This window comes from Rhodococcus gannanensis (assembly GCF_042681175.1).
Taxonomy (GTDB): domain Bacteria; phylum Actinomycetota; class Actinomycetes; order Mycobacteriales; family Mycobacteriaceae; genus Rhodococcus_G; species Rhodococcus_G gannanensis.
Window position 1 is genome coordinate 1 of the sequence record NZ_JBHUFB010000001.1, and the last position, 56,931, is coordinate 56,931.

General features: G+C 68.9%; 54 protein-coding genes and 5 tRNA genes (1 of these 59 only partly in view). 38 read left to right on the forward strand and 21 right to left on the reverse strand.

Features of this window, described 5'->3' with window-relative positions; translation table 11 throughout:
* The first annotated feature begins 452 nt into the window (after positions 1-452).
* From ACFSJG_RS00005 to purM, 14 genes are all read left to right on the forward strand, one after another.
* Positions 453-1,874, forward strand: a complete 1,422-nt coding sequence (locus ACFSJG_RS00005; RefSeq protein WP_378483150.1) for a DUF4185 domain-containing protein — start codon at positions 453-455, stop codon at positions 1,872-1,874.
* Between the two features lie 118 nt (positions 1,875-1,992).
* Positions 1,993-2,463: a hypothetical protein gene (locus ACFSJG_RS00010; protein ID WP_378483151.1), complete on the forward strand. Its 471-nt coding sequence runs from the start codon at positions 1,993-1,995 to the stop codon at positions 2,461-2,463.
* A 53-nt stretch (positions 2,464-2,516) separates the two neighbouring features.
* The gene (locus tag ACFSJG_RS00015; RefSeq protein ID WP_378483152.1) at positions 2,517-3,785 is read left to right on the forward strand and encodes an MFS transporter; all 1,269 of its coding nucleotides are present in this window, start codon (positions 2,517-2,519) and stop codon (positions 3,783-3,785) included.
* Between the two features lie 118 nt (positions 3,786-3,903).
* Positions 3,904-4,848 carry a CPBP family intramembrane glutamic endopeptidase gene (locus tag ACFSJG_RS00020; RefSeq protein WP_378483153.1) on the forward strand — a complete coding sequence of 315 codons (945 nt, stop codon included), beginning with the start codon at positions 3,904-3,906 and terminating at the stop codon, positions 4,846-4,848.
* A gap of 105 nt (positions 4,849-4,953) precedes the next feature.
* On the forward strand, positions 4,954-5,589 hold the full coding sequence (locus ACFSJG_RS00025; protein ID WP_378483154.1) for a hypothetical protein: 636 nt from the start codon (positions 4,954-4,956) through the stop codon (positions 5,587-5,589).
* Positions 5,589-6,776: a PrsW family intramembrane metalloprotease gene (locus ACFSJG_RS00030; protein ID WP_378483155.1), complete on the forward strand. Its 1,188-nt coding sequence runs from the start codon at positions 5,589-5,591 to the stop codon at positions 6,774-6,776. The genes ACFSJG_RS00025 and ACFSJG_RS00030 overlap by 1 nt, the downstream gene beginning before the upstream one ends.
* Before the next feature lie 138 nt (positions 6,777-6,914).
* Positions 6,915-7,361, forward strand: coding sequence for an SRPBCC family protein (locus ACFSJG_RS00035; protein ID WP_378483156.1), 447 nt, complete (start codon positions 6,915-6,917; stop codon positions 7,359-7,361).
* A gap of 157 nt (positions 7,362-7,518) precedes the next feature.
* Positions 7,519-9,798 (forward strand): phosphoribosylformylglycinamidine synthase subunit PurL, encoded by a 2,280-nt coding sequence (gene purL / locus ACFSJG_RS00040; RefSeq protein WP_378483157.1) that lies wholly within the window; start codon positions 7,519-7,521, stop codon positions 9,796-9,798.
* 163 nt (positions 9,799-9,961) lie between these two features.
* Positions 9,962-11,692 (forward strand): alpha/beta hydrolase, encoded by a 1,731-nt coding sequence (locus tag ACFSJG_RS00045; RefSeq protein WP_378483359.1) that lies wholly within the window; start codon positions 9,962-9,964, stop codon positions 11,690-11,692.
* Positions 11,689-12,420: a CPBP family intramembrane glutamic endopeptidase gene (locus ACFSJG_RS00050; protein ID WP_378483158.1), complete on the forward strand. Its 732-nt coding sequence runs from the start codon at positions 11,689-11,691 to the stop codon at positions 12,418-12,420. The genes ACFSJG_RS00045 and ACFSJG_RS00050 overlap by 4 nt, the downstream gene beginning before the upstream one ends.
* Before the next feature lie 26 nt (positions 12,421-12,446).
* Positions 12,447-13,304: an AraC family transcriptional regulator gene (locus ACFSJG_RS00055; protein ID WP_378483159.1), complete on the forward strand. Its 858-nt coding sequence runs from the start codon at positions 12,447-12,449 to the stop codon at positions 13,302-13,304.
* A gap of 25 nt (positions 13,305-13,329) precedes the next feature.
* On the forward strand, positions 13,330-13,716 hold the full coding sequence (locus ACFSJG_RS00060) for a sterol carrier family protein (RefSeq protein ID WP_378483160.1): 387 nt from the start codon (positions 13,330-13,332) through the stop codon (positions 13,714-13,716).
* Between the two features lie 109 nt (positions 13,717-13,825).
* Positions 13,826-15,415 carry an amidophosphoribosyltransferase gene (purF, locus tag ACFSJG_RS00065; RefSeq protein WP_378483161.1) on the forward strand — a complete coding sequence of 530 codons (1,590 nt, stop codon included), beginning with the start codon at positions 13,826-13,828 and terminating at the stop codon, positions 15,413-15,415.
* Between the two features lie 106 nt (positions 15,416-15,521).
* A complete protein-coding gene (gene purM / locus ACFSJG_RS00070) occupies positions 15,522-16,607 on the forward strand; it encodes a phosphoribosylformylglycinamidine cyclo-ligase (RefSeq protein WP_378483162.1) in 1,086 nt (361 codons plus the stop codon).
* Positions 16,608-16,783: 176 nt separating this feature from the next.
* On the opposite strand, the gene ACFSJG_RS00075 is transcribed toward purM, so the two are convergent.
* The 4 genes from ACFSJG_RS00075 to ygfZ all read right to left on the reverse strand — a co-directional run bounded on the left by ACFSJG_RS00075 (position 16,784) and on the right by ygfZ (position 19,893).
* Complete coding sequence (locus tag ACFSJG_RS00075; RefSeq protein ID WP_378483163.1) at positions 16,784-16,990, reverse strand: DUF3073 domain-containing protein; 207 nt, start codon at positions 16,988-16,990, stop codon at positions 16,784-16,786.
* Between the two features lie 163 nt (positions 16,991-17,153).
* A complete protein-coding gene (locus ACFSJG_RS00080; RefSeq protein WP_378483164.1) occupies positions 17,154-18,110 on the reverse strand; it encodes an asparaginase in 957 nt (318 codons plus the stop codon).
* The gene (locus ACFSJG_RS00085; RefSeq protein ID WP_378483165.1) at positions 18,107-18,769 is read right to left on the reverse strand and encodes an MOSC domain-containing protein; all 663 of its coding nucleotides are present in this window, start codon (positions 18,767-18,769) and stop codon (positions 18,107-18,109) included. Before ACFSJG_RS00085 ends, ACFSJG_RS00080 begins: the two co-directional genes overlap by 4 nt.
* Entirely contained in the window at positions 18,766-19,893 is a 1,128-nt protein-coding gene (gene ygfZ, locus ACFSJG_RS00090) for a CAF17-like 4Fe-4S cluster assembly/insertion protein YgfZ (RefSeq protein WP_378483166.1), read from the reverse strand. Before ygfZ ends, ACFSJG_RS00085 begins: the two co-directional genes overlap by 4 nt.
* A 70-nt stretch (positions 19,894-19,963) precedes the next feature.
* Here ygfZ and ACFSJG_RS00095 point away from each other — a divergent pair, with 70 nt between their 5' ends.
* The 6 genes from ACFSJG_RS00095 (at position 19,964) to ACFSJG_RS00120 (ending at position 28,278) form a co-directional block, all read left to right on the forward strand.
* Complete coding sequence (locus tag ACFSJG_RS00095) at positions 19,964-20,836, forward strand: aminodeoxychorismate lyase (protein WP_378483167.1); 873 nt, start codon at positions 19,964-19,966, stop codon at positions 20,834-20,836.
* A 188-nt stretch (positions 20,837-21,024) separates the two neighbouring features.
* On the forward strand, positions 21,025-22,521 hold the full coding sequence (locus ACFSJG_RS00100; protein WP_378483168.1) for a cytochrome ubiquinol oxidase subunit I: 1,497 nt from the start codon (positions 21,025-21,027) through the stop codon (positions 22,519-22,521).
* Positions 22,522-22,532: 11 nt separating this feature from the next.
* Positions 22,533-23,576, forward strand: a complete 1,044-nt coding sequence (gene cydB, locus ACFSJG_RS00105; RefSeq protein WP_378483169.1) for a cytochrome d ubiquinol oxidase subunit II — start codon at positions 22,533-22,535, stop codon at positions 23,574-23,576.
* The gene (cydD, locus tag ACFSJG_RS00110; protein WP_378483170.1) at positions 23,577-25,265 is read left to right on the forward strand and encodes a thiol reductant ABC exporter subunit CydD; all 1,689 of its coding nucleotides are present in this window, start codon (positions 23,577-23,579) and stop codon (positions 25,263-25,265) included. It begins immediately after the preceding gene.
* Positions 25,262-26,974 carry a thiol reductant ABC exporter subunit CydC gene (gene cydC / locus ACFSJG_RS00115; protein ID WP_378483171.1) on the forward strand — a complete coding sequence of 571 codons (1,713 nt, stop codon included), beginning with the start codon at positions 25,262-25,264 and terminating at the stop codon, positions 26,972-26,974. Before cydD ends, cydC begins: the two co-directional genes overlap by 4 nt.
* A gap of 86 nt (positions 26,975-27,060) precedes the next feature.
* Positions 27,061-28,278, forward strand: a complete 1,218-nt coding sequence (locus ACFSJG_RS00120; protein WP_378483172.1) for a lipase family protein — start codon at positions 27,061-27,063, stop codon at positions 28,276-28,278.
* 276 nt (positions 28,279-28,554) lie between these two features.
* Here the strand turns inward: ACFSJG_RS00120 and ACFSJG_RS00125 are convergent, their stop codons facing one another.
* From ACFSJG_RS00125 to ACFSJG_RS00160, 8 genes are all read right to left on the reverse strand, one after another.
* Positions 28,555-30,108, reverse strand: a complete 1,554-nt coding sequence (locus tag ACFSJG_RS00125; RefSeq protein WP_378483173.1) for a carboxylesterase/lipase family protein — start codon at positions 30,106-30,108, stop codon at positions 28,555-28,557.
* 105 nt (positions 30,109-30,213) lie between these two features.
* A complete protein-coding gene (locus ACFSJG_RS00130; protein ID WP_378483360.1) occupies positions 30,214-30,903 on the reverse strand; it encodes a heme-binding beta-barrel domain-containing protein in 690 nt (229 codons plus the stop codon).
* A gap of 254 nt (positions 30,904-31,157) precedes the next feature.
* A complete protein-coding gene (locus ACFSJG_RS00135; protein ID WP_378483174.1) occupies positions 31,158-31,463 on the reverse strand; it encodes a DUF1416 domain-containing protein in 306 nt (101 codons plus the stop codon).
* Between the two features lie 5 nt (positions 31,464-31,468).
* Positions 31,469-32,302: a sulfurtransferase gene (locus tag ACFSJG_RS00140; RefSeq protein WP_378483175.1), complete on the reverse strand. Its 834-nt coding sequence runs from the start codon at positions 32,300-32,302 to the stop codon at positions 31,469-31,471.
* Between the two features lie 67 nt (positions 32,303-32,369).
* Positions 32,370-32,870 carry a DUF4395 domain-containing protein gene (locus tag ACFSJG_RS00145; RefSeq protein WP_378483176.1) on the reverse strand — a complete coding sequence of 167 codons (501 nt, stop codon included), beginning with the start codon at positions 32,868-32,870 and terminating at the stop codon, positions 32,370-32,372.
* 117 nt (positions 32,871-32,987) lie between these two features.
* Complete coding sequence (locus ACFSJG_RS00150) at positions 32,988-33,074, reverse strand: putative leader peptide (RefSeq protein WP_378483361.1); 87 nt, start codon at positions 33,072-33,074, stop codon at positions 32,988-32,990.
* A 9-nt stretch (positions 33,075-33,083) separates the two neighbouring features.
* The gene (locus ACFSJG_RS00155; RefSeq protein WP_378483177.1) at positions 33,084-33,563 is read right to left on the reverse strand and encodes a thioredoxin family protein; all 480 of its coding nucleotides are present in this window, start codon (positions 33,561-33,563) and stop codon (positions 33,084-33,086) included.
* A complete protein-coding gene (locus tag ACFSJG_RS00160; protein ID WP_378483178.1) occupies positions 33,560-34,339 on the reverse strand; it encodes an LmeA family phospholipid-binding protein in 780 nt (259 codons plus the stop codon). The genes ACFSJG_RS00155 and ACFSJG_RS00160 overlap by 4 nt, the downstream gene beginning before the upstream one ends.
* Before the next feature lie 164 nt (positions 34,340-34,503).
* Between ACFSJG_RS00160 and ACFSJG_RS00165 the strand changes: the two genes are divergently transcribed.
* The 11 genes from ACFSJG_RS00165 to ACFSJG_RS00215 all read left to right on the forward strand — a co-directional run bounded on the left by ACFSJG_RS00165 (position 34,504) and on the right by ACFSJG_RS00215 (position 44,216).
* Positions 34,504-35,298 (forward strand): winged helix-turn-helix transcriptional regulator, encoded by a 795-nt coding sequence (locus tag ACFSJG_RS00165; RefSeq protein WP_378483179.1) that lies wholly within the window; start codon positions 34,504-34,506, stop codon positions 35,296-35,298.
* Positions 35,299-36,234: a mycothiol synthase gene (gene mshD / locus ACFSJG_RS00170; RefSeq protein ID WP_378483180.1), complete on the forward strand. Its 936-nt coding sequence runs from the start codon at positions 35,299-35,301 to the stop codon at positions 36,232-36,234.
* 2 nt (positions 36,235-36,236) lie between these two features.
* The gene (locus tag ACFSJG_RS00175) at positions 36,237-36,962 is read left to right on the forward strand and encodes a lysophospholipid acyltransferase family protein (RefSeq protein WP_378483181.1); all 726 of its coding nucleotides are present in this window, start codon (positions 36,237-36,239) and stop codon (positions 36,960-36,962) included.
* Positions 36,963-37,143: 181 nt separating this feature from the next.
* Complete coding sequence (gene pstS / locus ACFSJG_RS00180; protein ID WP_378483182.1) at positions 37,144-38,268, forward strand: phosphate ABC transporter substrate-binding protein PstS; 1,125 nt, start codon at positions 37,144-37,146, stop codon at positions 38,266-38,268.
* 46 nt (positions 38,269-38,314) lie between these two features.
* Complete coding sequence (gene pstC, locus ACFSJG_RS00185; RefSeq protein WP_378483183.1) at positions 38,315-39,361, forward strand: phosphate ABC transporter permease subunit PstC; 1,047 nt, start codon at positions 38,315-38,317, stop codon at positions 39,359-39,361.
* A 1-nt stretch (position 39,362) separates the two neighbouring features.
* Positions 39,363-40,268, forward strand: coding sequence for a phosphate ABC transporter permease PstA (gene pstA, locus ACFSJG_RS00190; RefSeq protein WP_378483184.1), 906 nt, complete (start codon positions 39,363-39,365; stop codon positions 40,266-40,268).
* Between the two features lie 60 nt (positions 40,269-40,328).
* Positions 40,329-41,105, forward strand: coding sequence for a phosphate ABC transporter ATP-binding protein PstB (gene pstB / locus ACFSJG_RS00195; RefSeq protein WP_378483185.1), 777 nt, complete (start codon positions 40,329-40,331; stop codon positions 41,103-41,105).
* 139 nt (positions 41,106-41,244) lie between these two features.
* Positions 41,245-41,592: a hypothetical protein gene (locus tag ACFSJG_RS00200; protein ID WP_378483186.1), complete on the forward strand. Its 348-nt coding sequence runs from the start codon at positions 41,245-41,247 to the stop codon at positions 41,590-41,592.
* Complete coding sequence (locus tag ACFSJG_RS00205; RefSeq protein ID WP_378483187.1) at positions 41,585-42,223, forward strand: Dabb family protein; 639 nt, start codon at positions 41,585-41,587, stop codon at positions 42,221-42,223. The genes ACFSJG_RS00200 and ACFSJG_RS00205 overlap by 8 nt, the downstream gene beginning before the upstream one ends.
* A 153-nt stretch (positions 42,224-42,376) precedes the next feature.
* Positions 42,377-43,231, forward strand: a complete 855-nt coding sequence (locus ACFSJG_RS00210; protein ID WP_378483362.1) for an SDR family oxidoreductase — start codon at positions 42,377-42,379, stop codon at positions 43,229-43,231.
* A gap of 25 nt (positions 43,232-43,256) precedes the next feature.
* Positions 43,257-44,216, forward strand: coding sequence for an LLM class F420-dependent oxidoreductase (locus tag ACFSJG_RS00215; RefSeq protein WP_378483188.1), 960 nt, complete (start codon positions 43,257-43,259; stop codon positions 44,214-44,216).
* 23 nt (positions 44,217-44,239) lie between these two features.
* On the opposite strand, the gene ACFSJG_RS00220 is transcribed toward ACFSJG_RS00215, so the two are convergent.
* From ACFSJG_RS00220 to ACFSJG_RS00245, 6 genes are all read right to left on the reverse strand, one after another.
* Positions 44,240-45,211 (reverse strand): endonuclease/exonuclease/phosphatase family protein, encoded by a 972-nt coding sequence (locus tag ACFSJG_RS00220; RefSeq protein ID WP_378483189.1) that lies wholly within the window; start codon positions 45,209-45,211, stop codon positions 44,240-44,242.
* An 85-nt stretch (positions 45,212-45,296) separates the two neighbouring features.
* Complete coding sequence (gene phoU / locus ACFSJG_RS00225) at positions 45,297-45,968, reverse strand: phosphate signaling complex protein PhoU (protein WP_378483190.1); 672 nt, start codon at positions 45,966-45,968, stop codon at positions 45,297-45,299.
* Between the two features lie 112 nt (positions 45,969-46,080).
* Complete coding sequence (locus tag ACFSJG_RS00230) at positions 46,081-47,982, reverse strand: LCP family protein (RefSeq protein ID WP_378483191.1); 1,902 nt, start codon at positions 47,980-47,982, stop codon at positions 46,081-46,083.
* 174 nt (positions 47,983-48,156) lie between these two features.
* On the reverse strand, positions 48,157-49,311 hold the full coding sequence (gene dusB / locus ACFSJG_RS00235; RefSeq protein ID WP_378483192.1) for a tRNA dihydrouridine synthase DusB: 1,155 nt from the start codon (positions 49,309-49,311) through the stop codon (positions 48,157-48,159).
* A gap of 136 nt (positions 49,312-49,447) precedes the next feature.
* Complete coding sequence (locus tag ACFSJG_RS00240; protein ID WP_378483193.1) at positions 49,448-50,401, reverse strand: acyl-ACP desaturase; 954 nt, start codon at positions 50,399-50,401, stop codon at positions 49,448-49,450.
* A 271-nt stretch (positions 50,402-50,672) separates the two neighbouring features.
* Positions 50,673-51,560, reverse strand: coding sequence for a LysR family transcriptional regulator (locus tag ACFSJG_RS00245; protein WP_378483194.1), 888 nt, complete (start codon positions 51,558-51,560; stop codon positions 50,673-50,675).
* Between the two features lie 83 nt (positions 51,561-51,643).
* Here ACFSJG_RS00245 and ACFSJG_RS00250 point away from each other — a divergent pair, with 83 nt between their 5' ends.
* Entirely contained in the window at positions 51,644-52,867 is a 1,224-nt protein-coding gene (locus tag ACFSJG_RS00250; RefSeq protein ID WP_378483195.1) for an MFS transporter, read from the forward strand.
* Positions 52,868-52,870: 3 nt separating this feature from the next.
* On the opposite strand, the gene ACFSJG_RS00255 is transcribed toward ACFSJG_RS00250, so the two are convergent.
* The 3 genes from ACFSJG_RS00255 to ACFSJG_RS00265 form a co-directional block, all read right to left on the reverse strand.
* A complete protein-coding gene (locus tag ACFSJG_RS00255; protein ID WP_378483196.1) occupies positions 52,871-53,290 on the reverse strand; it encodes an SPW repeat domain-containing protein in 420 nt (139 codons plus the stop codon).
* 106 nt (positions 53,291-53,396) lie between these two features.
* Entirely contained in the window at positions 53,397-53,759 is a 363-nt protein-coding gene (locus ACFSJG_RS00260; protein ID WP_378483197.1) for a hypothetical protein, read from the reverse strand.
* Positions 53,760-54,149: 390 nt separating this feature from the next.
* Positions 54,150-54,225 (reverse strand) — tRNA-Lys (locus ACFSJG_RS00265).
* Positions 54,226-54,376: 151 nt separating this feature from the next.
* Here ACFSJG_RS00265 and ACFSJG_RS00270 point away from each other — a divergent pair.
* The 6 genes from ACFSJG_RS00270 to ACFSJG_RS00295 all read left to right on the forward strand — a co-directional run.
* The gene (locus ACFSJG_RS00270) at positions 54,377-55,399 is read left to right on the forward strand and encodes a magnesium transporter CorA family protein (RefSeq protein ID WP_378483198.1); all 1,023 of its coding nucleotides are present in this window, start codon (positions 54,377-54,379) and stop codon (positions 55,397-55,399) included.
* Between the two features lie 251 nt (positions 55,400-55,650).
* A complete protein-coding gene (locus ACFSJG_RS00275) occupies positions 55,651-56,376 on the forward strand; it encodes a TetR family transcriptional regulator (RefSeq protein WP_378483199.1) in 726 nt (241 codons plus the stop codon).
* An 81-nt stretch (positions 56,377-56,457) separates the two neighbouring features.
* Positions 56,458-56,530: transfer RNA gene (locus tag ACFSJG_RS00280), tRNA-Glu, on the forward strand.
* Between the two features lie 70 nt (positions 56,531-56,600).
* Positions 56,601-56,674: transfer RNA gene (locus ACFSJG_RS00285), tRNA-Asp, on the forward strand.
* Positions 56,675-56,734: 60 nt separating this feature from the next.
* A tRNA-Phe gene (locus ACFSJG_RS00290) sits at positions 56,735-56,811 on the forward strand.
* A 59-nt stretch (positions 56,812-56,870) separates the two neighbouring features.
* A tRNA-Asp gene (locus tag ACFSJG_RS00295) sits at positions 56,871-56,931 on the forward strand; it runs 16 nt beyond the window's last position.

Genomic DNA, 56,931 nt, shown 5'->3' on the forward strand with positions numbered 1-56,931 from the left:
CTGTACGGCATCGTCCGCGACATCCAACGCGCACTTGCCATCTGGATCGGCACCTGCCCGACCTGCCACCACACCTTTCCGACCTAACAAAGTCCTACTAGGGCATGTCTCCCAATCCCCTTGTCGGCGCTCCTGGCGCTCACTCGCCGCCCTGCTGCGTTGTCGTCGGCGCAGGTACAACCCCGGTACCTGCTTCTCCTCCGTCTTGCCGGACAACGAGTGATTCGCCAGGAGCATCCGAGAGGGATTGGGAGACACGCCCCAGCGCTGTCGGTCGATCGCCGGATGGTGTGCGGCCGGCGCGGACGACGAGACTGGACCCGGGGAACCACAGTTCCCTGAAGTAACGATTTCCCCACTCGACTCACCAGCCACACCGGTGTCGTGGTTGTCTGGTCCCGATGTGGCCGACACAGAGGCCACCGTCGTGCCGACCAGGAGGGGCCCGCTCCGTGCGAACTCGATCGTCCGCCCAGCACCGAATCTCCGCCGCCCGCCGCGTCGGCGGCGCCGTCGTCGCGGCAGGTGTCGCCGCCGTGCTCGCGGCGACCGTCGCGACCCCCGCGACCGCGCAGTCGGCGGGCTCCTCGGGCTCCTCGGGTTCTGCAGGCTCGTCGGGATCCTCCGGTTCCGGCGGCGGTCCCGGCGGACCGTGCGGACAGTCGACGGGAAGCAGCAGTGGGTCGCTCGGCCAGGTGCTGCCTCCGTGGATCACCGGAGCCCCCGACGGCAGGCTGCCGGTCCTGACCGGCCGCACGAAGGCGATCGAGATGGTCACCGGACCCGGCAGCCCGAATGACACCATCGAACGGTTCAACGTCTCGGGCACCGACGTCGGCATCATGTGGGACAACGAGAACGCGGGCGGTGTCCACCAGACGATGGTCGCGTTCGGTGACACCGTCGGCGACTGCGGCGCCGAGGGCGACGACTGGCGGTCCAACGTCCTGTTCCGCAGCTCCGACACCGATTTGACGAACGGCATACGGATCGACTCGTCGCCGCTGCTACCGGACCCGCCCGGACCGGCGAACTTCTCGAAGGAGGTCGTCCCCGGCTGGGGTCTCCCCAACGAGTACACGGTGATCCCGACCGCGGGCGTCGCGGTCGGCGGCGTCCAGTACATGCGGGTGATGGGCGTGCAGTCCTGGGACACCCCCGGCGAGTGGACCACGATCTACTCGGCGCTCGCCTCCTCGACCGACAACGGCGAGACCTGGGCCCTCGATCCGCTCACCGCTCGGGCGAACGTCCCGGGGCTCAACGTCGACATCCCCGGAGTCCCACAGTTCGACGCGAACAACGCGAAGTTCCAGCAGAGCGCGTTCGTGAAGAAGGACGGTTACGTCTACGAGTTCGGCACCCCGTCGGGGCGCAGCGGCAGCGCCCTGCTCGCCCGCGTCCCCGAGGCGCAGATCGCGAACCTGTCCGCCTACACCTACTGGAACGGCTCGGCATGGGTCCCCGACCTGGCGGCGGCCGCCACCGTCATCGACTCGCCGGTGAGCGAGCTGTCCGTGCAGTGGAACGACTATCTGGGCAAGTACGTCGCGATGTACACCGACCACACGAACTCCATCGTGATCCGGCAGGCCGACAACCTCGAAGGCCCGTGGAGCGGAACCCAGACGATCCTGTCCGGACTCCTGGTGCCCTCGTTGTACGGCGGGTTCATGCATCCGTGGAGCAACGGTCGGTACCTCGAATTCGTCGGGACCACCTGGGACCGCTACAACGTCATCTACTTCCGCACCGACCTCAACGGGCTGAAGATGGCACCCGCCGACCAGGCCGACCGTCCCGACCCGGCGACCACCGGCGAGGCGCGGCGAGTCGGCACGGAGTTGCCGAGCGGCGAGGTGGTCCCCGAGTAAGGGATTCGGCAGGCGTCGTCCGATTCGCCAACCCTGGACCACGACCTGGCTTACGCTCCGGCGGCGGACGTCGAGTCCGCGTGGGGGCGTCGCCTGGACGCCGTGAACAGGGGGACCGTTGTCGACCAGAACCTTTCGAGTCTCGGGTGCCGCGGCACTCGTCGTCGCGACCGCCACGATCGGTGTCGCGACGACACCGGCAGTCGCGTCCGCGCAGTTCGTGGTGCAGCCACCGGAGGTGACCGTCGACCACGCATCGGGGACGACCACGTCGACCGTGACGGTCCGCAACCCCAATCCGGCCGGTTGGGTGCCCTTCACGTTCTGCCAGGCATACGTCGTTCCCGCCGGCGCGTGGAACGGCGGGAGTGGCTCGGTTCTCGAGTTGATCGGGCACACGCTCCGCTACCCCACCGCCCTTGTGACGCTCGCGCCGGTGTCGGGTGGTGAGCAGGCCACCTATACCGTCGACACCCTCGCCGCCGAGGGATGGGACGTGGTCGGACTCTGCGACGACGTCTACCTCCCCGAGATGAACGCCGCGACGGAGGTGGTCGGGGAGCAGGAGGTGACGGGCCGACTCGGATAGGTCACGCGTCGGGAGCGCTGCGGAATACCATGCGCCCGGGGCAAGATGAGCTGATGGACTCGACTCGGGTGGCGACCCGGTCCGCCGCGGGCGCGGCAGTCGGAGGACTGCTGTTCGGCGCCGACACCTCGACGATGAACGGTGCGATCAACGGCGTCAGACCCGACTTCGGCCTCGAGAGTTCCCTCGTCGGCTTCGTGGTCGCCGTCTCGATTCTCGGATGCGCGGCCGGTGCCCTCACCGCGGGCCGCATCGCCGCCCGATTCGGCAGCACCGGCACGATGCGCCTCGGTGGGGTGGTGATCGCCGTCGGATCGCTGCTCGCCGCACTGAGTTTCGCGGTCCTGCCACTCGCCGCCTGCCGACTGGTCGTCGGGTTCGGTGTGGGTCTGCTGTCCGTCGTCGTTCCCGGATACATCACGGAGATCTCACCGGAACGGATCCGCGGCAGGCTGGGATCGCTGTGGCAGCTGGCCATCGTCCTCGGCATCTTCGGTGGCCTGCTCGCCGACTACGCGTTGCGCACCGCCGCGGGATCCGCGGACTCGGACGTGCCGTGGGGCGGTCACGCGTGGCGCTGGATGTTCGTCGTCATTGCGGTCGCCGCCGTCGTTCAGGTGCTTGTCGCGTTGCGGCTGCCCGAGCCGACACGGGCGGGGGAGCACGAACCCGCCGGCGGTTTCGCCGCGCTTCGCGGTTCCCTGCTCGGGCTGAAGCCGATCGTCTGGGTCGGCATCGTGGTGGCCGCGCTGCAGCAGTTCGTCGGCATCAACGTCATCTTCTTCTACTCCACAACCCTGTGGAAGTCCGTCGGATTCTCGGAGGACGACGCCTTCGTCACCAGCCTTCTCACGGCACTGGTCAACATCGCCGCCACGGTCGTCGCGATCGGACTCGTGGACCGGCTCGGGCGGCGGCCGCTGATGATCGGCGGCGCTGCCGGGATGGCCGTCACCCTCGGCACCCTCGCGGTGTGTTTCGCATCCGCGACCGGCACCGGTGACGACGTGACGCTGCCACAGCCCGCGGGCACCGTCGCGCTCGTCGCCGCCAACCTGTTCGTCGTGGCGTTCGGCGTCAGCTGGGGTCCGCTCATGTGGGTGGTGCTCGGCGAGCTGTTCGACACCCGAATCCGCACGGTCGCCCTGTCCCTGACCGTTATGGTGAACTGGCTGGCGAACTGGTTGGTCACCCGCACGTTCCCGACCCTCGCCGACGTGAGCCTGCCGCTCACTTACGGCCTGTACACGGGTTTCGCCGCCGTCGCGCTCGTGTTCACGGCCCGCAAGGTGCCCGAGACGAAGGGCGTCACGCTGGCGTGACGCGCCCGACGTCCAGGGCGTCGATTCCGCGGCCTGCGACGGCCGCCCCCGTCCCCTAGCCTGTGGGAATCCTGCATATGAAATGCGGGATCGTCTTCCGAGGATCGAGGTTTCGCCGATGAACGTCTCGTCGTCGCCGCTCGTTCAGCAGGCGGCCACAGCACAGCGACGCCCGAATCTGATCGTCGTGTGGATCGTCGCGCTCGTCGCGATCATCGGCGGCCAGGGAATCGGCGCGGTGATCGCGGAAGCGGTCACCGGGCACGAGATGGACGGCAGTGTCCCCGCCCAATGGGGCGAGGTGATCACCAACGGACTCTCGCTGCTCCTGCTGGCCCTGTGGGTGATCTTCTACGAGCGCCGCTCGATCCTCTCGGTCGGCCTGCGTGACCGCCGCGGGCTCGTGCGATTCGTCACCGGATTCGGTGGTGGGTTGGTGCTTTTCGCTCTCGCACTGGGTTTGCTGGTGTTGTTCGGCGGCTACAGCGGCAACACGGTTGCGGGTCACACGACCACCGGTTCCGCGGCCGTCTGGATCGTCCTGTCCCTGATCCCGGTGTGGATCGTGCAGTCCTCGACCGAGGAGATCATCGTCCGCGGCTACCTGCTGCAGTGGCACGGACTGAAGCTGACCAACGGCTGGGTTGCGGTGATCGCGCCGTCGATCCTGTTCGCCGTGGTGCACCTCGACTTCCACCCGTTGGTCCTGCTCAACATCTTCCTTTTCGGACTCCTGTTCTCGTTCCTGTCGCTCGCCCAGGGGTCGATCTGGCTCGCCGCCGGCATCCACACGGCGTGGAACATGGCGCAGAGCAACATCTTCGGCCTTCCGGGGGAATCCAGCTTCCGTGAGGTCACCCTGTTCATCGTCGGTCCCGACTCCACCGGAGCGGCGATCCTGACCGGAGGGGACTACGGCGTCGAGGGCAGCATCCTCACCACCGTTCTCCTGGCCGTCGCGGTGTTCGCCGCATACCGCTACCACCGCACGGTCGAGGCGAGGCGTGCCGTGGAGCACCGTGACGAAAGCCACGCCGGATCCGCGACACCCACCGATCGGTGACCGGCCGCGTCGGCGGTGCACGCGGCGTCCGGCGTGATCAACTGTGAACAGCAATTGCCGGTGCCGCCGGTTCGGTCGCCCGCGGCACGACGAAAGGGTCACCAGGTGACGGGCACACACGCAGTCGCTCCCGACGGGTGGGTACCCGTCGAGCGCAGATGGTTCGGACTCCAGCGAGCGACGATCGCACCCGCGTTGGTGGTGGTGGCCTTCGCGGTGCTGTTCGCGGTGGTGACACCGGCGGTCAACGGGGTGATGACCCACGGGGAGACTGCTCGGCTGGGAGATCGGATCGCACTCGACGGCGGGGTCGCGTTCTCGCCTGCCGTCGGATGGACGATCGTCGACGGCACCGTGGTCGGGGACGAACCGCGCTCCGGAATCGGCAAGACCGCCGAGGTCGACAACGGTGCGGTGGCCTTCTCCGTCCGAACCGCGAAGTGGGACGGAACCCCGGGTTCGCTGCTCGACCAGGTGCGGGAGACGACCGATGCCCTGACCGACGCGGCCGGCCCACACGTCGTCGGCGATCCACTGCCGGTGACCACGACGAGCGGTGAACAGGGAGTGATGTCCCGCTACCGCAGCGTGTCCGCCGACGGCGCGATCGCGGCCTTCGTCATCGACGGCACCGGGGTGGAGGTCGTGGTGACCGGCCCGGTCGAGACGACGGGCATCGCGGCGACCGAGGTCGCCGGAATGATCACGAGCATCGCCGCCGACAACCGAGGAGAGCAGTGATGACCGCCTCGCACAGTATCGAGTCGAGCGGTGCAGACGACGCACTGCTCGCCGCCCGAGCCGAGGCGATCCGCAACTCGGGATGGGGTCAGGCCTTCCGTTTCGCTCAGCCCCGCAACCTCGCGTTCTGGGTGTACGTCGTGCTCGTGGCGATCGGAGCCGTCAGCTTCACCCGATACGTGGGAGGCCAGGCTCCGGCCTACGGGGAAGCCCTGATCGTGGCGACCGCCCTCTTCGCGCTGTACTGCGCACTCTTCTGGTGGTTCACCCAGCGCATCGACCGCTACGCGCACCAGTCGTGGAAGCTCATCGTGCTCGCCTTCGTGTGGGGCGCCTTCGCCGCGCCGTGGGCGATGGCGGCGAACGCCAACACCCCCATGCTCGAGATCTGGGGCAAGCTGTTCGGGCAGGCGTGGGCGGCGGACTGGGGTGCAGGTCTCACGGCTCCCTTCACCGAGGAGATATCGAAGGGCCTCGGCCTCCTGCTGCTCATCGCCATCGCGCCCCGGCTGGTGCGCACCGCGTTCGACGGCTTCGTCCTCGGCGCGTTCATCGGACTCGGATTCCAGATCCTGGAAGACATCCAGTACGCCCTCACGTCCAGCGCCGCGCAGTTCGGTGCGAATCCGGTGGGCAACGCGATGTTCACCATCGTCATGCGGATGACGATGGGTGTCGCGGCGCACATCCTCTACAGTGCGGTGTTCTGCGCCGGCCTGGTGTACTTCCTGGGCCGCCCGGCCGAACCACGACGGCGTGGACTGGGTCTCGCACTGATGGCAACCGCCATGCTGCTGCACGGCATCTGGGACAACATCGGCGGGATCGCCGGCGGGAACACGGCGCTGATGTTCCTGCTGTGGATCGGCATGATCGCCATCGCGATCGTCGTTGTCACCCGCGTGTTCGCGATGGCGGTGCCCCGGGAACGGGCCTTCATGCGCGATGTCCTCGCGCCGGAGGTAGCCACCGGAGTGGTCACCGCCGAAGAGGTCGACACTCTGGCCGGTGACCGGAAGGCACGCCGCTCGTACCGCAAACGTGGACGGAATCGCGCCGAGCGCCGCCAACGTGACCACGTCCTCGAAGCCGTGCACGACCTCGCCGACCAGCTCGCCGACGCCGGCGGACGCGACACCGGCACCGTCCTCTTCGCGCGGCAGGAGGTCACGCGCCTGCGAGGCTGACGTGGTCCCGGGCTGACCGGGTCATTTCACAGCGGGTGGTCATCGCGGGATCCGGAACGATCCGTGTTTGACCGGCGTGACGACCGGGCATCCCACCGACTCCAGTCCCCGCGATCGCCGATGCCGAGGGAGAGCGCGATGACCACCGTGAGCCGAACGTTCGTCGTGCCCGCCACGCCCGAGCGGGTGCTCCGCTATCTCGCGGACTTCTCGAACGCGGCGCAGTGGGATCCCGGCACCGTCCGCTGCACCCGCGTCGACGAGGGACCGGTTCGCGTCGGATCGCGGTGGCACAACGAGTCCAGGATCGCCGGGATCAGCACCGAACTGACCTACACCCTCGAAGAGTGGACCGCCGATCGTGTGGTCCTCGTCGGCCACAACGACACCGCGACGTCGACGGAAACCATCGTCGTCCGGGCCGATCCGCGGGGTTCCGAACTGACCTACACCAACGAGGTGGAGATGCGGGGGATGGCGAAACTCGCCTCGCCCGCGATCAAGTTCGTCTTCGAGAGGATCGGTGTCGACCTTGAGCGGCAGCTCACGGAGGCAGTCGAAGCGCTGCCGGACGACGGCGTCTGACGGAACCCGTCGAGCCGGCGCTCCCTGGGCCGCGAGTGACCGAGCACACCCCGAGGCGACCAGTGCGGCTGCGTTGCCGCAGCCCGGCTAGACTTTGCCCTGGCAGTGCCCTACGCGCCTGCCCAATTCGATCCTCCAGGGAAGGGCCCGACTCCTCGTGTCATCGCAGGTCGATACCGTCACCAATGCCGCCGCGACTCCCGATGTGGACCAGCCCTACCGGGAGCTGGGCCTCAAGGACGACGAGTACGCCCGTATCCGCGAGATCCTGGGCCGCCGCCCCACCGACGCCGAACTCGCGATGTACTCGGTGATGTGGTCCGAGCACTGCTCGTACAAGTCGTCGAAGGTGCACCTCAAGTACTTCGGCGAGACCACCACCGACGAGATGCGCTCGTCGATGCTCGCAGGCATCGGTGAGAACGCGGGCGTCGTCGACATCGGTGACGGCTGGGCGGTCACCTTCAAGGTCGAATCCCACAACCACCCGTCGTACATCGAGCCCTACCAGGGCGCCGCGACCGGCGTCGGCGGCATCGTCCGCGACATCATGGCGATGGGCGCCCGCCCGATCGCGGTCATGGACCAGCTCCGCTTCGGTGCGGCCGACCACCCCGACACCCGGCGCGTCGTCGACGGCGTCGTCCGCGGTGTCGGTGGCTACGGCAACTCTCTCGGCCTGCCGAACGTCGGCGGCGAGACCGTTTTCGACGCCTCCTACCAGGGCAACCCGCTGGTCAATGCGCTCTGCGCGGGCGCGATGCGCGTGGAGGACCTGCACCTGGCCTTCGCGTCCGGCGTCGGCAACAAGATCATCCTGTTCGGTGCCCGCACCGGCCTCGACGGCATCGGTGGCGTGTCCGTCCTCGCCTCGGAGACGTTCGACGAGAGCTCGGGCGGCCGCCCCAAGAAGCTGCCAGCCGTGCAGGTCGGCGACCCGTTCACCGAGAAGGTGCTCATCGAGTGCTGTCTCGACCTGTACCGCGAGAAGCTCGTCGTCGGCATCCAGGACCTCGGTGGTGCCGGACTGTCCTGCGCGACCTCCGAGCTCGCCGCGGCCGGTGACGGCGGCATGCACATCAACCTCGAGCGCGTCCCCATGCGCGCCACCGGCATGACCGCCGCCGAGGTGCTCTCCAGCGAGTCGCAGGAGCGCATGTGCGCGGTCGTCACCCCCGAGAACGTCGACGCGTTCATGGCCGTCTGCAAGAAGTGGGACGTCCTGGCCACCGTCATCGGCGAGGTCACCGACGGCGAGCACCTGGTGATCGACTGGCACGGCGAGACCGTCGTCGACGCACCGGCCCGCACCATCGCCCACGAGGGCCCCGTCTACGAGCGTCCCGTCCAGCGCCCCGACAGCCAGGACGCGCTGATCGCGAACACCACCGCCGGCCTGAAGCGTCCCGAGACGGACGTCGAGCTCGAGGCGACGCTGCTCAAGATGATCGCCTCGCCCGCGCTGTGCAGCCGCAAGTGGATCACCGAGCAGTACGACCGCTATGTGCGCGGCAACACCGTCCTCGCCGAGAACGCCGACGGCGGCGTCGTCCGCATCGACGAGAAGACGGGCCGCGGCATCGCACTGGCCACCGACGCGTCGGGCCGCTACACGATGCTCGACCCGTACACCGGTGCGCAGCTCGCGCTCGCCGAGGCGTACCGGAACGTCGCCGTCACCGGTGCCACCCCGAAGGCCGTGTCCAACTGCCTGAACTTCGGTTCGCCCGAGGACCCGGGTGTCATGTGGCAGTTCCAGCAGGCGGTCCGCGGACTCGCCGACGGCTGCGCGCAGCTCGGCATCCCCGTCACCGGCGGCAACGTCAGCTTCTACAACCAGACCGGCTCCACGGCGATCCTGCCGACACCGGTCGTCGCGGTCCTCGGCGTCATCGACGACGTGCACCGCCGCATCCCGACCGGACTCGGACTCGAGCCCGGCGAGACGCTGATCCTGCTCGGCGACACCCGCGACGAGTTCGACGGCTCGATCTGGGCGCAGGTCGAGCACGACCACCTCGGTGGCGTGCCGCCGAAGGTCGACCTGGAGCGTGAGCGCCTGCTCGCCGAGATCCTGCTCGCCGGTTCCCGCGACGGACTGATCTCCGCCGCCCACGACCTGTCCGAGGGTGGCCTCGCACAGGCGGTCGTCGAGGCCGCGCTCGCCGGCGAAACCGGTTGCCGCATCCTGCTTCCCGAAGGCGCCGACCCGTTCGTGACGCTGTTCTCCGAGTCCGCCGGCCGCGTCCTCGTCGCGGTCCCGCGCACCGAGGAGACCCGTTTCACCGGCATGTGCACCGCCCGGAACCTGCCGTGGGTGCGGATCGGCGTCGTCGACGAGGGCTCCGACTCCGTCGAGATCCAGGGACACTTCTCCGTCACCCTCGACACGCTGCGTGCCACCTCCGAGGGAACGTTGCCCGCACTGTTTGGATAGCCATGTGACGGGCACCGACACGACACCGGAACCCGGGACGGACGAGGCAGTAGCTTCGGGGTCCCGGGTTCCGGCTCGTTCGGGAGCCGCCTCCCCGGCACCGAACGGGAAGGAGGTTCCCGGTCTGCGCCGCAAGGTGGTCCTCTGGTTCGAGGGGGACGACCTGCACCTCCCGTGGTCATCGGAACGGCTCGCCGAGAAGCACCCGCTCGTCGCGTGGGCGTGGGGCCTGCTCAGCCTCGACTTCACCGGCATCGCGTTCGGCGCCCTGTTCTTCTGCTGGTCGCTGACGCCGTCGCTGCTGCCCCGGGACTGGCTGTACCAGGGGCTGATCGGCGGCATCACCGCCGCCATCGGCTACGCATTCGGATGCGTCGTCGGCTGGGCCACCCACCGCTACTGGCTGTCCAAGCTCCGATGGTGGCCGCCGCCGGTGCGGCTGCAGCAGATCACGAAGATCGCGGTACCCGTGCTCTCGTTCGCCGCGGCGCTGATCATGCTCGTGTACTCCGCCGGGTGGCAACGTGAACTGGCCGCCCTCATGGGTGCCGAGGGCACGACCACGACGGGCTACCTGCGGACCCTCGCGCTGAGCGCCGCTGTTGCGGCGCTGCTCATTTCGATCTGGCGGGTTCTGCGCGACCTCGTGCTCCTCGTCGCCCGCTACCTGAACAAGTGGCTGCGCGTGCCCCGCTCCGCCGCAGCGCCGATCGGAACCGTCCTCGTGGCGTTCCTCGCCTACACCCTCGTCACCGACGTCCTGTTCAACGGCGTCTACTCCTTCATGAACTCGGCGTTCAGCCTGCAGAACGACGAAACCCGCGCCGAGGTGGTGCGGCCCATGCGCGCCGAACGCTCCGGCAGTCCCGAGTCGTACGCACCGTGGGAAACCCTCGGCTACGAGGGCCGCGACTTCGTCTACCGCGGACTGCACGCCGAACAGCTGTCCGGCTACAACAACGGCGCACCGGCGAAGGAACCGATCCGCGTCTACGCCGGACTGCAGACGGCTGAGGACCCCGACGTCCGCCTCGACATCGTCATCGACGAACTCGAACGCACCGGCGCCTTCCAGCGCAAGGCGCTCGTCGTGATCCCCACCACCGGGACCGGCTGGGTCAACCCGACCGCCGCGAACGCGATCGAACTCATGTACAACGGCGACACCGCCCTCGTCGCCAGCCAGTACTCCTACCTGCCGAGCTGGGTCTCGTTCCTCGCGGACCGCGAGAAGGCCGCCGACGCCGGTCGTGCCCTGGTGCACCGTGTACACGAGCGTTGGCTGCAGGAACCCGAGGCGACGCGGCCGAAACTGCTCGTCTACGGCGAATCGCTCGGGACCCAGGCCGGCGAGGGCGCCTTCGACGGGCTCGCCGACATCCGCGACATGGTCGACGGAGTGCTGTGGGTCGGGCCACCCAACTCGAACCGGTTGTGGAGCACGCTGGAAGATCGCCGCGACCCCGGCAGCCCCGAAGTTCAACCCGAGTACTCCGACGGCCTCGTCGTGCGCTTCGCCGAGGACGCCGCCGCCCTCGCCGCCCAGAAGGGCCCGTGGCTGCACCCACGAGTCCTGTACATCCAGCACCCGTCCGACCCCGTCGTGTGGTGGAGTCCGGACCTGATCTTCAACCGACCTGACTGGCTGTCCGAGCCGCCCGGCTACGACCGGCTCCCGTCGATGCGCTGGTTCCCGTTCGTCACGTTCTGGCAGGTCGCCGCCGACCTCGCGAACGCTGCGGGGGTCCCCGACGGGCACGGACACAACTACGGAACGACCGTGGTCGACGGCTTTGCCGCAGTTGGCGCGCCCGACGGCTGGACGGTCGCCGACACCGAGCGCGTCCGCGCCGCACTGAACGCCATCGCGAACGACCAGGGCCCCGAGAAGTGACCGGGTCCGACGGCGTGAACTGTCCGTTCACCCACACCGCGACGGGCACCCGGGCGGTAGCGGCAGGGTGCGCGGTCGCGCTCGTCGCATGGAACAACGCGGTGCTGCCGAGACTCGGGCTGGGGGCGCGGGGGAGAGCGGCCGCGAACGGTGTCGCCGCGCTCGGGTTGTGCGCGCTTGCCGTCGCCGGGGGTGTTCGAGCGGACGAACTCGGCTGGCGACGATCGGCGACCGGACTCCGGTGGGGGCTCGCGGCGTCGACACTGCCCGCGCTCGCGTACCCGGTCATGCTGGCCGTGCCCGAGGTCCGGTCCCGGATGGCGGCCGGAGCGCGCCGCGCCGATCACACCGAATGGGTGTTCGTACACATTCCCATCGGGACGGTGCTCGCCGAGGAACTGGCGTTCCGTTCGGTGCTGTACGCGCTGACCCGCCGGGCCGCGCCGCGCTGGGCGACGGCGGTCGATGCCGTCGCGTTCGGGCTGTGGCACGTCACCCCCGCCCGGCACGCGGGCGACTCGCTAGCGGGAACGGTCGCGTTCACCGCAGGCGCTTCCCTGCTGTTCGATGCGCTGCGGGAGCGGAGTGGCAGCGTCCTCGCGCCGGCCTTGCTCCACCTGGTCGTCAACGCGGGCGGCGCGGTCGCCGCCGAGGTGGCTGCGGGCCGTGAGCGGCAGCAATCCGATCGGGCACGGATTGTCCGCCGCGACGTGCCGGCAGGCGCATAGCGTCGTACGCGGGAACGGAGGGACACGTGCAGGAATGGAACCGCGCAATCGACCTGATCGAGCAGCGACTGGACGACGACCTCGACGTCGTGGACGTCGCAAGGGCCGCCTTGACGTCCGAGTACCACTTCCGCCGCATGTTCTCGACACTGGCGGGAATGCCGTTGTCGGAGTATGTCCGTCGACGACGGATCACCGTCGCGACGGCCGATGTCCTAGCCGGTGAGGCCGTCGTCGATGTGGCGGTCCGCTTCGGCTACGGTTCGGCGGCCGCATTCACCCGCGCGTTCAAGGCGATGCACGGGCTGACGCCTGGCCAGGCTCGAAAGCCCGGTGCGGTCCTTCGTTCCCAACCGCCGTTGAGATTCCACCTGCGGGTGGAGGGAAGGAGCGACATGCGTCATCGCATCGTCGACAAGGAGGCATTCGCGCTGGTCGGTTATCGGACCACGGTTCCGGTCGTACACGAAGGCCCCAACCCGGCGATCGTCGAGTTCGAGAAGAGCATCGACGGCGACGCCCGTGCTCTGCTGCTGGGTCTGTCGGACAGTGAACCGGCAGGCCCGCTGGCGGTGACGGTGCGGCTGGCCGAATCGCGTTCCGGGGCAGCCGATGTCGAGTACTGGCGCGCCGTCGCGACCACAGCTGCCGACTGCGGAGATCTCGCCCGGATCGACGTTCCCGCCGGGTTGTGGGTGGTCTTCGAGGCGGACGGGAAGTTCCCGGAGGCACTGCAACATCTGTGGGCCGATGCCGCAACCGAGTGGTTCCCGGCGAACCCGTACGAGTGGATCGAGGGACCGGAGTTGCTGACGGTCCACCCCGACCCGGGCGGCGAATCCGGGACCGGCGAGCTGTGGCTGCCCATCGCACGAACTCCCTGAGGATCCGGGCCGGTAGGTTGGCGGAGTGCCTGCGCGCAAGAGAATCGACCCCGCCCAGATGCGGGCCGCTGTGACCGCGGTGGGGGAGTGGCTGACCGACGGTGATTCCGTGGCTCCCGCGCGGTCCGAGATCGCGGCCGCGGTACGGCTCACCGCCCGAACCCTCGAGGACGTCGCTCCGGGCTCGTCGGTCGAGGTGCGGGTGCCGCCGTTCGTCGCGGTGCAGTGCATCGAAGGGCCCCGGCACACACGGGGCACGCCGCCGAACGTCGTCGAGACCGACGCGCGGACCTGGCTGCAGCTGGTCACCGGGCGCGTCACGTTCGACGCGGCGGTCGCGGCGGGCGCGGTGACGGCGTCGGGCAGCCGGGCGGGCGAGATCGGTCACTGGCTGCCGCTGATGCCCACGTGATCTGCGGTGTGACGACCACGACCGGGGTGGCACCCGTGGTAGGAGCACCCTCACGATGCCCGTAGACTGAGCGTGGCCCCCGCACCCACCCCCAAAGGGAGCAACCCCGGTGACTTCAGCCGATCTGTCGGTCAACAGCCCGAATCTTCTCGCACCCGCAGACATGTCCGATCAGGACGAGCAGCCGCCCCGCGAGGAATGTGGCGTCTTCGGTGTCTGGGCTCCGGGCGAGGATGTGGCGAAGCTCACGTACTACGGACTGTACGCGCTGCAGCATCGCGGCCAGGAGGCAGCGGGCATCGCCGTCGCCGACGGCTCCCAGGTGCTGGTGTTCAAGGACCTCGGCCTGGTCAGCCAGGTGTTCGACGAGCAGACCCTCGGCGCGATGCCGGGGCACGTCGCCGTCGGGCACTGCCGCTACTCGACGACCGGGTCGACGACCTGGGAGAACGCGCAGCCGATCTTCCGGACCACTGCCGCGGGCACCGGCATCGCCCTCGGTCACAACGGCAATCTCGTCAACACCGCCGAGCTCGCCGAGCGGGCGCGTGCGGCGGGCCTGATGAACAGCAAGCGCCCCGGCGGCGCGACCTCCGACTCCGACATCGTCGGAGCGCTCCTCGCGCACGCTGCGGGCGACAGCACCATCGAGCAGGCCGCGATGGAACTGCTGCCCACACTGCGCGGCGCGTTCTGCCTCACCTTCATGGACGAGCACACCCTGTATGCGGCGCGTGACCCGCACGGTGTCCGGCCGCTGGTTCTCGGCCGGCTGGACCGCGGCTGGGTGGTGGCGTCCGAGACGGCCGCGCTCGACATCGTCGGCGCGTCGTTCGTCCGTGAGATCGAGCCCGGCGAGCTGCTCGCGATCGACGCGGACGGCGTCCGCTCGTCCCGCTTCGCGAACCCCACGCCGAAGGGCTGCGTCTTCGAGTACGTCTACCTCGCCCGCCCTGACACCACGATCGCCGGCCGATCGGTCCACGCCACACGCGTGGAGATCGGGCGTCGCCTCGCGAAGGAACACCCGATCGACGGCGACCTGGTGATCCCGGTTCCGGAGTCCGGCACGCCGGCCGCCGTGGGCTATGCGCAGGGCTCGGGCATCCCGTACGGGCAGGGCCTGATGAAGAACGCCTATGTCGGCCGGACCTTCATCCAGCCGTCGCAGACGATCCGTCAGCTCGGCATCCGCCTCAAGCTGAACCCGCTGCGTGACGTCATCCGCGGCAAGCGGCTGATCGTCGTCGACGACTCCATCGTCCGGGGCAACACGCAGCGCGCGCTGATCCGGATGCTCCGCGAGGCGGGCGCCTTGGAGATCCACGTCCGGATCGCGTCGCCGCCGGTGAAGTGGCCCTGCTTCTACGGCATCGACTTCGCGTCGCCGGCCGAGCTGATCGCGAACGGCGCCGGGGGCACCAACCACGAGCCCGGCAACATCGAGGAGATGATCGACGGGGTGCGCCGGTCGATCGGCGCGGACTCGCTCGGCTACATCTCGATCGACGGAATGGTCGCGGCGACGGAACAGCCGGCGTCCCGCCTGTGCATGGCCTGTTTCGACGGCGACTACCCGATCGAGCTCCCGTCGGAGTCGTCGATCGGCAAGAACGTTCTCGAGGGGATGCTCGAGAACACCGCAGGTGGCGCGCCGAAGCAGGACAACGACAACGCGAGTGCGCTGAGTCGACCCTGATCGGTGGCGCGAGGCCCCATACTCGTGCCGACGACGTCCGACACCACGTAGAACCCAGGCAGTGCCAGGCGCACTGACGAGATCACAGCTGGAGCTGAGTAACCCGATGACCGACGACCAGAAGCCCTCCGCCGGCGCGTCCTACGCTGCGGCCGGGGTCGACATCGCTGCCGGCGACCGGGCGGTGGAGCTGTTCGCCCCGCTCGCGAAGAAGGCCAGCCGTCCCGAGGTGCTCGGGGGGCTGGGCGGATTCGCCGGACTGTTCTCCCTCAAGGGTGGCTACAAGGAGCCGCTGCTCGCGGCGTCCACCGACGGTGTCGGCACGAAGCTGGCGGTCGCGCAGGCCCTCGACAAGCACGACACCGTCGGCCTCGACCTGGTGGCGATGGTCGTGGACGACCTGGTGGTGTGCGGTGCCGAGCCGCTGTTCCTCCAGGACTACATCGCGGTCGGCAAGGTCGTCCCCGAGCGTGTCGCCGAGATCGTCGGCGGCATCGCACAGGGCTGCATCCTGGCCGGATGCGCGCTGCTCGGCGGCGAGACGGCCGAGCATCCCGGTGTGATGGCCGACGGCGACTACGACCTCTCCGCAACCGGTGTCGGTGTCGTCGAGGCCGACGCGGTGCTCGGTCCGGACCGGGTGCGCCCCGGTGACGTCGTGATCGGGATGGGTTCGTCGGGTCTGCACTCGAACGGCTACTCGCTGGCCCGCAAGGTGCTGCTCGAGATCGACCGGATGTCGCTGACCGGGCACGTCGAGGAGTTCGGCCGCACCCTCGGTGAGGAGCTGCTCGAGCCGACCAAGATCTACGCGAAGGATTGCCTCGCGCTGATCGCCGAGACCGACGTGCGGACCTTCTGCCATGTCACCGGCGGCGGACTGGCGAACAACCTGGCTCGGGTCATGCCGAAGGGCCTGGTCGCCGAGCTGGATCGCGGGACGTGGAGCCCCGCACCGGTGTTCACGATGATCGGCCAGCGTGGCCGTGTCGAGCGCGCCGAATTGGAGGCGACGTTCAACATGGGCGTCGGCATGGTCGCGATCGTCGCACCCGAGGACGTGGACCGCGCCCTCGCCGTGCTGACGGCCCGGCACATCGACTGCTGGACCCTCGGGACCGTGGCCAAGGCGACGGACAAGCACGACGGCGCCGAGCTGGTCCGCATGGTGGGCGAGCACCCGCGCTTCTGACGAGCGCATTCGACAACAGTGAACCGCCCGAATCCCTCAGGGGTTCGGGCGGTTCGCCGTTTCGAGCAGCTGCCCGGCGCGTTCACACAGCGGGAGCGCATGCGGAAAATGAGGGGGAGCCGGGGCTCCCCCTCATTCGGTGCTGCGCAGGTGCGTGTCGCCGGTGTCGGCGGGCGTCAGCGACGCCAGTCGTCGTTGTCTTCGTCGTCCCAGCGCGATGCGCTGTCCTCGGAACGCTGATCGCTGTAGGACCCGTTCCTGTGGGAGTTCGACGAGGCACCCGACAGCTCACGCTGGAGGCTGTCGAAGTTTGTGCTAGGCGAGCTGTACTTGAGCTCGCGTGCAACCTTGGTCTGCTTTGCCTTAGCCCGGCCGCGGCCCATGGCCAACCCCCTCGCGCTTTAAGCGGGGCGGCCTGGGAATTTTTGGCGGCCCCGTTTTGAGTGTGTGTGTCTTCCTGACAGACACTCTAGCGTGAGAAACCGGCGAGCGCTCCTTCCCCTGCCCAGGAGCGGTGTCTGATTCATCTCAGCTGCTCCGGCGAGGTCATCTCAGCACGTCGGGAATGGCTCTGACGGTGCCCACGCGCATGCCGCCGCCGAGCACCGGAGCGGACGCCAGCTCGGCGAGATCCTCGGTCCAGTCGACACCGATACGGTGCAGGATCGCCGCCGTCAGCGGCAGCCGGGCCCGGTCGCTGCCGTCGTCGATCTTCAAGGCGAAGGACCGTCCGCCGGGGAGGGCGCCCGCGTGGACACCGTCGGCCCCGACCTTGCACAGCAGACCCGGGACCGACGCCATCAGGCGCTCGTCGTCCAGCCCGGTTCCCGACACCTGCCACGGGTGCTCGCGGACGGCGTCAGCGACCGTGCGTTCGGCACTGCCCGGATCGGCGGTCACGAGCGCGGAGAAGGCCCGGGCCAGCGCGGTCAGGGACAGCGGCACGATCGGGAGTCCGCAGCCGTCGATGCCGAGCTCGTACTCGTCCTCACCGGACAGCTCCGCGATGGTCTCCCGGATCTCCCGCTGCAGGGGATGGGTCGCGTCCAGGTAGGTGTCGAGGGGCCAGTCGCGGGTGGCGCACACAGACACCATCGCCGCGTGCTTGCCGGAGCAGTTCATGAACACCGGTCGCGGGCCGCCGCCGAGCGCCAGCACCCGGGCCCGGGCGACGTCGTTCCCGGGCAGGTCCGACGGGCACCGCAGGTCGCGTTCGGAGCGCCCGTTGCGCTCGAGCAGCGACAGCACCCCGGCGACGTGCTCGGGTTCGCCGCTGTGCGATGCGGTGGACAGCGCGACCTCCCGGGAATCGACGGGGGCGAACCCGTTTCGGAGCATCGCGACGGCCTGCAGCGGTTTGTTCGCGGACCGCGGGTAGATCGGGGTGTTCACCTCGCCGAGGGCGAGGAGGGTCTCACCGGATGGATCGAGCACGACGAGCGATCCGCGGTGCACGCACTCGCGGAAACCGGATCGGACGACCTCGACCAGCTCGACGCTCAATACTCCACCCGCACCTTCAGCCCGGCGATTCGCCTGCGTGCCTTGTCCTCGACAGTAGGCGACAGGCCGGGCTGTTGCTCGAGGAGAAGCGCCATCCGCGCCGGGTCGCGGCCGGTGAACAGGTCGCGCACGGTGACGCCGTGGTCCGGGACGTGCACGACGGTGATCGGGTCGCCTGCCTCGACGGGACCAGGGGTGATCACCTTGAGGTACGCGCCGGTGTCACCGCGCTCGGCGAACCGCTTGACCCACTGCGGTTCGGCCGCCCACACGCCGAAGGTGCCGCACGGGGTGCGCGGCCCGGTGACCTCGAGTTCGAGGGTGTCCCCGAGCAGCCACCGCTCGCCGATGACGGCGTCGCTGGTCGCGACACCGCTCACCCGCAGGTTCTCGCCGAACCAGCCGGCATGCAGCTCGCGGCCCAGTTCGTCCTGCCAGCGTGCGGACTCGGTCGTCGAGTACGCGTAGACGGCCTTGAACGGGCCGCCGTGGTGCTCGGTGTCGCAGACCCGGTCGCCGTCGAGCCCGTTCCCGTCGACGGCCACCGGCCCCTCGACGGCGCGTTTGTCGATGGCGGTGCGTGGTACCCGCCTCGTTCCCGAATCCCGTTCGGCGAACAGTCGGCAGACGGCGTCCACGCAGCCCGTCTGCGGGCTCACCGGCCGCGCAATCGGTCGACGGCCGCGCGGCCGGGCTGGAAATCGTCGTGGTCCGGCACCGAGTCGGCGTCGATCGCGGCCGCTGTGTTTCCTGCCTCGAGGGCGGTGTCGGCGGGGACGGAGCGCTTGAGCAGGGCAAGGGCGATCGGGCCGAGTTCGTGGTGGTCGACGACCGTACCGACGCGACCGACCGTGCGACCGCCGGCGGTGACGGCGTCGCCGGGGACGGGTCGGGTGTCCGCCGAGCCGTCGAGGTGGAGCAGCACCAGGTGCCTGGGCGGCTTGCCGAGATTGTGGACCCGCGCGACGGTCTCCTGACCGCGATAGCAGCCCTTGTCGAGGTGGACGGCTCCGTGTTCGGCGACGCCGCCGATCCACCCGACCTCGTGCGGGATGGTGCGATCGTCGGTGTCCAGGCCGAGGCGGGGGCGCAGCGCCGTGACGCGCAGTGCCTCGAACGCCCACGTTCCGGCCGGCTCGGCGCCTGCCTCCGTGAGGGTTCGCCACCAGTCTCCGAGGCGTTCGCGCGGGACGACGAGGTCCCAGGCGTGCTCGCCGGGCCACGGCATCGAGCGCAGGAAACCGCCGCCGGGCAGCGCGACCGCCTCGTACGTTCCGGGCAGCTCCGCGATGCCGAGTGCCTCGAGGAACCGCGGGCGGCGGACGTCGGGTCCGAGCAGTGACAGGACCGCCGTCTCGGGCTCGGGCTTCGGTTCCGCCTTCGCCCAGAACACCATCTTCTGCAGGAAGGTCAGCAGCTCCGGGCCGGTCGTGGCCTCGGTGTCGATCCAGGTGACACCGACCTGGTCGGTGAGGACGAAGTGGTGTTCGACGCGGCCGTTCAGGTCGAGGCTGAGGTTCTCGGCGCTGGTGCCGTCGGGCAGGTTGGTCACGTGCTGGCTGGAGATGGTGTGCAGCCAGGAGAGCCGCTCGTCACCTCCGATCGACAGCACGAACCGGTTGGATCGGTCGACGATCGCGACCGCGCGTTCGGCCGTCCGCTGTTCCCGGAGCGGGTCGCCGTAGTGCCAGGCGACACCCGCGTCGGGAGAGTCGTCGGGATTGGGGACTGCCCCGGCGGTGGTGAGTAGTGGACTCGGCGTGATGCGCACGGACTCGGACACGCTTCCAGTGTAGGAGGGGCGTCCGTGTCGGCACGCCGGGGCAGGTGAGGGCCCGTCGTAGTGTGGGGACATGGCTGAGCAGGTGCTGGTGACCTTGGACGGCGCGGTGCAGGACGCGGACGCCCCGCTGCTGTGCGCGGACGATCTCGCCGCGGTGCGTGGCGACGGGGTCTTCGAGACGATCCTCGTCCGGGGTGGGGCGCCATGCACGATCGAACTGCATCTGGCCCGGTTCGCGAATTCCGCGGCGATGCTGGACCTGCCCCGCCCCGACCTGGACGCCTGGCGGACGGCGGTCGCCGTCGCCGTCGAGGAGTGGGGTGCCGAACGGGAGGGTGCGATGCGCCTGGTGCTCGGTCGGGGCCGGGAGTCGGGCGGGGATCCGACCGCGTATGTCACGGTGGGACCGATAGCGGACCGGGTGGCGGCCGCCCGCGAGGAAGGGGTGTCGGTGTGCACTCTCGACCGGGGTTTCTCCGTGGACGTCGTGGACAAGGCGCCGTGGCTGCTGCTCGGGGCGAAGACGCTCTCCTACGCGACGAACATGGCGGCAGTTCGGTACGCGCAGTCCAAGGGCATGGACGACGTGATCTTCACCAGCAGTGAGGGTCTGGTGCTCGAGGGGCCGCGCTCCACGGTGCTGATCGCCCGGGGTCGCACGCTGATCACGCCGCCCGTCGAGCACGGCATCCTTCCCGGTACGACACAGCAGGCGTTGTTCGCGGTGGCGGGCGCGCATCGGTTCCGGTGCGAGACCTCGGCGTTGCGGCCTGCCGATCTGATTGCCGCGGATGGTGTTTGGCTGCTGTCGAGCGTCACGCTCGCGGCGCGCGTGCACACCCTCGACGGGTTGTCGCTGCCGGAGCCGGATGTCGCCGAAGAGCTTTCCGGCCTGGTGGATCTCGCTGTCGGGACGGTGGGTGTGGAGGCCGACGCGGCGTGACCGGAATGTGACTCGCCGCACGGTTCGGTCCGGCGGATAGGCGATTGGGAACTTCTTTACTACTGTCCGTAGTAGACGAAGGCCTGCGGTTCGGTGCTGCGGGGGTTACCTTTTGAACGGACTGCATGTGTCAGCCCACACCTGCAGTTCCGGCAAGCCTGTCCCACGGGCCCGGACCGGGAGTAGACATGGACGCACTCGACGTGTCGCGATGGCAATTCGGAATCACGACGGTCTATCACTTCATTCTCGTCCCGTTGACCATCGGGCTCGCCCCGCTGATCGCGATCATGCAGACGATGTGGGTGGTCACGAAGAAGGACCACTGGTACCGCCTCACCAAGTTCTTCGGAAAGCTCTTCCTCATCAACTTCGCGCTCGGTGTCGCCACCGGCATCGTGCAGGAATTCCAGTTCGGCATGAACTGGAGCGAGTACTCCCGCTTCGTCGGCGACGTGTTCGGTGCCCCGCTCGCACTCGAGGGCCTCGTGGCCTTCTTCCTCGAGTCCACCTTCCTCGGCCTGTGGATTTTCGGTTGGGGTCGACTGCCGAAACTGGTTCACCTCGCCACCATCTGGCTGGTCGCGATCGGCGTGAACGCGTCGGCGTACTTCATCATCTCCGCGAACTCGTTCATGCAGCATCCGGTCGGTGCGATCTACAACGAGGAGACCGGCCGCGCGGAGCTGACCAGCATCTGGACCCTGCTGACGAACAACACCACCCTGGCGGCCTTCCCACACGTCATCGCGGGTGCCTTCCTCACTGCCGCGACATTCGTCGCCGGCATCGCCGGCTGGTGGATGGTCCGGAACATGCGCCGCGCCAAGGCAGCCGAACCCGCCGAGGCCGAGCGGATGGAAACCGAGGCACGCACCATGTTCCGGCCCGCTGCCCGACTCGGACTGTGGGTGATGATCATCTCCGGCGTCGCGCTGATCTTCACCGGTGACATCCAGGCCAAGCTGATGTTCGAGCAGCAGCCGATGAAGATGGCGTCCGCGGAGTCGTTGTGTCACACCGAAACCGACCCCAGCTTCTCGATCCTGACCATCGGCACGCAGAACAACTGCGACAGCGTCACCCGTGTCATCGAGGTCCCGGGCATCCTGTCCTACCTCGCCGAGGGCAGCTTCAGCGGTGTCACGCTGCAGGGTGTCGAAGACCTACAGGTGCAGTACGAGGAGCAGTTCGGCCCGGGCAACTACCGACCGAACCTCTTCGTCACCTACTGGTCCTTCCGCGCGATGATCGGCCTCGCGGCCGGTTCGGCGCTGCTCGCCATCGTCGGGCTGTGGGTGACCAGACGTGGCCGGGTACCGGACCAGAAGTGGTTCGGCTGGCTGAGCATCCTGGTGATCCCGACGCCGTTCCTCGCCAACAGCGCCGGCTGGATCTTCACCGAGATGGGACGTCAGCCCTGGGTGGTGCATCCGAATCCCACTGGCGTGGACATGATCCGCCTGACCGTGGACCAGGGCGTCTCCAATCATTCTGTCGCCACCGTCTGGACGTCGCTGATCGTGTTCACCCTGCTGTACGCCGCACTCGGCGTCGTCTGGTTCTGGCTGATCCGCCGCTACACCATCGAGGGACCGCTCCCGCACGACGCGCACCCGCCAGGTGACAAACCCGACGAGCCGGACGACACCGGCAAGCCCGAGCAGCTGTCGTTCGCGTACTAGAGGAGACGGACATGGGACTTCAGGAACTCTGGTTCATCCTCATCGCGGTGCTGTTCATCGGCTACTTCGTGCTCGAGGGATTCGACTTCGGTGTCGGCATGCTCATGCCGGTGCTCGGGCGGAGCAAGAACGGATCGGCGGACAACGACACCCGACGGCGAGTCGTGCTCAACACGATCGGACCCGTCTGGGACGGCAACGAAGTCTGGCTGCTCACGGCGGGCGGTGCACTGTTCGCGGCCTTCCCGGAGTGGTACGCCACGTTGTTCTCCGGCTTCTACCTGCCGCTGCTGCTGATCCTTGTCGCGTTGATCGTGCGTGTGTGCGCGATCGAGTACCGCGGCAAGATCGACGACGCGACGTGGCGGTCGCGGTGGGACTGGGGCATCATCCTCGGTTCCTGGGTGCCCGCGGTCCTGTGGGGCGTCGCGTTCGCGAACATCGTCCGCGGCGTGGCGATCGACGAGAACCGGCAGGTCGTCTCCGGATTCTTCGACCTGCTGAACCCGTACGCGCTGCTCGGTGGCGCCACCACCGCGATCGTGTTCGCGCTGCACGGTGCCGTCTTCATCGCGCTCAAGACTGCCGACGAGGTGCACGAGGACGCGGTGAAACTCGCCTCCCGGCTGTCGATCCCGGCGGTCGTGATCGCCGGCGCGTTCGTGCTGTGGACCCAGCTCGCCTACGGCAAGGGCTGGACCTGGATCCTCGTCGGCATCGCCGCGGCCGCACTCCTCGGCGTCGTGGCCCTGACCGCGGTCGCCCGGGAGGGCTGGGCGTTCGTGCTCACCACCGTCGCGGTGATCGGCGCTGTGGTGCTGCTGTTCGCGTCGCTGTACCCGAACGTGATGCCGTCCACGATCTCCGACGACTACAGCCTGACCATCTACAACGCCTCGTCGAGCCCGTACACGCTCAAGGTGATGACCTGGGCGGCGGCGTTCATGACCCCGGTGGTGCTGATCTACCAGGGCTGGACGTACTGGGTGTTCCGCAAGCGCATCTCGACCGCCCACATCCCGCCGTCGATCGGACTGCCGATCAAGACCAGCTAGATGGTTGCAGAAGCCCCGGCCGCGCCCGCATCCCGCAGGCGCGGGCCGGTGGATCCCCGGATGTGGCGGTACTCGCGGTCCGCACGCGGCCACCTGGTGCTCACGGTGACGCTGTCGCTGGTGGTCGCGGCCGCCGTGATCGTCTCGGCGGTCATGATCGGCACCGTGCTCGCCGGCGTCATCACCGATCCGGACGCCCGCAGCGTCGCACACTGGTCCGGTGAGCTCACCGTCCTCGCTGCCGCGGTCGCGGTGCGGGTGACGGCGACCTGGCTGCAGTCACGGTTCGCGCACAGGTCCGCGTCGCGGGTCATCGGTGAGCTTCGCGCCGAGGTGCTCGCGGCGGCGACCGACCTGGCCCCCCGCGACCTCGACCCCCGGCGGGACGAGACCGCCACGGTCCTGACCCGGGGAATCGAGGGGCTGCGCGCCTATCTCACCGGCTACCTGCCTGCGTTGCTGCTGGCGGTCACGGTCACCCCGCTGACGCTGCTCGTCATCATGGTCACGGACCTGACGTCGGCGGTGATCGTCGTGATCACCCTGCCACTGATCCCGATCTTCATGATCCTGATCGGACTGCTCACCCGCGGCAAGGCCGCCGCGTCGCTGCGCACCATGACCGCGCTGTCCGCGCAGCTCCTCGACCTCCTCGCCGGACTGCCGACCCTGCGCGCACTCGGACGTGAGCGTGGTCCGCAGGACCGGGTCCGGACACTCGGTGACGAGCACCGGCGCACGACGATGTCGTCGCTGCGCATCGCGTTCCTCTCGTCCATGGTGCTCGAACTCCTGGCGACGTTGTCGGTCGCGCTGATCGCGGTGAGCATCGGCCTGCGCCTGGTGTTCGGCGAGATGGCGTTGCAGGCGGGTGTGATCGCGCTGGTGCTCGCGCCCGAGGTGTACCTGCCGCTGCGGACCGTGGGTGCGCAGTTCCACGCCGCGGAGGACGGAATGGCCGCGGCCGACAAGGCATTCGGCGTCCTCGACGGCCGGGCCGACGCCCGGCCCCCCGGTGGCGCTCCGGTGCCTGCGGGCGTGGTCGCACTGCGCCGTGTCGGGATGCGCAGCCGATCGGGCTGGGCGCCACGAGGTCTCGACCTCATCCTGGCTCCCGGAAAGGTGACCGCACTGACCGGCCCCAACGGCGCGGGCAAGTCGTCGGCGGTCCAGGTGATCCTCGGTCTCGCCGAGCCGGACGAAGGCTCGGCGCAGGTCGGCGGCACCGACATTCGCGACCTCGACCCGCAGCTCTGGTGGAAGTCGGTGGCCTGGCTCCCGCAGCATCCGGTGCTCGTACCCGGAACGCTGCGGGAGAACCTCGAACTGACGGGACCGGTCGACGCGGACCCGCGCAGGGTCGACTCCGTGTGCGCTGCAACCGGATTCGACGACGTCCTGCGGGAGTCCCCGAACGGATGGGACACCGTCGTCGGCGCCGGCGGCATCGGGCTGTCACTCGGGCAGCGCCAGCGGCTCGCCCTCACCCGAACTCTCCTCACCGAGGCATCGGTGGTGCTGCTCGACGAACCCACCGCGCATCTCGACGCCGAATCCGAGGCGCGGGTGCTGGCAGCGATCCGAGCACTCGCCGAGTCCGGTGCGGCGGTACTCCTCGTCGGTCACCGCGCGTCGGTGCTCGCCGCCGCCGACAGCGTCGTGACGGTCGCGGCGGAGGTGCCCGCGTGACACGCGATCCGCTGTACCGGGCCCTGGCACTGCTCGAACTGTCGCCGCGCCGCGTCCTGTACGCCGTCCTCGCCGGGGTCGCGACCCTCGGCAGCGCCCTGGCGCTGGCCGCACTCTCCGCCTGGCTGATCACCCGCGCCTGGCAGATGCCGCCGGTGCTCGACCTCACCGTCGCCGTCGTCGCGGTCCGCGCACTCGGCATCTCCCGAGGACTCTTCCGGTACCTGGAGCGTCTCGCCACCCACGACGCCGCGCTCCGCGGCACCGTGTCGGCGCGGGAGAACCTGTACCGCCGACTCGCCGTCGGCGACCCCGCCGCACCGGCGGGACTGCGCCGAGGTGACCTCCTGGCCCGCACCGGCGCGGACGTCGACGCGCTCGGCGACGTCGTCATCCGGGCGCTCGTCCCGATGGTCGTGGCCGTCGTCATGGCGTTGGCCGCCGTCGTGGGACTCGCCCTGATCTCGCCCGCGGCGGCACTGGTTCTCGCGGTCGCGCTCGCCGTCTCCGGCGTCCTGGCGCCGATGCTCGCGGCCCGGTCCGCCCGGCTCGCGGCCTCCGCGGGGGCGGCCGCGACCGCCCGCTACGCCGAGACCGCGGTCCTGGCCCTCGACCATGCCGCCGAACTGCGCGTGGCGGGCCGGCTCGACGAGACGGTCGCGCGCGCCGACCGACACGACCGGGACGTCGTCGTCGCCACGGACCGGGCCGCGGTGCCCACCGCGTTCGCCGACGCCGCGACGCCGCTCGCGATCGGCGCGAGCGTCCTCGCCTCGCTGCTCATCGGCATCACGCTGTACGGGCCGGACGGCGGAACCGCGGGAGGAATGACGCCGATGGCGCTCGGCATCCTCGTCCTGCTGCCGCTGTCCGCCTTCGAGGCGACGTCGGCGCTGCCCGCTGCCGCGGTCGCGCTGACCCGCGGCAGGCTCGCGTCCGCTCGCATCATGGAACTGCTCGACCGGGCAGCGCGACCGCAGCCGACCGGAAGCAATCCCGTCCCGGTGCCCGTGCACCTGACGGCCTCGGGTCTGCGCTGCGGCTGGCCCGGTGCCGACGCGGGACCCCGGGTGGGCCTGGACCTGCCGTCGGGATCACGGACGGCGGTCGTCGGGCCCTCCGGTTCGGGCAAGACGACCCTGCTCATGACGCTGGCGGGCCTGCTGCCGCCCGTCGAGGGGACCGTCGCCGTGGGCGGCACGCCGCTGGCCGACGTCGACCCCGAGGCGTTGCGCCGCGACGTCGGCTTCTTCGCCGAGGACGCGCACCTGTTCGACACGTCGGTGCTCGAGAACCTGCGGGTCGCCCGGGGGGATCTCACCGAGGACGAGGCGGTCGCGGTGCTGGCGAAGGTCGGGCTGGGGGAGTGGGTCGGGTCGCTCCCCGACGGCGTCCACACCACACTGCACGCGGGTGCACGGTCCGTGTCGGGTGGCCAGCGTCGCCGCATCCTGCTGGCCCGCGCCCTCGTGTCGCCGGCGCGCGTCCTGCTGCTCGACGAGCCGACCGAACATCTCGACGCCGACGCGGCGTCCGATGTCCTGCGCGGGCTGCTGGACCGCGGCGCGAGTCTGGTCGACGCCGGTCGCACCGTCGTCGTGGTGACGCATCACCTGCCGGAATCTGTTCGCGCAGACAGGATCGTCACCGTCGAGCGACCGTCCACGACGAGCCGAAACCGACCAGCCGGAATGGACACGGTGCGGTGACGAAACACTGCACCGGGGGTGCGCTACTGGCATAGTGGCCGGTCGAAGCGTTCGGTCACACGTCCATACGGCTCTGGGAGTTGTTCATGGGAACGTTGATTCGCCGACTCGTCACCCTGCCGATAGCGGGCCTCGTGGCCGCGCTCGCCCTGTCCACGGGCGGCCCCGCCGCAGCGCTGCCCATCTACCCGGTCGCGGATCCGGATCCCTTCTTCGGTGCGCCCGCGGATCTCGTCGCGGCGCACCAGCCGGGCGACGTCCTCAAGATCCGGCAGATGCCACCCAATCTGTACTTCCCGGGCAGTGAGGTGTGGGAACTGCTCTTCCGGACAACGGATTCCGAGGGCAAGCCGATCGCCGCGAACACGACGCTCCTGGTGCCGCCGAACTTCGTTCCCGACAGCCCCCTGGTGTCGTACCAGCACATCATCAATGCGCTCGGACACAAGTGCAAGATCGCGACCGAGCTGTACACGACCGACCCGCTGACCCAGATCCGTGAGGCACCGGGACTGAACATCGCCCTCGCCCGTGGCTGGGCCGTCGCACTGCCCGATCACCTCGGACCCCGAATGGCCTACGGTGCAGCGAAACTCGGCGGTCAGGTGACTCTCGACGGGATCCGCGCGGTCAAGCGGGTGCCCGAGCTGAGGGTGGTGAACAGCCCCGTCGGGCTGGGCGGCTACTCCGGCGGGGGCATGGCGACGGCCTGGGCGGCCGCGCTCGCACCGACCTATGCACCCGAATTGGACATCGTCGGCGCCGCGGAGGGCGGCGTGCCGATGAATCTGGTGAAGATGGCCTCGGCGCTCGGTACGAACCCGCATCCCGCGTTCGGTCTCGCGATGGCCGCAGCCCTCGGCCTCGAACGCGAGTACCCCGAACGGATGAACGTCTCTGGGCAGCTCAACGACAACGGTCGGTGGCTCCAGTCGATGATCCGGGACGGCTGCACCAACGAGATCATGTTCTGGGGGGTCGGGAGATCCGCAAGCCAGGTCACCGACAACGTCAACTTCATGGACGATCCGTCCGCTTGGCAGGTGATGGAGGAGAACAGCCTGGAGATGTACCCCGGCATCCCCGCGGTCCCACTCTTCGAGTGGCACAGCCCGACGGACACGCTCGTGCCCGTCGACGCGATCGACAACACAATCCGCCGGTACTGCGACGCGGGTGTCCCCGTGCAGACGCTCCTCACACCGAGCCCGGATCACCTGTCGGCGGCCGTGCTCGGGCTGCCGCAGGCGCTCGACTGGCTCGACGGCCGGTTCCGCGGCGTTCCCGCGCCCTCGACCTGCTGAAACGCCCGTCGCGAATAATCCGTTGCCGAGGTGACCGCACCGGCGTACTTTCGGCGGTACACGAGGAAGGAGGTGGTCTGAAGTTGAAGAACTACAGGACGCGTGAGGTGGCTGTCCGCTAGCCAACGACGCTGAAGGGTTCACCAACCGCATCCGCGGCCGGCGAATCCCCAACAGCCACCCGGCCCCCGAGTCTCCCGGCCAAGTCCGACCGGGATCAGGACGTTCACGTCCGGCTCGGGGGTCGTTCTGCGTCCGGTGCCTCCGACGCGCCGATCAGGTGAAGGCGATGACGTCGTCGCCCCACGCCAGCCGAACCGCACGATCGAGGTCGGGCACCGCCCGGTCGTGCTTGTCGATCACCAGCGTCGCCCGGCCCGCGACGTCGTAGGATGCCCATTCAGGTTCGCCGTCCGGTCCCTCGGGGCGGCCGGAGGTCGCGAACGCCACCCATCGATGTCGCATGCGGGCCGAGATGCGGCGGCCCGTGGACAGCCCGCCGAGCAGGTAGGTGACGTCCTTCGGGTGGTGCGCGATGTTGCCGAAGACGTAGGGCAGCTCGACGCCGTGAGTGGCGCCGATCCGCAGCACGTCGAGCATCGGCGTCGCGTAGTCGAACCGGTACAGCCACGTCGGTGCGATCGCGCTGTGTGCCTCGGCGATCCACAGTGCGGGTAACCGGAACGCGAAGTCACGGGTCAGCGCGAGGCTGTCTCCCACCTTGCCCAATCCGGCATACACCGATTCGATGTGCGGTTCGTCGGGCGGCTCGACGTCGGGATGTTCGGCGGCGATCTCCGAGAACATCGACCGGATCACCTCGGGGTCCAGGGGCATCAGCGGTGACTTCATGAGCCGGAAGAGTGAGCTCTCGTCACGGTTGGTCCCGATCAGCAACGGGACGGGATTCGCTTCGCCCCTGCGGAAGACGTCGAGCGGATAGTCGGGCAGGAACTCCCCGTCCACGATCGGAGCGAACGCGAGTGTGCCCGGATACTCCTCCGGTACCCGGGCGAAGAGCTCGTCCGACGCCGCGACCAACTCGTCGACGGACGCCGACCGGAGCCGGTTCGGATCGCCGCTCCCGCCGAGTACTTCGAGAAACCGGCGGGCGACCGTGGCGCCCCGCTCCGAGTTGTAGACGGACGTTGCGGGCGAGCTCTCCGCGATGGCGTGGTGAAACAGGCCCCGCGCGGCGGGAACGGTCATCAGTGTCGTGACCGCGCCGCCGCCGGCGGACTCGCCGAAGAGCGTGACGCGGCCCGGATCGCCGCCCACCGCGGAGATGTTGTCGCGGACCCATTCGAGGGCTGCGACCATGTCACGCAGGGCCACATTGGAGTCGACGCTGTCGTCGAGCGACGAGAAGTCCACGAATCCGAAGACGCCGATCCGGTAGTTGACCGTGACGATGACGGCGCCGCCTGCCGCGAGGGCCCGGCCGTCGTACAGGGGTTGGCGGGAGGCGCCGCGAAAGTAGGCGCCGCCGTGAATCCACACGAGTACCGGCAGGCCCTCTGCCTCGGCGGGTGCCCACACGTTCAGCGACAGGCAGTCCTCGTCGGTTCTGGCGTCCGTGCCCAGCTTGATCGCCGCGATCCTGGTCTGCGGGGCGCACGGCCCGAAGTCCGTACAGTCCAGGACGTCGGTCCACCGCGCGGGCGATCGGGGCGCCCGGTAGCGGAGGTCGCCGGTCGGAGCCTCGGCGTACCGGATCCCCTTCCAGGACCGCACCGCCCCGTCGGTCGTCCCGCGGACGGGACCGTGCACGGTCTCGAAGATCGGGGCATCAGCTCGGTGCGAGGCCGCGGCGGGTGAGTGCGGTGTCATCGTCGCTCCTGAGGTCGTGCCCCGACTGTACGGCGAACAACGACGACTCCAGGCGGGTGCGCGACGAATGCGCCCGCGTTCCGTGCGTGTGCACGGGTGTGGCGGTCAGCCGATGTAGCGGGCCAGTCGTGCCGACAGGTGCGGCTTCAGCTCGCCGTCCGCGAGGATGCGCTCCTCGACGTAGGCGAGGTCGCCGCCCTCGATGATGCCGTACAGGCGCTTGGCGCCGCCCACGAGCGCGCCGTGCTTGCTGCGGATCACCACGTCCGTGGCGAGCTCCCAGCTCGACTGCGTGAGCGCGGTGCCGTAGTACAGCTCGATCACACCCGAGGCGTGCGTCAGGAGCAGTTCGACGGTCTCTTCGTCGACGCTGCCCGGGATGCCGTCGCCACTGACCCGCCAGAACCCGCTCTCGCGCAGGTCGGGGCGGACGTAGTTGCCCTCGGCGTCGAGAACCCACGACTGGGACTCCCAGCGCAGGTAGTTGCCGCCGTCGTGGGAGACGACGATCTGCTGTCCGAAGCGGTAGTCGCCGGACTCGGGGTTGTTGCCCTCTCCCTCGCCGCGCCACACACCGACGAGCGGCAGCAGGGCGAGGAGTTCCGGGTTCAGGTCCGGCCCGAGTCGCAGGTTGGCCGTGTCCTCGGGCAGTGGGAGCCCGGGGAGGACGGGGACGTTCCGTCCGGCGGTGTCCTTGGCGCGCTCGATCGCGTCGGCCACGGCCTTGTCGCCGCTGCCGCGCTTGATCGTCGGAGCAGACTGTTCGGACTCGGCGTCCGCGGATTCCCCGCCGATCGGGTCGAGCGGCTCGCCGCTGGTGCCGGTCGAGCTCACGGCTTGTCGGTGACCAGTCGGTACACGACGTACAGCGAGAACCAGGTGATGAGAACGGCTGCGAGAACCAGCAGCACCTCGAAGAAGATGACCACGGGGACAGCTTAGACCGCCCACCCCATCGCGGCGACGCCGGGGATGCTCATCCGGAACGACAGCGACCCCGCACCGGACGGTGCGGGGTCGCTGTCGTTGCCAACCAGGTGGCAGTGCCCTTACTTGCTGACGGTGATGTCCACGTTGTGGATGCCGTTGCCCTCGGGGCTGATGGTGTTGTCGCCGTTGCCGGTGCTGGACAGTGCGCGAACGGTCCAGGTGCCGGGGGCGGCGAAGAACCGGAAGTCGCCGGTTCCGGACGCCACGACCTCGGCGGTGAACTCGCCGGTGCCGTCGAGCAGGCGCACGAACGCGCCGCCGACCGGCTGGCCGTCAGCGGCCAGCACGCGACCGGTGATGACGGTTTCCTTCGACGCGTCCACGCCGGCGGGCAGGGTCTGACCCTGAACGGGTGCTCCACACATGACTATTACGCTCCCAGTTCGATCGGTGCACCGACGAGCGAGCCGTACTCGACCCAGCTGCCGTCGTAGTTCTTGACGTTCTTCTTGCCGAGGATCTCCTGCAGCACGAACCAGGTGTGGCTCGAGCGCTCGCCGATGCGGCAGTACGCGATGGTCTCGCGGCTGTCGTCGAAGCCCTTCTCCGCGTACAGGGACTCGAGGTCCGCGTCCGACTTGAAGGTGCCGTCCTCGTTCGCGGTCGTCGACCACGGGATGTTGATCGCACCCGGGACGTGACCACGCTGCTGCGCCTGCTCCTGCGGCAGGTGCGCCGGCGCGAGGATCTTGCCGGCGAACTCGTCGGGGGAGCGGACGTCGACCAGGTTCTTCGCCCCGATCGCGTTGATGACCTCGTCGCGGAAGGCGCGGATCGAGGTGTCGGCCTCCTCGGCCTTGTACTCGGTGACCGGGCGGACGACCTCGTCGCGCGACAGCGGACGACCGTCGAGCTCCCACTTCTTGCGGCCACCGTCGACGAGCTTGACGTCCTTGTGGCCGTAGATCTTGAAGTACCAGTACGCGTACGCCGCGAACCAGTTGTTGTTGCCGCCGTACAGGATCACGGTGTCGTCGTTGGAGACGCCCTTCGCGGAGAGCAGCGCCGAGAACTTCTCGCGGTCGAGGAAGTCGCGTCGGACGCCGTCCTGGAGATCCTTGCGCCAGTCGAGGCGGATGGCGCCCTCGATGTGGCCACCTTCGTAGGCCGAGGTGTCTTCGTCGACCTCGATGAACACCGTGTTCGGCGCATCGAGGTTCTGCTCGGCCCAGTCGACAGAGACCAGGACGTCGGAGCGTGCCATGGGTTTCCTTTCGGTACTGACTTACGTGAGTGCTGGGTGGGTTGGTACTGCGGCCCGGTCCTCGCGGCTAGGCCGCGGCGATCGGGTTCGACCTGCGAAAGCGGGCCACGAGCGGGTAGATCTGGCAGCCGAGGCAGAAGCCGACGGCGGCGTTGAGCAGCGCCGCGAACAGGGCGAAGCCGGTCGCGACGGTGCCGAGCAGCGGTAGTCCCGCGAAGAACCCGATCACCCCGACGGTTGCGAAGATGCCGCCGACGAGCTGCGCGAACTTCAGCGGAGCCTCGGGTTCACGTTCGGTTACCGGCCCGAGACGCGGCGCGACCACCACCGCGAACAGTCGGCCGTACGGGCTGCGGCGCGGTCCGACGACTGCACCGATCGCGAACACGACGGCCTGGACGGCGAGCAACACTCCCGCCGCGACGGACGAGAACACGGAGACGACGAGCACCGCGACCAGGACGGCCGTGGTGATCCAGGCCGCGAACCGCGGTCCGCGGACGTCGACCTGGCCGTTCGGGCGGACGCCGGACACGGGTGTTTCGACATGGGTGGTGTTCGTGGACATTGCGGAGAGCTCCTGCGCTGGAGGGCCGTGCACAACTGTGACGTGGCGGGGCTTCGGGGATCGGTCACGGTGGGTTCGCGGCGTTCGAGCCGAGGGGAACCGGGTGAGACGTGAGGATCAGCAGCAGGGACAGCAACAACCGCCGAGGCGGCACAGATCGACTGCGCGGCGTCGGGTGAGCAGCAGCTCCGTGGCGGTGTGCACGCCGCGAGCTTACCGGGTTTCCTCTGGATGTGAACCCTCAGGTCGGCAGAGCGGGACCAGGGCCTGCTCGAGGTCGGACGCCGTCGGCACACCAGAAACCCGGAACCGTTGTCCGCCGTCACGGTCGAAGATGAACGTGGTGGGGAGGGACAGCACGCCGAGTTCGCGTGCCAGGGCCGGATTCTCGTCGATGTCGAGTTCGATGTCGACGGGCCGGTCCGCCTCGGCGGGCAGTCGGGCGTCGAGCGTGGCGAGGGTGCCTGCGACGACCCGCCGGACCGCGGCGCAGGGCCCGCACCAGTCGGCGGAGAAGTGCACGATCGCCGGTCCGGCGGCCGGGACCCCGACCTCTCCGAGCAGCGTTCGGCGGGTATCGGCGACCGCTGCGGGCGCTGCCGTCGCACGGACCTTCCCGGACCGGGCCTTGATCAGGGCCGCGACGGCGATTGTCGCGAGCAGTGCGACGGCGAGCACGACGAGCCCGGTCACGGCGTCGCCATCTCGTCGAGATTGATCACCACGTTGTCACCGGAGCCCTCGATCACGACCTGCGAACCCTGCGCGTACACCTTCGTCGGACGCACCCCGAACGGCAGCTGCCGGACGTCGACCTGCTTGCTGAACAGCCCGAGCACGGTCGGCTTGAGCGGTGCCGGGACGGTGAAGTCGGCGCTGCCCTCCGGTCCGAAGTACAGGTCCGTCGCGACGATGGTGACGTTGTCTCCGTCGAGTACGAGGTCGGCGGTCACGCTGACCGTCGCGGTCAGCGGTCCGACGGGGACGGTTCCGGTGAGGACGATGCCGCCGCCGGTGCTCATTCCGGACCCGCCCGACCCGCCGGTGCCGTCCGACTTGTCGGCGGGTGGCGCGGAGACCTCGAGGTCGGGGATTCCGAGGTATGCGCCGAGGCTGGTGGCCTCGATCTTGATGCGGCCGTCGAGATGCTCGACCGGAACGGTGCGGACGTCACCGCTGACCAGGTCCGACGCGGAGACCTGCACGCCGTGCAGGTCGGCCTCGACGGACACGTCCCCGAGTTCGTCGCTGGGGACCCCGACCGCCCGGATCTCGATGTGTCGGTACCTGCCTTCCGCGGCCTGGGTGAGGAAGGGGAATCCCGTGATCGTCACCGCCGGATCGGAGTCCAGGCCGGCGCCCTCCCGCAGGCCGCGCGACACCCGGTACTCCGAGTACGCGGCGGCGCCGAAGTCGACCAGCACGGCCGCGGCGATCAGGCACACCACGGTGAGTATCAGTTTGCGCACGACGTCCATTGTGACGGACAGCGGAGACGGGCCGGTCGGGCCACGGACGGTGAAGCGGGGCTCACATCACCGGCGGGCGGGGGTGGCACGCTAGTCTGTACCACGTACTTGGCATCGTTGTCGGCCGTGCTCAGGCACCTTATCGGCAAGAAGGGGAGGCCTGTGTGGAGTTGCTCCTGCTGACCTCCGATCCGAATCCGGAATCGGTCCTACCCTCCCTTGCGCTGCTCGCGCACACAGTTCGACCGGCGCCCACGGAGGTGTCGTCGCTGCTCGATGCGGGTTCTGCGGACATCGCGCTGGTCGACGCCCGGACCGATCTGGCGGCGGCGCGCGGCCTGTGCAGGCTGCTGGGCAGCACCGGATCGGCGATTCCGGTGGTCGCGGTCCTGACCGAGGGCGGGCTCGTCGCCGTGAACTCCGACTGGGGTCTCGACGACATCCTGCTGCCGGGGACGGGGCCTGCGGAGCTCGACGCGCGGCTGCGTCTGCTGGTGGGACGCAACGGCGGGGTCGCCGCACCGGAGTCCACGGGCAAGATCACGCTCGGTGAGCTGGTGATCGACGAGGGCACGTACACCGCGCGGCTCCGCGGACGCCCCCTCGACCTCACGTACAAGGAGTTCGAGCTCCTCAAGTACCTCGCCCAGCACGCGGGCCGGGTGTTCACCCGCGCCCAGCTGCTGCAGGAGGTGTGGGGATACGACTTCTTCGGCGGCACCCGGACGGTCGACGTCCACGTGCGACGGCTGCGCGCCAAACTGGGGCCCGAGTACGAAGCGCTGATCGGCACTGTCCGCAACGTCGGCTACAAGGCGGTGCGACCGAGTCGCAAGTCCGGTGCCGGTGCCGGCCGCTCCGACGGCGACGACGACTTCGGCGCGGGTGACGACTTCGGCGCCGACGGCGACAACCCCGACGACAGCTCGCTGACGACGTCCAACGGCTCGGCCCTGTAGATGGCGGCTGTTGCAACGACCTGGTCCACCCGTCTGACTGCGGACGAGGAGCGGCAGGCGCGGGCACTGCTGTCCCGGGCCGCCACCGTCGACGGCACCGAAGCGGTGTCCGAGCAGGCGGTGCACCGGCTGGGAGGCGAGTCCGCCACCGTCCACCTGCTGGCGACGTCGGACGGCGTCGTCGTCGGCTACGCCGGTGTGGAACCCGCCCACGACGGTCATCCCGCCATGGTCGAGGCGGCGGTCGACCCGGATCACCGGGGACGCGGCATCGGCCGGGAACTGGTGTCGCAGGCGCTCGAACGCGGCGGCGACGGCGCCCGGGTGTGGGCGCACGGCGACCTGCCTCCCGCGCAGGCGGTCGCGGCTCGGCTCGGCCTCGCTCCGGCGCGGGAACTGCTGCAACTGCGGCGCCGACTCGACGAGCCGCCGTTGCCGGAGGTGCCCACGTCCGAGGGCGTCGTCCTCCGCACCTATGCCGGGCCGTCCGACGACGCCGATCTCCTGCGGGTCAACGCTGCCGCCTTCGACTGGCATCCCGAGCAGGGATCCTGGACGCAGCGCGAGATCGACGAGCGGGTGGCGGAGTCCTGGTTCGACCCTGCGGGACTGTTCGTCGCCGTCGACTCCCGGTCCGGCGAGATGCTCGGATTCCACTGGACGAAGGTGCATCCGGAGTCGAACGGTGAGCCCGCGATCGGTGAGGTGTACGTCGTCGCGGTCGATCCGAGTGCGCAGGGGCGTGGTCTCGGGCGGCTGCTGACGGTCGCCGGGTTGCGCTACCTGAGCGACCGCGGGCTGGATGCGGTACTTCTCTATACGGAGGCCGACAACGTCGCCGCCCTCCACACCTACCACCGGCTCGCGTTCGAGCGGTTCCACGTCGACGTCGCCTACGCCGCCGGTGCACACACATACACAGGGGAGGAGGGGTAGAGATGTTCTATTGGCTGTTGAAGTTCGTGCTGGTCGGGCCGTTCATCCGCCTGTACAACCGTCCGAAGGTCGAAGGGGTGGAGAACATCCCGACCTCGGGGCCGGTGATCCTGGCCGGTAACCACCTCTCGATCGCGGACTGGCTGTTCACGCCGCTCTCGTCGCCGCGGCGGATCACCTACCTCGCGAAGAGCGAGTACTTCACCACCCCGGGTTTCCGCGGGTTCCTGCAGAAGGCGTTCTACGCCGGTTCGGGCCAGGTGCCGATCGACCGTAGCGGTGCGGACGCCGCGAGCGCCGCGCTGACGACCGCGACCCGCCTGCTCGACGAGGGCAAGCTGGTCGGACTGTTCCCCGAGGGAACCCGGTCCCCCGACGGCCGCCTCTACAAGGGCAAGACGGGTGCGGCGCGGCTCGCGCTCAGCACCGGTATCCCCGTCATCCCTGTCGCGGTGATCGGTACCGACCGCGTCAGCCCACCCGGGCCGTTCCGTTGGCGGCGCAGCCGCGTGCAGGTCAAGTTCGGCAAGCCGCTCGACTTCTCCCGCTTCGAGGGCATGGCGGGCAACCGCTGGGTCGAGCGCACCGTCACCGACGAGATCATGTACGAGCTCATGCGGATGTCGGGCCAGGAGTACGTCGACGTCTACGCGGCGTCACTGAAGAACAAGCCCAAGGACGGGGATGTCGTCCGGGACTACCGCGTACCTGAATCCAAGGCCGGCTGACCTCATTCTGTGATGTCCGACACCGCTGCGGCCGACCTTTCCCAGGATAGTTGAAGCCGCATCGATCTGTTCACCTCTCGTTCATCCGCTCGGGACCGCCTGTCCACCACCTGCCTTTACGTTTCACGGGCAGGGCGGCGGAGTGCTGCCCGAACCTGATGAGTCTCCCGGAGGAAACAGCGTGAACTTCAAGCGCAATGCTGCCGTGTTCGGCGCGGTCGCGGTCGGTGCCATGACTTTGGCGGCCTGTGGAAGCGACAACAACTCGGCCTCGTCGGGAACCTCCGTCAACAGCGCGGCCTCGACCGCGACCTGCGAGGGCAAGGACTCGCTGTCGGCAGCGGGCTCGTCCGCGCAGAAGAACGCGATGGACAACTTCGTCGCCACCTACATCTCGGTGTGCAAGGACAAGGGCACCGACGTCAAGATCGCCTACAACCCGACCGGCTCCGGTGACGGCCGCACGCAGTTCATCGCCAAGCAGGTCGACTTCGCCGGCTCCGACTCCGCCATCAAGGGCGACCAGGCGGTTGCCGCCAAGGAGCGCTGCGCAGGCAACGACGCGTGGAACCTTCCGCTCGTGTTCGGTCCCGTCGCGATCGCCTACAACCTCGATGGCGTCGACACCCTCACCCTCAATGGTGAGGTCATCGCCAAGATCTTCTCCGGCGGAATCACCAAGTGGAACGATCCGGCCATCGCGGCGCTCAACGACGGTGTCGCGCTGCCCGACGAGGCCATCACGCCGATCGTGCGCTCCGACTCCTCGGGCACCACCGACAACTTCCAGCAGTACCTGACGGTCGCGTCGAACGGCGCATGGACCAAGGGTGCAGGCTCCGACTTCGTCGGTGGCGTCGGTGAGGGCGCGAAGGGCTCCGCGGGTGTCTCGCAGGCCGTCGCCGGCGCGCCGGGATCGATCACCTACGTCGAGAAGTCGTTCGCGGACCAGAACAACCTGTCCGTCGCGCAGATCGATTCCGGCGCCGGCGCGGTCGAGCTGACCGACGAGAGCGCCGCGAAGGCCATCGAGGGCGCGACCTTCAAGTCCGAGGCCGTCGGCGACATGACGCTGAACCTCGACTCGATCTTCGGCACCAAGGAAGCCGGCGCGTACCCGATCGTGCTCGCGACCTACGAGATCGTGTGCTCCAAGGGCTACGACGCCGACACGTCGGCCGCGGTGAAGTCGTTCCTGACCAGCGCCGCCAACGAGGGCCAGGACGGACTGGCAGAGCAGGGCTACGTCGGCCTGCCGGGCACGGTCCAGGACAAGCTGAACGCGTCGATCGCCGCTATCGGCTGACTCGGCCGAACGCTCTATATTCGGAATCAACAGAATGCGAGCGCAGATGAGCGACGCGCCCACTCAGTCGGCGCCTCCCACGCCCGGTCCCGGTGACTCCGGGGCCGGGGCGGGGGGCACGCACCGAGCAGCGGAGGCACCGATGCCCACACCGTCTTCCCACGGAAAGGCGGTGGTCCGTCCCGGCGACCGGATCTTCACCACACTGACAACGGGTTCGGCGATCTTCATCTCGGTGCTGATCGCCGCGATCGGTGCCTTCCTGGTGTGGCGCGCCGTTCCCGCGCTGTCCCGCAACGAGGTCAACTTCCTCACCAGCCGTGAGTGGGTCACCACGGACATCAACGCGATGGCGTTCGGTGTGCTGGACCTGCTGCAGGTGACGGTGCTGGTCTCGCTGTTCGCGCTGGCGCTCGCGATGCCGGTGTCGCTCGGCATCGCACTGTTCCTCACGCAGTACGCGCCGTCACGGCTGGGGCGTCCGCTCGCATACGTGATCGACCTGCTGGCCGCGGTCCCCTCGATCGTCTACGGACTGTGGGGTCTGCTGATCTTCGCGCCGGCGATCAAGCCGTTCGCGACGTGGCTGAACGAGAATCTCGGCTGGTTCTTCCTGTTCTCGGACGGATCCGGGTCCATCCAGGGTGGCGGCACGATCTTCACCGCGGGCATCGTGCTCGCGGTGATGATCCTGCCGATCATCACCGCCGTCACCCGCGAGGTGTTCGCGCAGACGCCGGTCGCGCACATCGAGGCGGCGCTCGCGCTCGGCGCGACGAAGTGGGAGGTCGTCAAGACCACGGTCCTGCCGTTCGGCAAGTCCGGTTACATCAGTGGATCGATGCTCGGCCTCGGCCGCGCGCTGGGTGAGACGATGGCCCTGTACATGATCCTGCGCACGACCGCGAAGAGCGCGACCTGGTCGCTCTTCGACGGCGGTTCGACCATCGCGTCGAAGATCGCGCTCGGCTACGCCGAGTTCAACAACGACATCCAGGCGGGCGCCTACATCGCCGCCGGCCTGGTCCTGTTCGTGCTGACCTTCGTGGTCAACGCTGCGGCCCGCGCCGCAGTCGCAGGGAAGAAGAGCTGACATGACTACCTCGACAATGGACCGGCCTGTCAAGGCACCCACCTTCCAGGGTGTCAGCGCCCGCCGTCGCGGCACCGACCTCGTCGTGAAGGTTCTGGTCACGGCGTCGGTGCTGCTGGCCCTGGTCCCGCTGATCTGGGTGCTGTTCACGGTGATCCAGAAGGGCTTCGCGGCGATCACGAGCCCGACCTGGTTCACCAACTCGCTCAACGGGTTGTCCGCCTCGGCCTCTGGCGGCGGCATCTACCACGCGCTGATCGGCACCATCCTGCAGGGCGTCGTCTGTGCGGTGATCTCGATTCCGCTCGGCCTGGCCGTCGCGGTGTACCTGACCGAGTACGCGGGCGAGTCGCGCCTCGGCCGGATCACCACGTTCATGGTCGACATCCTGTCCGGTGTTCCGTCGATCGTGGCGGCGCTGTTCATCTACGCGCTGTGGATCGCGACCTTCGGTTTCCCGAAGTCTGCATTCGCGGTGTCGCTGGCGCTGGTGTTGCTGATGGTCCCGGTCGTCATCCGCAGCACCGAGGAGATGCTGCGGATCGTCCCGCAGGACCTGCGGGAGGCGTCCTTCGCGCTCGGTGTGCCGAAGTGGAAGACGATCATGCGCATCGTCGTCCCGACCGCGCTGCCCGGCATCATCACCGGCGTCATGCTGGCTCTCGCCCGAGTGCTCGGCGAGACCGCGCCGCTGCTGATCCTGGTCGGCTACGCACCGTTCATCAACTTCGACCTGTTCAACGGCGAGATGGGCTCACTGCCCGGCGTCATGGTCGCCGAGATGAACAACCCGACCCCCGCCGGCTCGGAGCGCATCTGGGGTGCCGCGCTGACCCTGATCCTGCTGATCGCGGTGCTCAACATCGTCGCGAAGCTGATCGGTCACTTCTCGAGGGTCAGCAAGTGATCCCGTCAATCCTCCGAGTCACCGTCGACAGCCGACTCACCACCACGCAAGGGAGCCACCATGGCGAAGCGTCTTGATCTCAAGGACGTCAACATCTACTACGGCAAGTTCCACGCCGTCGCCGACGTCGGCCTGGCCGTGCCTCCGCGCAATGTGACCGCGTTCATCGGACCGTCCGGTTGCGGCAAGTCCACCGTGCTGCGGTCCATCAACCGCATGCACGAGGTCACCCCGGGTGCCCGGGTGGAGGGCGCGATCCTCCTCGACGGTGAGGACATCTACGGTTCCCAGGTGGACCCTGTCGGCGTGCGCCGCACCATCGGCATGGTGTTCCAGCGTCCGAACCCGTTCCCGACCATGTCCATTCGCGACAACGTCGTCGCCGGTCTGAAGCTGCAGGGCGGGCGCAACAAGAAGGAGCTCGACGAGGTCGCCGAGCAGTCCCTGCGTGGCGCGAACCTGTGGAACGAGGTCAAGGACCGCCTCGACAAGCCGGGCGGTGGACTGTCGGGCGGTCAGCAGCAGCGTCTGTGCATCGCCCGCGCGATCGCGGTGTCCCCGGACGTGCTGCTGATGGACGAGCCGTGCTCGGCCCTCGACCCGATCTCCACCCTCGCGATCGAGGATCTGATCACGGAGCTGAAGAAGGACTTCACCATCGTGATCGTCACCCACAACATGCAGCAGGCGGCCCGCGTCAGCGACCAGACCGCCTTCTTCAACCTCGAGGCCACCGGCAAGCCCGGCCGGCTCATCGAGATCGACGACACCGAGAAGATCTTCTCCAACCCGTCGCAGAAGGCGACCGAGGACTACATCTCGGGCCGCTTCGGATAGTCGCGTACGACAACCAGGGCGCCGCCGGTCACCTCGCGTGACCGGCGGCGTTCTCGGATTTCGCGACGAGATCCGGGCGGTCTCCCGTCCAACGGGAGGGTGGCGCCCCGCCGGCGTCGCGGCGACCTAGCGTGACGGCATGACCGGCCAGAACATTCACATCGTCGACCGGGTGGAACTCGAACCGGGCCGGGCCCGGGAGTTCGTGGCCGCCTATCTCGCGGACTACGCCCCGCGCGCCGTCGAGATCGGCATGACCCTCGACGGTGTGCTGCTGAGCCCGCCGCTGTGGCTCGACGACGACACCAACACCGTCACGGCGACGTGGACGGTCCGCGGTCACGCCGAGTGGTGGCGCACCGCCATCGCCCGCCGGTTCGACGCCGCGTTCACCGGATTCTGGGACGACGTGGCGCCGCTGATCTCCAGCCGGTCGCGTTCGATGGCCGCGAACGTCGACGACCTGGACGGACTGTGCCGTGTGTGACGTGACGCGCCTGGTGCACCTGAAGAACGCCGCGGACCGGGAGTCCGTCGTCACTCGAATCGCGGGTTCGCTGCCCGACAACGTCCGCGAACGCGCGCTGATCGCACCGACGTCGCCCGGTGTCCGCAACGGCGGTGACGTGCTGGTCCGGCTTCGCTTCGAGTCGTCGGACGAATGGGAGGCGGTGCGGTCCCAGGTGGACGCCGCCCTGCGCGGCCCGGACGTCCGTCATGTCGACGGCGCCGAGTACGTCGGGGGAGTGGGCAACGACTCGTGGCGGGGCCGTCGCGTCGAGGCACCGGCTCCCACGGTGTACCGCGCGCTGCTCCTGCGCGTCGAGGACGCCGCGTCGCCTGCGCTCGTCGAGCGCTTCGAACGGGAGCTGCTGCAGATGCCGCAACACGTCCGGTCCATGACTTCATGGCAGCTCAGCAGAGTGCAGACCGCGACCGGTGCCAGTCGGTGGACCCACGTCTGGGAGCAGACTTTCACCGACCTCGACGGTCTGCTCGGCGAGTACATGGCCCATCCGGTGCACTGGGGTCTCGTGGACCGGTGGTTCGACCCCGAATGTCCGGATCAGATCGTGAAAGACCGTGTCTGTCACAGCTTCTGTGCGTTGACGGACTGACGGGAGCCTAACGCCACGCCCGCGATGTTCGGCCGGTTCGTCGGTTGCTGTGGGGGTGAACGCTTTTCGAGGCACGGGCTGAGCGTCGGCAGCGCGTGGCATAGCCTGCGGTGGCCGCCGGCCGCTCGGGCCGTCGGGACTGAAGGGGTGAGTGTGGGCGTCTACGCGGTGACCGGATCGGCCTCGGGCATGGGCCGGGAGGTGGTGGAGAAGCTGAAGGCGGCCGGGCACACCGTCGTCGGGGTGGACGTGCAGGAGGGCGACGTCGTCGCCGACCTCTCCACCCCGAGTGGCCGGCGCCGCGCGATCGAGGGTGTGCTCGCAGCGTCCGGCGGCCGTCTCGACGGGGCGGTGCTCGCCGCCGGGATCGGTCCCACCCCCGGCAAGGATCGACCGCGCCTGATCTCCGAGGTGAACTACCTCGGAGTCGTCGAGCTCGTCGAGGCATGGCGCGACGCGTTGGCCGCCGCAGGCGACGCGAAGGTGGTGGTGTTCGGTAGCAACTCGACGACCACGACCCCGCTCGTCCCGAGGCGGACGATCAACGCCCTGCTCCACGGGGACGCCGACAAGGCGGCGCGATCGCTCCGCATGTTCGGGAAGGCCGCGCCGTCGCTCGCGTACGCCGGCTCGAAGATCGCCGTCAGTCGGTGGGTGCGGCGCACCGCGGTCCGGCGGGAGTGGGCCGGCGCCGGTATCCGCCTCAACGTACTGGCCCCCGGGGCGATCATGACGCCGCTGCTGGAGAAGCAGCTGGCGACGCCGACGGAGGCGAAGGCCATTCGAGCCTTCCCCGTTCCCGTGGGCGGCTTCGGCGACGCCGGTCAGCTCGCCGACTGGGTGCTGTTCATGCTCTCGGACGCCGCGGCCTTCCTCTGTGGAAGCGTGGTGTTCGTCGACGGCGGGTCCGACGCCTACTTCCGTCCCGACGAGTGGCCCCGATCGGTGCCCCTCCGGCGGCTCGCGCGATACGGGTGGCGGTTCCTCCGGTTCGGCTCGCGGCGCTGAGGGCTCGGCCTTCTAGGGTGTCGGTATGACTGAGAAGCGCTGGGGCCTCACCGTGCCCCTGGCCGGCCCCCTGCCCCAGCAGCGCGAGCTGATCGCCGCACTGCCCGACCTCGGCTACACCGACGTGTGGTCGTCGGAGGTGAACGGGACCGACGCCTTCACGCCACTGGCACTCGCGAGCGTGTGGGCGCCGCAGTTGCGGCTCGGCACCGCGATCGTCCCCGTCTACACCCGTGGCCCGGCGACCCTGGCGATGTCGGCCGCGACCATGGCGGAGGCGGCGCCGGGGAGGTTCGTGCTCGGCATCGGAACCTCGTCGAACGTCATCGTCGAGAAGTGGAACGGCGTGCCCTTCGACGAGCCGTACAAGCGGGCCCGCGACACGCTGCGGTTTCTGAACGCGGCGCTGCGCGGCGAGAAGGTCACCCACGAGTACGACACCTTCACCATCGAGGGATTCGCGCCCGCGACGGTCGCGGACCCGCCGCCGCCCGTGCTGCTGGCCGCACTGCGGCCGTCGATGCTGCGTCTCGCCGGCCGCGAGGGTGACGGCGCCATCGTCAACTGGCTGTCGGCGGACGACGTGCGGACCGTGGTGCCGCACGTGCACGCCGGCGGCGAGGGCAAGGAGATCGCCGCCCGCATCTTCGTGCTCCCCGGCCTCGACGCCGACACCTCCCGGGCCATCGGCCGCCGCATGATCGCCGCGTACATGACCGTGCCCGTCTACCGCGCGTTCCACGAATGGCTCGGGCGCACGGACGAATTCGCCGGCATGTGGAAATCCTGGGAGGAAGGCGACCGCAAGGGCGCGCTCGACGCCATTCCGGACAGGGTGGTCGACGAGCTGATCGTGCACGGGCCTCCCGAGCAGTGCCGGGAGCACATCGAGCGGTACGTCGACGCAGGCGTCACCACACCGGTCATCGCGCTCACCGCACCGGGCGACCCGGCGGAGATGGTTCGGGCGCTCGCGCCCAGGTAGGAGAGCGGGGGTGGACGCCGGGGTCAGGTTCGCGCCAACCGGACCTCGGCGATCACCCCGTGGTGGTCGGACCCCGCGAGGGTGATGCGGAGCAGGCTCGTCACGGCCGAACCCTTCGTGACCACGCGGTCGATTCCCGTGACGGCCGGGTACCAGCGGTGCGCGGGCATCGTGCGCACGAGTCCGGCCCCGACCTGGTCCGCGGCGTCCTCGTAGCCGTCCGTGAGCAGATCCCGGTACTGGCGCTGAGTCCAACTCGCGTTGAAGTCCCCGGCGACGACGACGTTGTCGCGGTCCGCGAGGGCCGACATCTCCGTGGCGATGCCGCGCAGTTCGCCGGCCCACATCGGTGCGGGGAAGAGGTACGCCGGCGCGGGATGGACCGCGAGCAGTGCGACCGGCTCGGCGAGACCGACGTCGACGTCGGCGGCGAGATTGGCCGACAGGTATCCGTCGAGGACCCGGGTGCCCGACAGCGGGTGGCGGCTGTAGATCGCGGCACCGAGTCCGCCCGGCCCGAGCGGGACGGCGAAGCTGTGGGGGAGCAGATCGTCGAGGCCGGCCTCGCGCAGTCCGTCGATCGCCTCGTCCGTCACCTCCTGCACGGTGAGCACGTCGACCCCGTTGTCGCGGACGGTGGCGGTCAGCGCCGCCGGGTCCGCCTGACCGATCCTGACGTTCGCCTGCATCACCCGCAGCGTCGGGCCGTCGGCGGACTCGTCGGTCGGGCCCGTGATGTACAGCGGCGCGAGCAGCCACGCGCCGAGGGCGCACACGACGAGGCACGCGGCCTGCGCTGTCCACCGCCCCGCGACAGCCGCGACCGCCGCACCGACGAGGGCGACCACGATCCAGACCGGCGCCCAGCCCGCGAGCAGGACGACGAAGCGGTTCTCCACCCGCACCTGGGTGGAGACCAACGCTGCCGCGCCGACGACGGCGCAGGCCGCGGCGAATACGCCTGCCGACTGCCGATAGACCTCGCTGTACCTCACGGGTCGATCATCGCGGACACAGGAACGGGCGGTGCCGGGCGCCGCCTCGCAGCGTGGCCCGGACACCGCCCGCCGGTGGTCGGAGTCAGTTGATCTCGCCGGTGTCCTCGGGCTCCGACGGCATCTTGCCGGTGACGAGGAAGATCACGCGGCGACCGACCTCGACGGCGTGATCGGCGAACCGCTCGTAGTAGCGGCCGAGAAGCGTGACGTCGACGGCGGCCGCGACGCCGTGCTTCCATTCGCGGTCCATCAGGACGGTGAACAGGTGCTTGTGCAGGTCGTCCATCGCCTCGTCCTCCTCGCGGAGTTTCGCGGCGCGCTCGGGGTCGCGGGTCTCGAGGACCTCCTTCGCCGCGGCGCCCAGCGCGACGGCGAGGCGTCCCATCTCCGCGAAGTAGCCGTTGACCTCCTCGGGCAGCACGTGGTTCGGATGTCGACGACGGGCGGCCTTCGCGACGTGGAGGGCGAGCGCGCCCATCCGGTCGATGTCGGCGACGATCTGGATGCCGCTGACGATCGACCGGAGATCGCCGGCCACCGGCGCCTGCAGGGCCAGGAGGGCGAAGGCACGTTCCTCGCAGGCAACGCTGAGGTCGGTGATCTGGTCGTGCTCGCCGATGACCTCCTCGGCGAGGGCCAGGTCGGCCTGCAGCAGCGACTGCGTCGCCTTCTCCATCGCCGTTCCCGCGAGACCCGCCATCACGCCGAGCATGTCGGCGAGTTCGGTCATCTGTTCGTTGTAAGCCACGCGCATGAACGAACAGTCTAATTCTCGTCGTGCGGAACGTCACCGACACCGGGTGAACATGGGATGAATCGCGGATGCACGACATCCGCTCCGACCAGGAACTTCGGCGCCCGAGGCCCTAACCGCAGCTGGTGTCGCCCGCGTTGGTGTAGGCGAGGTCGGCGGGGAGCTCCTCGATCGTCTTCCCCGAGATCACCGTCGACCGCGGTGCGATGGTCGGGTGCAGTTCCGTCCCCGCGGACGGGGGTGTGGCTACGATGCCCTCGAAGTCGGTGCCGAGCACCACGTCGACGATGCCGTCGAGGTCGTCGCTCTCGAGCAGCTGCGCGCCCGGGATGGCCGCCGCGACGGTGGCAGCCTCGGCTTCCTGACCAGGGCCGAAGCGGACGAGGGTCGCTGCGCTGGTGCCGCTGTAGTTGCCGACGCCGTAGATGGAGAAGCCGGACGCGCCGAGCGATTCCGCGGCCTGCGCAGCCACTCCGGTCACGCCGGACGCGTTGGACACCTGGACCGTGACCATCGACGGATCGACGGCCAGCACGTCGGCGGGAGGCGGCGGTGCCGCCGTGGACGCGGCCTGCGCCGCCTCGGTGGCGACGGGATCGGGGGTACGCACCTCGCCGGGAAGCGGCTCGTCGTCGATGATCGCCCCGAAGATGGCGTCGATGTCGTCGAGACGCGGGATCTCGTTGCCGTACTCGTTCGTGCCCGCGGTCGGGACGGTCAGGAACGTCACCGCGCCCGCGTCCACCTTCTGCAGCGACCGGCCGAGCGTCACCAGCGACTTCGTGTCGACGTTCTGTACGAACGTCTCCTTGGTGAAGGCGGAGATGAATCCGTTGAGCTTGCCCGGATCGAAGAGGACCTTGTTGGACAGGGCACCCCGAAGGAGCGACGACAGGAAGACCTGCTGCCGCTTGATCCGGCCGTAGTCGCCGTTGCCCTCGGCGTCCACCTTCCGGGCCCGCACGTAGTTCAGTGCGGTGACACCGTCGATGGTCTGGCGGCCGGGGTTGGCGATCACCGTGCCGAGTTCGCCGTCGACCAGGGGTGTCGTTGTGCACACCTCGACGCCGCCGATCTCGTTGACCATGGCCTCGAAACCGGAGAAGTCCATGCCGATGAAGTGACCGATCTTCAGTCCCGACATCTTCTGGATGACCTTCACGAGGCACTTCGGCCCGCCCAGCGCGTACGCCGAGTTCAGCTTGTCGCTGTAGCCGCCGGGATAGACCTCGTCGGTGTACTGCGCGGTGTTGTTGTCCCAGGCCTGGCAGCTGGGAAGGGCGACGTCGAGGTCGCGGGGGAAGGACACCGCGACGACGCGCGAACGGTCGGCGGGGATGTTCACCAGAATGACCGTGTCCGAGCGGGCGCCCTCGGCGTCCGCCTCGGTGCCTGCACCGACCGCGCCGTTCGCACCCGCCCGCGTGTCGGTGCCGACGATCAGGTACGTCTCGTCGCCGTACTGGCCGCCCGGGTCGACGACGTCGGTGCTGTCCAGGTCGAGCGCGGCGACCTGGCTGAAGCCGTTGTCGGTGGCACGCATGTACCCCCATACGACGCCGGTCATGGCCAGCACCACCACGGCGACGAACGCGGTCGCGGTCCGGCCCATCAGGCGGAGGCGCCTGCGCTTGCGTGCCTTGCTCTCCACCAGGCGGGTGCTCGGGGCGGTACCCACCTGAGCGGGGCCGTCCGGGGTGACCGCGGCGGGCTTCGCGCGGTACATCCAGCCGGTCGCGGTACGAGGCGGGTCCTGGACCGGCGGCGTCAGGTCCGTGGCCTCCGGGTCCTCCTCGCGGCCGACGCGCTGCATCAGTTCGGCGACGGACAGCCGGTCGCTCGGCTCACCGCGACCACCGCGGGGCGTCGGCTCGCGTTCCGGCGGAGTCGGGTCCGCGGGCGGGCCCGACGGTTCGGGGCGCGGGCGGTAGCCGGGGCGACTTACGTGTGAGAGGGGCCTTTCCCAGGGGGCGCGACCATCGGGTGCGGAACCCGGATCGTGATCGTCGCCCAACTGCTGTCCCTTGCTCTCTCGTGTGCCGTCGTCAGTGTCCTGCTCCGGTTGCGTGTGCCTCGGACGAGGCGGTCGCCGGGTGGAGCGGACACAGGTGCTCGGTCCCGCCCGGCGGCGGTGCACACATGATACTGATCGAATCTGCAACGGCCATTCGAGCCGAAGAACCGCAGATCAGCCGCCCGAATGCATCAGATCGGCGCCCACGGGGACGACGCAGTCGTCGGGGTCGTCGAGCCAGCCGTCGGGGAGGGCGACCGTGCCGGGCGAACCCTGCCTGCCGCGCGGGCCCTCGGCGTCCTTCGGGAACGGCACGTCCGCCGGCAGCTGCGCGAGGAGACCGTCCAGCTCGTCGAGCGTCGACACCATCGCCATCGCGACCCGCATGTCCGAGCCGGCCGGGAAACCACGCAGGTACCAGGCGACGTGCTTGCGGAGCTCGCGCATGCCCTTGTCCTCGCCGTGGTGGGCTGCCAGCAGCTCGGCGTGCCTGCGGATGATCGCCGCGACCTCGCCGAGGGTCGGCGGGGTGGGCATCGCGGTGCCGTTCAGGGCCGCGCTCAACTCGGCGAACAGCCACGGCCGTCCCAGGCACCCGCGACCGACGACGACGCCGTCGCACCCGGTCTCCGCCATCATCCGGACGGCGTCCTCGGCGGCGAAGATGTCGCCGTTGCCGAGCACGGGTACGTCGGTGACGTGCTCCTTGAGCCGGGCGATCTCGCTCCAGTCCGCGGTCCCGGAGTAGCGCTGGGCGGCGGTGCGGGCGTGCAGCGCGACGGCAGCGGCCCCCTCGGCGGCGGCGATCCGCCCGGCGTCGAGATGGGTGTGGTGCTCGTCGTCGATGCCGATGCGCATCTTCACAGTCACGGGGATGTCGGTGCCCTCTGTCGCCTTGACCGCGGCCGCCACGATCCGGCCGAACAGGGTGCGCTTGTACGGCAGCGCCGATCCACCACCCTTGCGGGTGACCTTCGGGACCGGGCAGCCGAAGTTCATGTCGATGTGGTCGGCCATGTTCTCGTCGACGATCATCTTCGCCGCCGCGTATGTCGTGTCCGGGTCGACCGTGTACAGCTGCAGCGACCGGGGCGTCTCGGTGGGGCCGAAGGTCGTCATGTGCAGCGTCGCGGGCTGACGCTCCACGAGCGCGCGGGCGGTCACCATCTCGCAGACGTAGAGGCCCGAGGTGCTGCCGGATCGTTCGAGTTCGAGCTCACGGCACAGCGTGCGGAACGCCACGTTCGTGATGCCCGCCATCGGGGCGAGGACGACGGGACTGCGCAGCTCGAGCGAGCCGATACGCAGGCTGTGATCAGTGGTCGACATTGATGAACCTTCGAATGAAACGTGCCCGGCACCGAGGTTCGGTGCCGGGCACAGAATAGCCGTTTTCGGGGTGTGTCCGTTCTCACGTGGGCCGCTGACCAGCGGTCACGGGAGCAAGGTCACACGGTGGCTCGGGTCAGGACGCCTCGCGCTCCCGCTTTGCCGCCTCGCGGGCAAGTGCGCGGTCACGCTGCTCCTCGAACTTGGTCGCCTGTACGCCCAGGTCGTCGAGGAAGGTCGACAGCGACTCGCGCTGCGCCTCGCCGGCGCCGGTGAAGTCGGTGCGCTCGAAGATCTTCCACTTGCGCAGCACCGGCATGACGACCTCTTCGAGGTGCTGACGCAGGTCGTAGATGCCGTGCTTGGCCATCAGGACGCCGTTGCGCCGGAAGTTCGGCATGCCGGCGCCGGGCATCTGGAACTGCTGGAGGACCTCGTTGATCGCCGTGATCGCCTGGTCGGGCGACACGTCGAGCGCCGCCTCGCAGATGTTGCGGTAGAAGATCATGTGCAGGTTCTCGTCGGCCGCGATGCGCGAGAGCATCCGGTCGGCGATGTCGTCGTTGCATGCCTTGCCGGTGTTGCGGTGCGAGACACGCGTCGCCAGCTCCTGGAAGGTGACGTACGCGACCGAGTGCAGCAGACCCTCGGTGTCGCCGGGGGAGGCGTATCCGTTGGTCATGTGGATCATCCGGGCCTCTTCGAGCGCGACCGGGTCCACACCGCGGGTGACGGTGAGGTAGTCGCGCATGACGATGCCGTGCCGGTTCTCCTCCGCGGTCCAGCGGCCGACCCAGGTGCCCCAGGCGCCGTCGCGGGAGAAGTTCTCGGCGATCTCACGGTGGTAGGAGGGGAGGTTGTCCTCGGTGAGGAGGTTGGTGATCATCGCGGCCTTCGCGACCGGGTCGAGCCGGGACTGCTCCTCGGACCAGTCCTCGCCTCCCATCGCGGCGAAGTTGCGGCCCTCGTCCCACGGGACGTAGTCGTGCGGATGCCAATCCTTGGCCATGGACAGGTGGCGGTTGAGATTGGCTTCGGCCACCGGCTCCAGTTCCTTGAGCAACTCGAGTTGGGTGAGCTCTCTCGCCATTGCTGTGCCTCCAGGTGTCGCGGGTATCGGCTCGTACAGCCTACGGGACCGTAGGTTGCTCCGACAGGTTTCGAGTAGGTCTCGAACTGGGAATCGCCTGAGAACTTATCGGCCCACGGCTGCGCCACCACGGGATTCGTGAAGGAAATCCGGAGGTAACGAGAGGCCGGTACCTCGACAGAATCGGAAGGCGGGTCCCTCCCGTTACACACCTGCGACGAACGGGGACCCGGCGCGCGCCGGGGCTGCCGGGTCGGCCTGCGCGTGTCGGTCACGGTGTGGTGTCGGTTCGATCCTCGACGAAGTCACGAAAGCGCCGCGCGGGTTCCGTGAGGGGTCGGCTCAGCGCCCACACCATCCCCACCTCCCGGACCGCGTCGACACCGCGGATCGGGACCACGACCACACCCGCGGCCTCCGGGTCGGCCTCCCGGATCGGCACCAGCGCCACACCGAGCCCCGCCGACACCAGCCCCGTGGCCGTCGCGAGCTCGCTGGCCTCGAGGACGATCCGGGGTTCGAATCCGGCACGCTCGGCCGCTTCGTCGAGCAGGCGCCGCATGCCGTAGTTCGGATGCATCGCGATGAACGGTTCGCCCGCGGCGTCCCGGAGGTCGATGTCGGGACGATCCGCGAGCGGATGCCCGGCAGGCACCGCCAGTGCCAACTGCTGGTGGTCGAGCAGCAGCCAGCCCAGGCCGGGTGTGCGCGGCCTCGGGGAGACGGCCGCGAGATCGCTGTGCCCCGCGAGCACCCGGTCGGCGAGATGGCCCGACGCGTCCTGGTGCAGCGCGAAGCGGACGCGGGGCGCGGTGTGGTGGAACCCCCGGATGAGGGTGGGGACCAGCCAGGAACCGAGGGAGTGCAGGAAATCGAGGCGGACGGTTCCCTCGGTGGCACTGGTCAGCTCGGCGATGCGCGACTCGGCCGCGTCGAGTTCGTCGAGACCTCGGCGGGCGTGCTCGAAGAGCAGTGCGCCGTGTGCGTTGAGGGTGAGCCGTCGGCCGTGCCGATCGAAGAGTTGGACGCCCATCTGCTGCTCGAGGGTGGCGAGGCGGCGCGACAGCGTGGGCTGGGCGATACCGAGGACGTCCGCGGCCGCCGTCACCTGCCCCTCGTCCGCGAGGACGACGAACCAGCGGAGACCGTCGCTGAGCATATGCAATTTCTACATGAAGCAGCCGAGTTTTGCGCATTTTACTGATGAGCGGAGGCGGATCAGGATGGCTCGCGGAGGTATCCATGTCACTCGTCACCCACATCGCCGTGCGCTCGGACACCGAGCCGTACCGCCGTGGTTCCGCCGGCTACACCCGCATCACGCTCGCGTTGTTCCTGGCAGGTGTCGCGGCGTTCGTGTCCATGTACTCGGTGCAGGCGCTCCTGCCCGCCCTGGCCGACGACTACGGCGTGGGGCCGGCGGGCGCGGCGCTGACGCTGTCGGTCACCACAGGCATTCTGGCTCTGGTCATCGTGCCCGCGAGCGCGCTGTCCGAGCGGTTCGGCCGCACTCGCGTGATGGTCGTCTCCGCGGTCGCGTCCTGCACGATCGGGCTGCTGCTGCCACTGAGCCCGACCCTGGAGATCCTGATCGCCGGGCGGGCGTTGCAGGGCGCCACCCTCGCCGGGATTCCCGCGGTGGCGATGGCCTACCTGGCCGAGGAGGTGGACGGTGGCGACCTCGGTGCCGCGATGGGTCGATACGTCGCGGGCACCACCATCGGCGGCCTGCTCGGCCGGATGATCCCCACCACCCTGCTCGACGTCACCACCTGGCGCTGGGCGATGCAGGCCGGCGCGGTCGCGGCGCTGCTGGCCGCGGTCGTGATGATGCGGGTGATGCCCGCCTCGAGACGGTTCCGCCCACAGTCGGTGGGACTGCGCGTGGTGGCGGGGAACATCGCCGAGCACCTCCGGGACCGGCGCCTGCGAATCCTGTTCGCCCTGGCCTTCATCCTGATGGGCGGCTTCGTGTCCGCCTACAACTATCTCGGCTTCCGGCTGCTGGGGGAGCCCTTCCGACTGGCGCCCGCGGTGGTCGCGTTGGTCTTCCTCATCTATCTCGCAGGAACCGTGACGTCGTCCGTCGCGGGTGTGCTCGCCGACCGTCTCGGCAGGCGGTGGGTGCTGCCCGCGGCGATCACCTGCAGCGCCGTGGGCATCGCGGCCACGCTGGTGGACTCGGTGCCCTGGGTGCTGACGGGGATGGTGCTGTTCACCGCCGGGTTCTTCGCGGCGCACTCGGTCGCGAGCGGATGGGTGGGGTCGGTCGCCACACGGCACCGGGCCGAGGCATCCGCGTTGTACCTGTTTGCGTACTACCTCGGATCGAGCCTCGTCGGCGCGGGGGTGGGCGTCGCGTACGCGGCATGGGGATGGCCCGGCGCGGTCGGGTGCATCGGGGCGTTGCTCGCCGTGGGGCTGGCGCTCGCAGCCCGGCTGACGGTTCTCTCTCGGCTGCGATAGGTGTCAGCGGCTGTGCTGCGGTGCAGGCTGCTCGTCCCGGTTCATCATCAGGCCGAAGATCCCGACGGCTGCGACGATCGCTCCCGCGACAATCGCGACCACCGCGGCGGTCGTCGTGCCCGACGGGAACGCCATGGCCAGCGGGGTGAGCAGGAGGGCCGCGCCCAGGACCACCAGGCCCCAGTGCGCCGTCCGGGACTCCGTCGTCATCGCCCACAGTCCGGCCGAGTAGGCGACCATGCCGAGGATCAGGATGGTCGCGGTGATCTGCTCGTCGCCCTGGACGGGCACCCACAGACTCAGCAGGACCAGGGCGACTCCGGTGGCGACGACGAGTATGTCCCTGCGGACCTCTCGGGTGTGCGAGGGGCTTCTGGCCTCCGCATACGCGGCGGCATTCGCGTCGGCGGCGTTCACGGTCATGACGGCCTCCCGGGGTAGGACCTCAGGAATCCATTCTGATCCCGCCGTGAACGCGCTGTCGACCCGCTTTACCGGATCGTGCGCGTCGCGTTGTGTCGGTGGATCGTCAGGCAGGCAGGGCGCGGAGCCGGGCGAGGGTGCGTTCCATGCTGGCGCGCATCTGATCCGTGCTCGGTGCGGAGAGGCTGGTTGCGAGATGGCCGCGGCACAGGTCCTCGACGGTGTCGAAGCCGCCGGGAAGTCCCGCATGGCTGTTCACGATCGTGCGCACCAGGCGTCCGAGGCCAGCTGCCTGGGACGGTGTGAGCGGCGAGAAATCCTCGTTCTGCAGCGTGCGGAAGGTGGTGTGACCGAGATCGACGTCCGTGGACCGTGTGGTCGCAGATTCGACGATGCGCTCGCCGGGGCAGGTACGGGACAGCCTCGTCAGGTGTCGGGTCGATTGGGTCGCGACGTGGGGAATTCTCATCTCCACTCACCGCCTTTCGGTCCTGTTCAACGGGCTCGTGCGCTGCGCGGAGGCGTGGTTCGACCACGAAAGCTGTTGATTTGTAATCTAGTTGGCCGTTTTGCTTCGACCGCCGCCCTCCTAGTGGTATCAGACCTGCGGCCGTACCGATATTCCAGTCGTCGGATTTGGGTAAAGCGTTACTCAGTTGAGTCCGGGAATCGGCGCTGCAGCGGCGCGGCGCCTTCGTCGGACCGAGGGTGAAAAGTGCTGGTTGTCATGCCTTTTCGGGAGAGAGTCGAGTAGGTGACAGCCCTGTCGGAACGTGTACGAAAGGTGACGAGCGACACACTTGCCGGCAACCTCGGGGTTAACAAAAACGCTCCACCGGACAGGTGCCGGTGGAGCGCGTGGTGCCCCCTCTCGGGCTCGAACCGAGGACCTGCGGATTAAAAGTCCGTAGCTCTACCAACTGAGCTAAAGGGGCAGTGGTGCAGGAGTCTAGTGCGCCCCCGCGTGGCGTCACCACAGGACCCCGCCCGCGTCGGCCGGGGCGAATCGCGCCGCCCAGCGAGCCGGGTTCGCTGCAATCGGGGATCCCTCGGGTCAGGATTGGGTCCGAGGATCAGGAGGCTCCGATGGACTCGACCGGTACGGCGGGCGTGCACGTCTCGTGCGCGATCCGTAATCGGCTGTACGTCGACGGGGTGCTGGTCGGCAGCGACCTGCCGCTCGACGAGCTCGCGTCTCATCGCTCCGAGGAGAACGCGCTGATCTGGGTGGATCTCCTCGCCCCGTCGGTGTCGGACGTCGTTGCGCTGTCGCCGTTGATCGGGGGTGAGGTGGAACTGCATCCACTCGCGATAGAGGGGGTGCTCTCGGGTCGGCAGCGGCCCCGCCTGGTCCGGTTTCGCGATCACAGCCTGTTACACACCCGGTCGGCGCGGTACGACTCGGCGACCGACCGGCTCGAGGGCACGGACCTGTCGATCTTCGTGCTCGCTCGCGCACTGATCACCGTTCGGGGCGACGACCGGTTCGCGCTCGAGCCGGTCCTGGACGAGTGGGACGACAACGCGGACCTGCTGACGCACGGTGCCGGGTTCCTGTTGCACACCGTGCTCGACGCGCTGGTGGACGGCTACTTCGAAGTGATCGACGAACTCGACGATCGGATCCAGACGCTCGAGGACGACCTGCTGCTGGGGGCGGGTCCGAAGAACGCGGTCCAACTCCGGAGTTTCGTGCTGCGCAAGGCGGTGGCGCACCTGGGTCGGGTGGTGCTACCGATGAACGAGGTGTTCAGTGCTCTGCTGCGGCAGGGCTCGCACGTTGTCGTCGGCGACCTGGTGCCGTACTACCAGGACGTCTACGACCACACGCTGCGGGCGACCGAGCGAATCGACGGGATGCGCGACACCATCGAGTCGATTCTCGCGACACACCTTGCGATGCAGGGAAATTCGCTCAACGAGACGATGAAGAAGTTGACGGCCTGGGCCGCGATCATTGCGATTCCGACGGGCGTCACCGGCTATTTCGGGCAGAACATCCCGTTTCCCGGTTTCGGTGACCCGCTCGGATTCTGGCTCAGTGCGGCGTTGCTGTTGGGGCTCGGCTTCGGGCTGTACTGGAGTTTCAAGCGGCGGGACTGGCTCTAGAGAAGCTGCCCGGGGGAACGAGATGAACTCGGGTGCGCACCCCCTGCGGCGCACCCGAGTTCCCGGAAGCGTACCACCTGGTGTGTTCTACCGGGCCGCGACCTTACTCGAGGGTAAGAACTATAACATTTCGACTTCGGCGCGCGCGCACACAAATCCCCGCGGCCGGGGTTAGTGTTGGTCGAGGTCTTCTGTGGCCTGTCGGGGCGGACGGACACGACTTGCAGGTTTCGGAGGCGAGACAAGCTCATATGGCACGTCAACAGGAACGAGCGCGGCGGACCCGTGCGGCGATCGTCGAGGCAGCCGCCGTCGAGTTCGCGCGCCGCGGATATGCCGCGGCCTCGGTGAACACGATCCTCGAGGGTTCGCACGCGACCAAGGGTGCGATGTACTTCCACTTCGAGTCGAAGGAAGATCTTGCTCGCGCCGTTCTGGCGGCGGCGCTCGAGAAATACACCGAAGCGATGGACCGCTGGAAGCGGGTCGATGCGGACCCGTTCCAGGTGCTGCACTCGATCGTCGTCGAGATGGCCGACCGTTTCGTGTCCGATGTGATCGTTCAGGCGGAGTTCCGTCTCATCGTCGAGCCCGAGTTCTACCCCGACGTCCGCTCCGGCGGCACGCAGGTCTGGGGTCGCACCGCATTCGACTTGCTCGCCCGCGCCGAGCGGGAGGGGCTGCTGCGCCCCGGCGCGGACGTCGCGGTGTTCGGTCGCGTGCTCGCGGCGACGCTGGCCGGCCATGCGCACATGATCGACCTGACTGCTCTGACCACAGGTTCGACCGGGCTGCGCGAGCGGTACGAGGAGGGCCTCGAAGTCCTGCTCACGGCTATGGCGTCCGAGAGTTGGCTGGAGACGTGGCGGCGGGACGGTTGGCAGGACCTCACTCCGCTCGCGCTCGCAGCTGCGGAGGAGATCGCTGCCGAGAAGGCGGAAGACGAGGCAAAAACAAGCGATGACCAGTCGATTTGAGTTCTGGGAATGAGTTGTCCTAAGCTATGCGAGCTCCCAACGGAACAGCCGTTGAGGGTACCGGCCGGAGCAATCCGGTGGGCCCCCTTCGTCTAGCGGCCTAGGACGCCGCCCTTTCAAGGCGGTAGCGCGGGTTCGAATCCCGTAGGGGGTACAGATTTGGGGAGTAGCAGGTTCGCCTGCTAGGTTTCAGGTCGATGAGACGCGAGAGTGTCTCGGAGCAAGGCCCTGTGGCGCAGTTGGTTAGCGCGCCGCCCTGTCACGGCGGAGGTCGCGGGTTCGAGTCCCGTCAGGGTCGCTCTTGTGTGTGAGAGTGATTGTCACACCGAGTGATTGGCATTCGGTTCGGGTGCTGTCCGGCCAGGTAGCTCAGTTGGTACGAGCGTCCGCCTGAAAAGCGGAAGGTCGCCGGTTCGATCCCGGCCCTGGCCACCACGATCGATCACAATCCCCTCCTCGTCCGAGGTGGGGATTTCTGATTGTCGTCAATGCAAGGCCCTGTGGCGCAGTTGGTTAGCGCGCCGCCCTGTCACGGCGGAGGTCGCGGGTTCGAGT

What these genes read in the sequence shown, in the direction of transcription:
- ACFSJG_RS00015 (WP_378483152.1), top strand. Translation starts at nt 2,517, where the DNA reads ATGGACTCGACTCGGGTGGCGACCCGGTCCGCCGCGGGCGCGGCAGTC.
- ACFSJG_RS00020 (WP_378483153.1), top strand. Translation starts at nt 3,904, where the DNA reads ATGAACGTCTCGTCGTCGCCGCTCGTTCAGCAGGCGGCCACAGCACAG.
- ACFSJG_RS00030 (WP_378483155.1), top strand. Translation starts at nt 5,589, where the DNA reads ATGACCGCCTCGCACAGTATCGAGTCGAGCGGTGCAGACGACGCACTG.
- ACFSJG_RS00035 (WP_378483156.1), top strand. Translation starts at nt 6,915, where the DNA reads ATGACCACCGTGAGCCGAACGTTCGTCGTGCCCGCCACGCCCGAGCGG.
- purM (WP_378483162.1), top strand. Translation starts at nt 15,522, where the DNA reads ATGACCGACGACCAGAAGCCCTCCGCCGGCGCGTCCTACGCTGCGGCC.
- ACFSJG_RS00075 (WP_378483163.1), bottom strand. Translation starts at nt 16,990, where the DNA reads ATGGGCCGCGGCCGGGCTAAGGCAAAGCAGACCAAGGTTGCACGCGAG.
- ACFSJG_RS00095 (WP_378483167.1), top strand. Translation starts at nt 19,964, where the DNA reads ATGGCTGAGCAGGTGCTGGTGACCTTGGACGGCGCGGTGCAGGACGCG.
- ACFSJG_RS00100 (WP_378483168.1), top strand. Translation starts at nt 21,025, where the DNA reads ATGGACGCACTCGACGTGTCGCGATGGCAATTCGGAATCACGACGGTC.
- cydB (WP_378483169.1), top strand. Translation starts at nt 22,533, where the DNA reads ATGGGACTTCAGGAACTCTGGTTCATCCTCATCGCGGTGCTGTTCATC.
- cydD (WP_378483170.1), top strand. Translation starts at nt 23,577, where the DNA reads ATGGTTGCAGAAGCCCCGGCCGCGCCCGCATCCCGCAGGCGCGGGCCG.
- ACFSJG_RS00120 (WP_378483172.1), top strand. Translation starts at nt 27,061, where the DNA reads ATGGGAACGTTGATTCGCCGACTCGTCACCCTGCCGATAGCGGGCCTC.
- ACFSJG_RS00125 (WP_378483173.1), bottom strand. Translation starts at nt 30,108, where the DNA reads ATGACACCGCACTCACCCGCCGCGGCCTCGCACCGAGCTGATGCCCCG.
- ACFSJG_RS00135 (WP_378483174.1), bottom strand. Translation starts at nt 31,463, where the DNA reads ATGTGTGGAGCACCCGTTCAGGGTCAGACCCTGCCCGCCGGCGTGGAC.
- ACFSJG_RS00140 (WP_378483175.1), bottom strand. Translation starts at nt 32,302, where the DNA reads ATGGCACGCTCCGACGTCCTGGTCTCTGTCGACTGGGCCGAGCAGAAC.
- ACFSJG_RS00145 (WP_378483176.1), bottom strand. Translation starts at nt 32,870, where the DNA reads ATGTCCACGAACACCACCCATGTCGAAACACCCGTGTCCGGCGTCCGC.
- mshD (WP_378483180.1), top strand. Translation starts at nt 35,299, where the DNA reads ATGGCGGCTGTTGCAACGACCTGGTCCACCCGTCTGACTGCGGACGAG.
- ACFSJG_RS00175 (WP_378483181.1), top strand. Translation starts at nt 36,237, where the DNA reads ATGTTCTATTGGCTGTTGAAGTTCGTGCTGGTCGGGCCGTTCATCCGC.
- pstC (WP_378483183.1), top strand. Translation starts at nt 38,315, where the DNA reads ATGAGCGACGCGCCCACTCAGTCGGCGCCTCCCACGCCCGGTCCCGGT.
- pstA (WP_378483184.1), top strand. Translation starts at nt 39,363, where the DNA reads ATGACTACCTCGACAATGGACCGGCCTGTCAAGGCACCCACCTTCCAG.
- pstB (WP_378483185.1), top strand. Translation starts at nt 40,329, where the DNA reads ATGGCGAAGCGTCTTGATCTCAAGGACGTCAACATCTACTACGGCAAG.
- ACFSJG_RS00200 (WP_378483186.1), top strand. Translation starts at nt 41,245, where the DNA reads ATGACCGGCCAGAACATTCACATCGTCGACCGGGTGGAACTCGAACCG.
- ACFSJG_RS00215 (WP_378483188.1), top strand. Translation starts at nt 43,257, where the DNA reads ATGACTGAGAAGCGCTGGGGCCTCACCGTGCCCCTGGCCGGCCCCCTG.
- phoU (WP_378483190.1), bottom strand. Translation starts at nt 45,968, where the DNA reads ATGCGCGTGGCTTACAACGAACAGATGACCGAACTCGCCGACATGCTC.
- dusB (WP_378483192.1), bottom strand. Translation starts at nt 49,311, where the DNA reads ATGTCGACCACTGATCACAGCCTGCGTATCGGCTCGCTCGAGCTGCGC.
- ACFSJG_RS00240 (WP_378483193.1), bottom strand. Translation starts at nt 50,401, where the DNA reads ATGGCGAGAGAGCTCACCCAACTCGAGTTGCTCAAGGAACTGGAGCCG.
- ACFSJG_RS00245 (WP_378483194.1), bottom strand. Translation starts at nt 51,560, where the DNA reads ATGCTCAGCGACGGTCTCCGCTGGTTCGTCGTCCTCGCGGACGAGGGG.
- ACFSJG_RS00250 (WP_378483195.1), top strand. Translation starts at nt 51,644, where the DNA reads ATGTCACTCGTCACCCACATCGCCGTGCGCTCGGACACCGAGCCGTAC.
- ACFSJG_RS00255 (WP_378483196.1), bottom strand. Translation starts at nt 53,290, where the DNA reads ATGACCGTGAACGCCGCCGACGCGAATGCCGCCGCGTATGCGGAGGCC.
- ACFSJG_RS00260 (WP_378483197.1), bottom strand. Translation starts at nt 53,759, where the DNA reads ATGAGAATTCCCCACGTCGCGACCCAATCGACCCGACACCTGACGAGG.
- ACFSJG_RS00270 (WP_378483198.1), top strand. Translation starts at nt 54,377, where the DNA reads ATGGACTCGACCGGTACGGCGGGCGTGCACGTCTCGTGCGCGATCCGT.
- ACFSJG_RS00275 (WP_378483199.1), top strand. Translation starts at nt 55,651, where the DNA reads ATGGCACGTCAACAGGAACGAGCGCGGCGGACCCGTGCGGCGATCGTC.